This window comes from Neobacillus niacini (assembly GCF_019749295.1).
Classification (GTDB): domain Bacteria; phylum Bacillota; class Bacilli; order Bacillales; family Cytobacillaceae; genus Neobacillus; species Neobacillus niacini_D.
The window spans coordinates 1-57671 of sequence record NZ_JACWFG010000026.1; the positions used below are offsets into that span (position 1 = coordinate 1).

The following is a 57671-nucleotide window of genomic DNA, read 5'->3' on the forward strand; positions in this document are numbered from 1 at the left end:
ATTTAATTCCTTTTGTCCTTCTTCAAGTCTCTCTGTATGATTATTTAGTACTTTTTGTCCTTCTTCAAGTCTCTTTGTATGATTATTTAATTCTTTTTGTCCTTCTTCAAGTCTCTTTGTATGATTATTTAATTCTTTTTGTCCTTCTTCAAGTCTCTTTGTATGATCATTTAATTCTTTTTGTCCTTCTTCAAGTTTCTTTGTATTTTTAGTTATCTCTGTTTGTCCTTTACCTAATTCTGCTTGTCCTTTAGCTAATTCTGTTTGTCCACTATCTAGATTTTCTAAGCGACCATTAGTTTTTTGCAGTTCTGAAAGAATTTCTTTTAAAGTTTCCTCCATTAAACTACCTCCTAATTTATTACTATAACCTTACCTATATTCTTTCTAATTGTAAAACAACGCATAATTGATATTTGAAAATATATCTTTAAGGATTTTACCAATCTGCACAGTACAGCATATAGTGGGTGTCAAAATTGAAGTTATTGAGGAGATTTTCGAGAATTGTTTTGGTTCGATCTATTTCCCAGAAGTAATATTCATCGTAATAAGTACTGCCGAAGAAAGGTCCTGGTCTTGTGGGTAATTCTTTATGTGGGATTTTTTTCTTTAAAAGAACATTTACGCATGAAGTATACAGCTCCTGCAGGTTTTCCTTTGTCACTTCATAGGAACACATATCATCCTTTCCATTCTGGACGGACTCTACAAACCAATGATGAATTTGGTTAGCTTTTCGCCATGTAGCAATTTCAGTTCGGAGGCCGCGCCACGAAAAATCAAATTCCTCAAAGTGTTTAATGTGCTCTTTTATCTTTTCATAGATGGCACCATTTTCTTTTTCTAGTTCACTTAAATGAATATCAGCTGATCGAACTTCAGCCAAATTCATTCCTTCAATTTTTGGGAAAGAGTATAAATGCATATCAAGTCCCATGTCTAATCCTCCTAATAGATAAGTTTTTAGAAATAAATCAATCTAAATAGTGTGAGTTTATTAGGGCGCAACACCTCCTATAAAAAAAAAAGAATAAATTAATAGAAGATAAATGAGGTTAATAAGAAATAGGTTTATTAGGTTGAATAAAGTTTAGTAGCCATACACGAAAGGATAGGCTGAAGATTAAAATGCAGATTAATAACGAGGTGTAAGAAGACTATACTTAATATCACGAGCATTATATCATTATAAAGATAACATCGGACACATCTAATATAATAATTCACAAAACTGTAATAACTCCGCTCATAAACTGATTTTTCCAGTCCACCAAAACACTGTCCACCCGAGGGACTAAAGAGGAGACTCTGTCCTTGAGTGGTGAGGGGCTTCAACATATAAAAGCCCAGTCAAAATGACTGAGCGTGATTCTATGTTAACGTATCCATATCTTTTTTATATTGTTAATCCCTTTTTCTTTGCATTTGCATCCAATCCAGCACCAATTGCAACACCAATACCCATGCCAAGTGATAAACCCATCGATAAATTATCATAAATGAGCATGCCAAATACTAGCCCTAAACTCATACCAATTGACAGGTAAATAGACAAGTAAGTGCCTTCGGCCACTAATTTATGCTTCTTTTGTAAATGGGAAATACTATTATTCACTTTCGAATGATGTTCCTTTAATTCTTGTTTTTCAAGTTGACCATGTTGATCCATCAGTTCCTTAATTAGTGTACTTATCTCCAAAAGGTTTTTCATACATTCTTCACAGTCCTCCGAGAAGGAATTTAATCTATTAATCACACGTATTAATTGACTTATATTAAGCCTTCTACTATTTTTATCCCCAATTTCGTCAGTAAGATTTTCGAGGTCTTGGATGAGCCAATCAAATAATTTTTTATCCATTATTTTCGGCACTTCCTCTCTGTTTATTCTAGTCTTTCACAATAACCAACTGGAACTAGATATAATTGATTTCACTCTAAATAAAATCCCCTTATATTAATTTTACACCTTTTACCTAAGTCATTTCATTTGATAGCTTGGAAATATTCAAAAAACTTTGAAACCATGATTTATTTCACATACAAGTCATTCTCGATAAATTAGAATATTCTTTAAAAACAGAAATCAGGTGTAGGAATGTCATTATTAAAAGAATATTCAGATGTAGATGTATTATTAAACTCTTTTAGCTCACATGGGGTTAATTGTTTCTTTGGCAGTGATGATCAAGGTCTTATGGTCACAAAAGACTTGGAAGTCACTTATTATCAAATGATGCATGAACAAGCTGCCGTTCATGCTGCAGATGGTTACGCACGAGCAACAGGCCGGCCAGGAGTGGTTCTGCTTACATCTGCTTCTGGAATCACCAATGGAGTTACAGGGATTGCAACCGCCTTTAGTGATTCCGTACCGTTAGTCATTATTACTGGATACCTTTGTCATAATCACTTGAAAAAAAATGGGCTTCAAGAACTAAATACTTCAGTTCTCACAATGGCCATCACTAAGCACTCCTTTAGAATAAAGGACATGATTAGCCTTAACGACGTTTTAAAAAATGCTTTAACGGTTGCAACTGCTGGCAGACCAGGTCCGGTTTTAATCGAAGTTACATCTGATACCTCAACAAAGGATATACAAAAACGACGTTTTAGTCCCACAAAAGTTAACAAGGTTACTCTAGAAAAATCAATAATATATGCTAGAGAGTTAATTGAAAATGCAAGAAAACCTGTACTTTTTTTAGGTGGCGGTGTTATAGCTTCTGGGGCAGCTGATGAAGTAAGAGAGCTTGTACAACGGTCTAGAATCCCTGTCGTTAGCTCCCTTCTGGGAATTGGCTCTATAGAAGCGGGAAACCCATTATATTTAGGAATGTTAGGGATGCACGGGACGTTTGCTGCCAATAAAGCCGTACACCATGCTGACCTTTTAATTTGTATCGGAGTTCGCTTCAGTGACCGTGTGACAGGTAGAATCAGTGGTTTTTCACCAAATTCAAAGAAGATACATGTCGATATTGATCCTGCTGAAATTAATAAAATCGTACCTGTTGATTTAGCCATTGTCAGTGATGCGAAAGAGTTCATTTTGAATATAAAAAAACATTTAGATTTTCAACAAATTAATAGACTTGCTGAGAACTGGACAAGCGAAGTGGTGGATTGGAAACGGACGGTTCCCCGTTTTGATAAATCCAATAGTTTGCTTAAACCTCAGAGTGTAATCCGGCTCATAAGCAACTATTCTCCTCAAGATACCACGGTGGTCACAGATGTGGGGCAGCATCAAATTTGGACGGCTCACCATTATGCTTTTACACAGCCTAGGACTCTTATAACATCCGGCGGTCTAGGAACGATGGGCTACGGATTGCCTGCTGCCATTGGAGCAGCTGCCGCTCATCCTGGGAAATCTGTTATTTGTGTCTCAGGTGATGGCAGCTTTCAAATGAATTTACAGGAATTAATTACGATTGCGAAGTATCAGCTTCCAATCAAAATAGCTATTTTAAACAATGGCTATCTGGGCATGGTGCGTCAATGGCAGGAACTATTTTATCAGAGACGTTATTCTGATGTTAAGATCATTTCCCCTGAATTCTCTCAACTTGCTATCGCCTATGGCATTGTAGGATTTAAGGCACAAACCGAGGAAGAAGCACAGCAGATCATTGCAGAAGCATTTCAGCGAAATGGTCCTGTACTTATGGAGTTTAATATTATTGAAGAAGAAAACGTCTATCCAATGGTCCCGCCCAACCAAAACAACCATAAAACCATACTTTCTCGCTAACCAAAAACGCCAGCCCCTTTTATTCAAAGGGCTGGCATTTTTTATTTAACTTAGTGTATGAATAACCAAACTGTCCGCCTGAGGTGGACAGTGTCCACGGATGGTGACAGGCACCATTTATTCAGTGCCGAGTGTAACACCAAGCTTCTTAAGGTATTTTCGATAGGCGATGCTCATTCGGTCACATTTCAATGATAGTTCTACCTGCAAGTCAAGTGGCAGGAGTTCTGGTTTTTGATTTTCGACGATTGGTTTATCTTGTGCAAAGATCATATCTTGGAAGTCTATTGTTTCTTGGTCTGTGTTACCAGTTTCATAGTTAAAGGACATAATTCCATAGGCGATTGACTTTCCTTCTGTTACCGGAAGGATGGTTAGTAATATTGTCATCCTATTGTCGGTATCCGGATCTCGTTTTGTGAAACGAACGGTTAGAGGACGAACGATTTCGTACGTATAATAAACATCCTTCGCAATTCCAGTACCATCCGGGTCTGGTTGGAAGATTGCGATTTCATCAGAATAAATTCTATCTCCTTCAGTATGAACATCATAATCACCAATTTCAGGGTGCTCTGGTACTCCAAGAAAACCTTCATGGATAAAAGAAAGATGCCCGACATCAAGAAAATTCTCGACTACTCTTGGCGGGTTCGCGTTGACCTCCTGCGGTCCCCAAAGGATATTGTGGCAGTTGTTATCCTTAAACTCAGGGTAAGGAAGAAATTCAGGTTTGTTATTTTCAAGGTTGATCCAAACAAAACCATACTCTTCCCTGCATGTATATTTTATCGCTCTTGCTTTTAATGGGATTGCTTTTCCTTCAGGAAGCTGTGGGATTTTTGTACATGTGCCCTCATCATTATATTCCCATCCATGATAGGGGCATACAAGATTGCCGTCTCTTACGCAGCCTAGAGAAAGTGCTGCTCCTCGATGAATACATAAATCCTTGAAGGCATGAATACCCTGTTCATTTCGGAAGATAACAACTCTTTCACCCATTATCACTACTTGTATTGGCTCCTCTTTTACATCTTCTATTTTACAAGCAACGATCCAATCACTACGTAAAACGGTATCATTGATTAACATTTTTACATCCCCTTCTACTAACTCTGTACAATCATTATTGTAAAAAGAAGAGATATCAAAGTCAACTTAAAACACGAACATTAATTTTTATTTTTATAAAATTATTCGTTAATTTTATATTTACAACCAGAGAATCGTTCATTATAATTCAGTTAGGGTTTTAATATCTGCGCAGTATTAAGCACCCATACAATCATATTAACGGCAATCATTTTATAAAATCATTCATTGTAATTTAAGAATTATTTTTTTAAAAGGGGAATGGGACTGTGGCACAAAATGAGAAAAACACGAACATTATAGTAGGTGTAGATGAAAAGATAAGTTGGGGAAAAGCCCTTCTGCTTGGTATGCAGCATGTACTGGCAATGGATTTATATATCGCTCCCATCATTATTGCGGGGTTACTGGCGTTAGATACAATGAATACTACTTTCTTCATTCAAATGTGCTTCTTGGCTGCAGGAATTGCCACCCTCATTCAAACTATAGGCGGACTTAGATTGCCCGTAGTACAAGGTCCCTCTTATGTCCCTATCGGTGCTTTAGCAGCGATTGGCGGTAAGCTTGGAATGGGAGCAGTATTCGGAAGCCTTCTACCTGGGGCGTTATTAATTGCTGTTCTTGGCTATCCATTAAAATGGTTTGCAAAATCGGTAAAGAAAATTATCCCGCCACTTGTTGGAGGAACTGTTATTGTCATCGTTGGGATCTCCTTAATGCCATCTGCCTTTAATAGTATTTACAATGCACCAGGAAATGTTGGACACAACGTGTTAATCGCATTTGTATCGGCAGCCGTTTTAATTATATGCATACTTCTTGGACGAAAGAAAAAAGGGTATGGAACATTTTTCCGCCTTGTTTCTGTTATTCTTGCGATTGTCGCAGGGACGATTACAGCATCAGTATTTGGTTCAGTCGATTTCTCAACAGTAAAAAAAGCAGCATGGTTCTCATTACCTAGCTTTTTCCCATTCGGCAAACCGGTATTTGATTTACAAGCAATCCTTACTATGGTATTTATCTATCTTGTTATTTTAATAGAAACTACTGGTACATGGTTCGTCGTTTCAACGGTTACAGGCAGCGAACTAGATGAAAAAAGGTTAAACAGAGCATCTGTCGGTGAAGGAATTGGTTGTTTCGTAGGTTCACTTTTCGGTGGAACTCCAATGACTGGGTATTCCTCTAATGCTGGAATTATTGCGATTACAGGAGTAGCCAGTAGAATGGCAATCATTAGTGCAGGAATTATTTTAATCGCACTAGGATTAATACCAAAATTATCAGCTGTAATTACTTGTGTCCCCGAACCCGTTATACAAGGAATTTTCGGAGTGGTCTGTGTGGCAATCGTAATGAATGGGATGAAAGTTATACAGCATGTGGTAATCGATGATCGTAATATGATGGTAATCGGGGTTCCGATTCTATTAACAATCGGTACAATCGTCCTTCCAAAAGAAATTCTTTACAGTGTTCCAGACTTTGCAAATTACATCCTTTCCTCTGGAACAGCGGTTGGAGCTCTGGCTACGGTTATTCTTAATCTAGTCATTCCTCAGGAAAAGAAAAAACTTGTAGCTACAAATAAAGAGTCACTAACGTAATAAACACATAAATGCTTGGATTAATAGAATCCAAGCATTTTTCTATACCTATTTTGTTCAAATATTCCTTTAGATGATGTTTTAATCTTCAACTTTTTGTGTGTAATATTGATAGCCAAGATATTGATAGTTCTGCCTCTTATACATTTCTTTCGGAGTATCCTGACCATCAGCGACTAGGATAACCGTCTTATCGTGGAAGGTATCCATAACAAATTTTTGAATTCTACTGCCGATGCCTTTCCTTTGGAAGGCTTCGTCAACACCTAAATTATCAATTTCAGCTTTATCTTGTGAAATAATTACATCTACTGCCCCCGCAGGTGTGCCTTTATATAAAGCTAGCAGCTGCATGAAATTGGGGTCATTGAAAATTTGCTTATTTAACTCTACCTTTTGATTGGCAAAATTACTGCCAAATACGATATCCTGCTGATATTGGAAAGCGAGAAAGGGCTTTAAGTTTTTTTCAGTTACGATTTGTACCTCGATGTCAGGATTTTCATTCACTTCTGGAAATTGATTTGGTTGAATGGTATATAGTTCGAGAAAACCAATATCATAATCTTTTTGATTTAAGTAATTTACTAACTCAATAGGGACTTTTTCATTAACAGGAAATTTAAACTTTATGTGTTTCTGGCCCTTTTTTTGATGGTACTCTCTTAAATAAGTTTCAGCATCTTTAAGTTCATCCAGTGTTGGAAATGCTTTGTACTCGATAAAATTACTATCATATCTCGATAGCATTTCTGGAAAATGGTAATGTTTTAGCAGATTATCTTCAAACACAACATGTCCATGAATAAAAATATCTTCAAATGTTATTTGCATCATTGGGTCCCCTTTTGCATGGTGTATAAATGATATCTATAGATTTTTAATCAATTTAATCAATCTCAGCAAATCATCTTTTGTTACTGACATCTTTAAGACGCCTGTTTTTTGAAAATGAATGATAGCTTGGAGTGAAAGGATGGTGGGTGGTGCGAGTTTAATTTTCTTAGCTTGAAAAGCAGCTAATGCATCTTCTGGCTTCACCCAGAATGCTTCATCAATTTCCCTTTTATCTGGTTCGGGCTTTTGTCCTTGTGGAAGCTTAGCTAGAAAGAAACGTGTATCAAAACGCATTGGGCTTTCCTCAGGCGTAATAATTTGCCCGAAGTATGTTAAACATTGAGGATCAAAATAAATTTCTTCTTGTTCTAACAAGCGAATAAAAGATATTTCATCCTTTAAAAGATCATTACGATATTTCATTTCCTTTTCCTTAGGCAATTTAACCGGAAACCCATCTACCGTATTCCCCAACAGTATTCCAACCTCTTCAAATAATTCTCTTGCTGCAGCAATATAGTGTGATAGATTAATTGAAAGTGTTTCATATTCATTTTTCACAAAATCACATTCACTAAAATGGTCAGATTTCTCCACCACACCACCAGGAAAAACGTGGAAACCACCCATAAATTTCATTGTTATTGGTCGCTTTGTTAAATACACCCTTGAAGAATCATCCATTAAAACAACCGTGGATGCCGGTCTCGGAATAGCAGCCATAATGTCCTCCATTTATATTTTTTAATTGTGTATTTATTTTCAATCCTATATAATACCTATTCTCCTAGCTGCTAGAAAACTCCTTTTTTACATGGAAGAGGTTCCGATACACCCGAAAATTTTAACAAAACTATGTCACTCATGTTTTTTCAAAAATTGATAAATCATCTCTGTAAACATCTCATTTAAAATGGGCTTTTTCTGTTTTTTTAACCATTCAACCTGATTGATGGGCAGATTCAATTTTAGGCTAATATTTTCATTCGGCATTTCCACTTTTCTGATTTCTTCTAATGTGATTCCCTCTTCAACATCTGGAAAACACGAGCTGCTCTCATTTACTCGATCAAGTTCTTCATACCCATCAATATCTTCAATATCACAGAATAAATTAAGCTGCGGTAAACCTCCTTGGAGGCTTTTTAAATGCATTATAGAATCAATTAACTTTCCACTTTCAAGTTCAATCTCCATTATTAAATTTTGCACATTTTTATATTTTCTTTCCGTAACTTCACTAACCACCAAATCCAACTCAAGCGTGTAACCCGATTGGGATTCAAAGATATAAATCGCACTATTAAAGATGTGTACATGCTCACCATCAATTTTTACAGACTTTACAGCAGCCATAACCATTCCTCCAAAAAACAATAACAATACTACTCTCATTTTATACCAAAACAGAAGGCTGCTACAAAAAAATCTTACTTAATGAAAAACTGTTTATTATTTATTACTTGGGACATGTACACAAACCAAATAAGTAAATGTAAATATTATAATATTACATTGTTATTGATAAACACCGACTTTTTTCACTTACTTTGAGTTTTTATCATAAAAAAATAATAACAGATTGGGTAGTGAATGATTTATGAAGGTATTGGTTACAGGGGGAGCAGGCTTTATCGGTCTCCATTTTGTTGAAAAGTTATTGAAAGAAAAAATGGAGGTTGTAATTGTAGATAATTTATCAAGCGGTATCAAAGAACGAGTCCCAAAATCTGCTGCATTTTACGAGATTGACATTGAAAATTTATCAATCGAAAACATATTTGCTTTTGAGAAGCCAGATTACGTCGTTCATCTTGCAGCACAGGTATCCGTACCATTTTCTATGAAAAACCCTTATGCTGATTGTCTAGCAAATATTGCTGGAACCGTTAATCTCCTTCAAAATTGCGTGAAGTATAACGTTAAAAAGTTTATATTTGCATCATCCGCCGCCGTGTATGGTGAACCAGCATATCTCCCAATTGATGAAGACCATCCGCAACACCCCATCTCGTTTTATTCTCTTTCGAAACAGACATCAGAGCATTATATCAAGTTATATACAAAACATTTTGGTTTAGATCACAGTATTTTAAGATTTGCTAATGTTTATGGACCGGGGCAAAATGCCCATGGTGAAGCAGGTGTAATTTCAATATTCTTAAATTCTATTTTTGCACAGACTCCCCCAATCATTTATGGTGGTGAACAGACAAGGGATTTTGTTTATGTAAAGGATGTAGCAGACGGTTTATTTAGCTCACTTCATAATGGCAGGAATTGTACATTCAATCTAAGTACCAATACAGAAACAAAGATAAATGAACTCTTAATTTTAATGTTGAAAAAGGTGAATACCAATTTGAATCCAGTCATTAAACCACAGCGAGAAGGTGATATTGGTCAAAGCAGACTGGATAATACGAAAGCCTTAACTGAACTTCAATGGATCCCCAAGTATACTCTGGATAGAGGATTACAAGAAACCATTGATATGTATCAGTAAGAACCCCATAAAAATAAGAACAATAAAAAGGAGATGTATGAAATGGTCACTAGAATAAAGGATTTGGTCAGTATCATTGTTACTAGTTATAACAGAGAGAAATATATAAAAGCTTGCTTGGATAGTATATTGGCACAAACGTATAAGGATATAGAGATTATATTAATAGACGATTGTTCCACTGATAGAACATTAGAAATTGTTAATGAGTTTAAAAAGGAAGCTGTAAAAATTAGACCAGACATGATAGATCGAATCACTGTCGTTTCTCTGCCGTGGAATGTTGGATATGAAGGTCCTTTAACCTTAGGTATGTTCCTCAGCAGGGGTGAATTTATTGCCATACAGGATTCAGATGATCTCTCACATCCAGAAAGGATTGAGAAACAGGTCAATTACTTAACCACAAACCCGGAATATGAGCTTGTAGGAACTATATTTGCGCCTTTTACAGATTACAAAAATGGGAAATTTATCGGCTTACGCCGTCCTGCAAGGTGGATGAGATACGACGAACAGATTTATAAGGTTTATCGAAGGGGCGGACATTGCATTTGCCATGGTACAACCCTTTTGCGCGGGACAGTATTTGACCGGCTTGGAGGCTTTACTAGAAAGAATAGTAAAGAAGCAGATTTTGAATTTATTCAAAAATGCGTTTTAAATGGTGTTAAGGCAAATAACATCCCGGAAGTGCTTTATTACTACAGGATGCATCCTGAACAAATGTCAGTCCAATAATGATAGACTTTGAAAAGAATACAAAGGCACACCAAAATGAAACCAAGAAACAACCTTGTTTGTTTCTTGGTTTTATTATGTATATGAACAAAAAGGTAACAAAAAAACATCATAAATAAAGTCACAGACCAACGCTGGCTGTGACTTTTTACCCTTCATGTAATTGGCGGTAAAGCCTTAATTGTCTATTAACACTATGCTGCCAGGTAAAATGGTTTTTTACCTGTAACACACATTCCTGGCCCATTTGCAGTAGTTTTGAAGGATTTGATAGTAAGTAGAGGATGTGTTTAGTTAAGTCTTCTCGGATATTAGAAGGATCTATTAAAAATCCGGTCTTTCCATGTTCAATTATTTCGGGTATACCACCTGATTTTGTAGCAATGACAGGGGTACCTGTTGACATCGCTTCAAGATTAACAAGTCCAAAAGCTTCATTTTGGGCGGAAGGAACCAATAGTAAATCTGAAATCTGAAACATTTCGTGGATCTTATCATTTGGTATAAACGAAGTGAAAACTACGTGATCCTTAATACTTTCAGCCAGATTTTTTAAATGGTCTGAATAAGCTCTATGACCTAAGGGGCTTCCAGCAATAATTAGCTTAATAGATGGGTCAGCCTTAATGATCTCTGGCATCGCTTCTAAAATATGATGCACCCCTTTTATTTCAACCAATCTACCAACATAAAGGAGTATTTTATTACGGGATACTCCAAGTTTTTCCTTCATAAACTCTAATGGTGCGGGACTGTCTAGCTGCCATTTGGGCTTAAATTGATCATTGTTAACACCCAAATGATTAACAACTATTTTACTCGAGTCCAAATTAGTTTTACTTAGTACGTAATTCTTTAAAAAATGGCTATTCACAACAATTGCATTTGCCTGATTTAAATAATTGTTCAGAAACCGATTATTCATGTATGGCGGGGAGATAAAAGTGACCGAATGAAGGGTCAGGATAATTTTAGCAGTAGGTATTGCCTGACGAATGAACTTCACAAACTTAGGTCGATTCTCAATTTGAATAATATCGGGCTTATCTTGCTGCAGCTGTTCCACTACATTTTGTATATAAGTTTCAGAATGATAGTGATATCGATAATATGTTATATGTCCCTGCCTTTCAATGAAGGATTGGTTTTTAGTTTTCTTTCCAAATATAATCACATCTACTTCTTTTTGAAGAAGGTTGGATGTTTTTTGTATAACTAACTCAACAGAACTGGATTTATTACCAGGAATCGGAAATACACCTGGTGTAATGATTGCGACTTTTAGCCTCGGCATCTCGTTTCCACCCCTTCATAAAACCCTTCTTTAACAGCTTATGAAACTGTGGTAGAGAGGTGTGGACATGCGTGGCACTTTTTGAAATAAGTAATCTAAAAATATATAAAGTTAAAGAAATGTTCACAGCATCTTGTGCTGTATTGCGTTAAAATATAGACAAATCAATATGTGATGTTCTTCACAATATGAAGTTAGAAAGAAGGCAATTCTGTTATGTCATTATTCAAACCAGACCAAATTTTAGAAATTTCAATTAAAAATGGAATCAAAAAGACAAGTTATCCCTTACTAACAACCCTTCTATTAGGTTTCCAGGCCGGTGCTTTTATTTCATTAGGATTCCTGTTATATATTCGTGTCACGGCACCGCTATCCGAAGGTTTATCAGGACTTAGTTCTCTTTTAGGTGCCTCTGTCTTCCCTATTGGCCTAATACTTACATTAATTGCAGGTGGAGAACTTCTAACTGGGAATATGATGGTGGTTCCACTAGCAAGATTCGCCAACAAAATTAAAACAAAACATGTCTTGTTCAACTGGCTTCTTATCACAGTAAGCAATTTCATAGGTGCTATATTCGTAGCATACTTTTTTGGACATATTGTGGGTTTAACGGAAACTGGAGTTTTCTTAGATAGTACAGTTCATATTGCAGAACATAAAGTTGACGCAACATTTGTTCAAGCATTTGTCTCAGGGATTGGCTGTAATTGGCTTGTCGCTGCAGCCGTTTGGTTATCGTATGGAAGTGAAGATATGATAGGAAAAATCGCAGGGATTTGGTTCCCAACAATGGCCTTTGTCGCAATTGGATTCCAACACGTTGTGGCAAATATGTTTGTTATACCAGCAGCCATTTTTGCCGGCCACCTCACATGGATGGATTATCTTGGTAACTTTATCCCTGTTTTCTTAGGAAATGCTGTTGGCGGGGCACTCTTTATCGGAATGGCGTATTGGTTTGCCTATAAAAAGAATGAATACACTGTAATTGAAGGAGCAAAAAAGCCAGGAGTGTTTGACAAAAAAATTGGATTATAAATATCCATAAAAGAATAGCCAGAGACCATTATGCTGATGGTTTCTGGCTATTTTCACTGCTATTCAAACAATGGACTTACTGCTCTTTCATTATGAATACGGTCAATAGCATCTGCTAGTAATGGTGCTACAGACAGCATCGTAATTTTATTTATTCTCTTCTCTTCAGTCTGCTCAATCGTGTTCGTTATCACCAATTCTTGAATCGCAGAAGATTCAATTTTTTGAACAGCAGATTGTGAGAGAACAGCATGCGTACAGCATGCATAAACGGCCTTTGCTCCATGCTCTACTATAGCATTTGCTGCTAGAGTCTGTGTTGTTGCTGTATTAATTAAGTCATCAACAATAATCGCATTTTTTCCTGCAACATTCCCAATAATCTCAAATATATCGGAAGCATTAGGTTCAGGACGTCGTCGGTCAATAAGCGCAATTGGGGCATCTAACAGCTTGGCCATTTTCCTTGCTCTCCCTACAGCACCATTGTGCGGTGCAACAACAACCACATCCTCAAGTCCCTTTTTCTCAAAATATTCAGATAGAGTCGGAATTCCAATTAAATGATCCACTGGAATATCAAAAAAGCCCTGAACTTGTGGCGAATGAAAGTCCATCGTCAGTATCCTGGTAGCACCTGATTTTTCTAAAAGATTCGCAATTAATTTCGCAGTAATAGGCTCACGCGATCTTGCTTTTCGATCCTGACGAGCGTAGCTGTAGTATGGGATTACAACATTGATCATTTTAGCTGAAGCTCTTTTTAGTGCGTCAATCATAATCAGCAGCTCCATAATATGGTCATTATTTGGATGTGAAGTGGATTGGACCACATACACATCACAGCCCCGCACACTTTCTTCGATATTCACCTGGATTTCCCCATCACTAAATTGTGTGACCGAGCTCTTTCCAATTTCACAGCCTAAATGAGTTGCCATCTCTTTTGCAAGGCTTTGATTTGAATTTAAAGCAAATAATTTAAACCCTTTTTTCAATTGATACGACACTTTATGTCCCCCATGCATTGTTTATTTACGATTCCACTAACTCACTTTTCCTATTTTACATGAAATTTGGTCTTCAGAACACTATTTAACACCAATTGAAAAATATAACAAAAGCCATGTATCTCATCAATGATACATCTTACTAAATACTTTATATTTTGGCGTCTAAGACAAGTACTTTTTGGGGGAGAATTCATGTATAGTCTGATTACATTCCTCGAGAAATGGACAGATATTACATTCGTTAACGTTCTTTGTTTTGAAGTAGTTGGAAGAATCCTCAATAGAGTACTTCATCGTTTGTAGAAACTTCAGACCTTCCTTTAAATCTTTAGAGGTCGGGATAAAGACATGCCTCTTCCCGTCAAGTAACGTTACTACCTCTACTCTCTTCGGGGTCCTTTTTAATACCTTTTCGGAAAAAACAATCGACAAATGATAGTAAAGCGCCAACATTTCTGGTGTCCCGTCGACTAAGTACTTTTTTATCACAAAAGAGGAATCAGACCATTCTGCAACATCAAACGTTAAACTCAAATCAACATTCAGTTCCTCAATATATGTATTTAGTTTTTCAAATAAAAACAAAGGTGGAGATTTTCTAGATTCACTTTGAATATTCTCCATCAAATAATCTGTTATTTTGGCGACGACGGTATAATACTGTATCCGAGATTCAAATATTTGAGGAGAAACCTTACCCCAATATTCATCAATCAACTTTAGCACACATACAGAATGACGGCTCTCCGCTGGTAGCTGATAAAAAGAAAAGACAACCTTATTCACAACATGTTGAACAACTTGTCTCCAGTTTATCGACCGTTTTTTCTTTTCAATAAGTTCAAAATAAAATTTATACGGACAGGTGATAAAGTCCCTTAAGTTTTCATCCGTCATGGATTGTATTTGATTCATAACAAACCCCCTCCAGCTTAATCCTTCAACCTAGTTAGTTTGATAATAATTGATAATGATTATCAATGTCAATCGATATTTTAAATTTAGGTACTAAATTATCTGAATTGCTAAATTACTGTCAAGATTTCGTTTCTGAAACATATATTTTTGGCAGGATGATATTGAAGGAGGACATGAGAAATGATGACATCAGATGGTTTACGCTTACGAAAAATTCAAAGGCTTGCCCATGACATTATGGATGAAGTAAATTTGAAAAAGGTGCAAATGCCGCCAGAACTCCTGACAATGGTAATCGATAATCTTTCCCGTGCAGTTGGTGATTTAACAGATCCTTCCGGAAACTACTCGTTACGTTATTTAGAAGAAAAAGTGGGAAATGCCCACTCTCTATTAGTAAAAAGGAAACTATGAAACGAACCGTTCTTAGGCAAACTAGAAATTAAATCTATAAATCTATTAGTTAGCTGTACTATTATCCCATTTTATTTAGAGAACCCACTAAAGCCGATTAAGGAAGTGGGTTCTTTTTATGAAAAGTTTGAAACATTATCACTCCTTACTCGTAATAATAGAATGGAAGGATGTGGGGAAATTGAGCAGATACTCAATTGACGAATTTATTAAGCAAACCGAGCAGAAAGATAAAGGCGAAGGTTTTTTTGAATTAGAAACACCTCGTATGTTGGAGGTAAACTTAGATGGTCAAGTTTGGGCTAAAGCTGGGTCTATGGTTGCCTATCATGGAGAAATAAAATTTGTCCGCGAAGGAATATTGGAACATGGACTAGGGACTGCGTTTAAAAAGGCTTTGACAGGTGAAGGTGCATCACTGATGAAGGCAAACGGGAGAGGAAAGCTATACCTTGCTGATAGCGGGAAGAAGATTATCATCCTTAATTTACAAAATGATTCCATTTATATTAACGGAAATGATTTACTAGCATTTGAACCTAGTATTAAATGGGAAATCAAATTAATGAAAAGAATGGCGGGTATGCTTGCTGGCGGGTTGTTTAATGTCCGATGTGAGGGTACCGGAATGATTGCCTTTACTGCCCACTATGAACCTATCACATTAAGAGTATCACCTGGTAATCCTGTTATCACGGATCCGAATGCAACAGTAGCTTGGTCTGGTAATCTCATGCCAACATTCCAAACGGATATTACCTTAAAAACTTTCTTTGGTAGAGGAAGCGGGGAATCTATTCAAATGAAATTCGAAGGTGAAGGCTTTGTGGTCATTCAGCCGTTTGAAGAGGTTTATTTTAAGGCAAAACAAAATGTTACATAATAATAGAAAATAAAAGCCTATGGGAAGCTATTTTCCATAGGCTTACAATGTTAATATCCCTTTCGAAAACCTTGTTGTTTCAGCATTTTTCCTACGTCTTTGTACGAGTCATTTACATAGTAAGGATCTTTATAGAAATTAGCCATACGTTTAGTCCAGGTGGATCCCCCGCTTGTCCTTCCTTTTGTTGCATCGCTATGGATTTCATTAAACTCTTTGATCTCTTCTTGGATGTTCTCTTTGTATTGGTCTTCATGTAAAATGGCTGCCTTTGGTAATCGCGGTGTTATGTCTGGTGTTTCACTTGGATATCCAATACATAATCCTGAAACCGGAATGACATATTCAGGTAATTTCAACAGCTCAATAAATTCAAGTGGACTTCTCCGGATTCCGCCAATTGGCACTGTACCCAACCCGAGTGATTCTGCAGCTGTAATAGCACTGGATAACGAAATACCCACATCGACAGCACCAACTAATAATAAATCTGGATTCACGGCTGCCTTAAACTCGATACCTTCCATCTCACAAGCTACCTGAATACGGTGGAAATCTGCACAAAATACTAGAAAAACCGGTGCCTCTATAATGTACTTTTGATTCCCTGCAAGCTCCGCCATTTTCTTCCTTTTCTCAGGATCTTTAATTGAAATGATCGTAACATGCTGTCCATTGACCCATGATGGAGCTGCTTGAGCAGATTGAATAATGGTATCCAAATCATCTTTAGAAATTGGTTGATCTAAATATTTCCTGAAAGATCGGTGTGACAACATCGTTTCAACCACTACGTTCGTTATTTTTTCCTTTGATTTCATATGTATCATCCTTGTTATCATTTTTATATTCTAACCCTATCAAAAAAGCTGCTCTATAGGAAGAGCAACTCAATTTTGGGTTAAAACTTACTATTTATGTCTACATTATTACTCGGACTGAATCATATTTCTTATAAATGCCCTTGCAGGATCATTCATTGATCTTCGAACAGGATGCAACAAATAGCAATCCTCATTTTTTCTAACAGCCCTAATAAGTTCTAGCTTCCTATATCTTGGTATGTCACGCATCCATTTGCCAACATTCTCAGGATAAGGTTTAGCTATTACTCCTAGAGTTTTTGTTAAAGTTGCAAATAACATTTCTTCTAAAGCAAATATATCATCTTCTGTTTGTTTCATAACTCTTTTCATCTCTTCTAATTTGTGAAAGGATAGAATTTTCTTAACGAACTTCCGGCTAAATACTTGTGAACCAAAACATCTATAAAAATGATCCATATCAAATATTGGCTGCCATAAATTCCATACCTTTTTCATTGTATGCCCTGGTGTCCATGCATCTGTTGCGATACTGAAAAGCGGAGACATATAATCAAATCCCTTCATCTCAGAGATAATAAAGTCTTCATATCCCTTTTTTGCAAAAAGAGAATCGGAATCTATATTGATTAAGTAGTCATATTCATAGCCAGTTTTTTCAAGCCATTCCATAATATTCAAAAAGAACCAACCATATGTCCTGGCATATTTCATTGGATGTGAAGTTGGACAAATCGGATAACCAAGCCCCTTACATAAATTATCGTCATTCCCACTTTGGAAAAAGACAATAGAAGCGTTTGGACAAAAGTAACGAATATTCTCTATTTGGTCTTGAATGACATCCCTTTTTTCATGAACAAGGATCGCAAAGACAATTTTCTTCATTTTTTTATCACATTCCCTATTTCCATATTTTCCAAGGTGCTTTATCCGATTTCCAAAGCTCCTCCAAATACTTCTTATCGCGCATGGTATCCATTGGCTGCCAAAAACCTGAGTGTTTGTAAGCCACTAACTGACCTGCTTTTGCTAAACTTTCTAATGGCTCTTCTTCAAAAACTGCGTTGTGATTTGGAATAAAATCAAATACTTCTGGCTGAAGGATAAAAAATCCCCCGCTAATCCAACCGCCATCTCCTTTTACCTTCTCTTTAAAAGCTTCAACACTTTGGTCTTTTGCAAGCTGCAAGGCTCCAAATCTCCCTGAAGGCTGTGCTGCAGTTACTGTAGCAATTTTGCCATGGCTCTTGTGAAACTCCACTAGTTCCTGAATATTTACATCCGCCAGACCATCTCCATATGTTAACATGAAGGGTTCATTTCCTACATAGCTTCTTATTTTTCTTATCCGTTCACCCGTCATGCTTCCTAGGCCGGTTTCGGCTAAAGTAATTTTCCAGGGTTCCGTTCCGTGCACAGTATTTATCTTTTTGGTTCCTTGCTGCAAATCTACGGTAACGTCTGATTTATGCAAATAATAATTCAAAAAATAATCCTTAATCATGTATCCCTTGTACCCCAAACAAATGATGAATTCGTTAAATCCATATGATGAATAGATTTTCATAATATGCCAAAGAATTGGAACCTCTCCAATTTCAATCATCGGCTTTGGTTTTAAATGAGATTCTTCACTGATTCTAGTTCCAAAACCACCAGCAAGAATGACAACCTTCACTTTTATCCCCTCTTCGCACCACTTTTATTGGATGACTTGTCCCTTCCAAAGTGTTTTTGATACTACTGTTTCCTTTTCTAATGTTCAAAAGCTTAGCACCAGTTAGAGACATTTATTAGCTCTTATCCAGCATAGCTAAGCTTTATCGTTTTTACGTGTCAATAATATATCCTCATTTTAGAACTTAATAGCATTTTATGTTTTAACTTTTATATTGGAATGGACGAAACCCCCAACTTTTTATACTTGGGTATCTTAACTTTATCAATCTATAACATTTAAATGATTGTCATTGGGAATGTATCAGTCGCGTCTTTATTGTATTCTTTTGAAGAAATAGCAATCATAATAAAAGGTTCCTCTTCTTCATTTTTAAAGGCATGCACGACATTAGGAGGAACTTTGAGAATAACATTATTGCTGGCTGACAGGATCATTTCCTCAAAGGCCCCTGTTTCCAAATTCTTTAATGCCACTTTTGCCTTACCACTTATTACTGAAAAATATTCTAGTGTTTCTTTATGATAATGATTTCCCCGGACGCTTCCCTGATTAGATAATAGAACATAAATCTCTTCGATTTTTTCATCTTCATTTAGTTGACTAATCATTAACAACTTCTTAAGACTGCCGCGCATATCCTCATAAGGTTTAATGTGAATTAACTCAAACCAATTTTCCATAGTATCAATCCTTTATTTATAGTAATTTCTAAGTAAGGCCAACTCCGATATATTGAACACCCGCAGCTTCATAGGATGACTTATCGAACACCCTTCGGCCATCAACTAAAATTGGTTCTTTCATTAATTCCTTGAATTCCTGAGGAGATATGTTGATATAATCTGGCCACGGAGTAACAAGTATTGCAGCTTCGGCATCTTTAAGGGCATTTTTGTAATCAACAGAGTACGTGAGGGAATCATTTTGGGGGATGTGCTTTTTGGTATTATCAATAGCTATTGGGTCAACACCGATTACCTTTGCCCTTTTTGCTAAGAGTCCTTTAATGATTGCAAGGCTGGGCGACTCCCGAATATCGTCGGTTTCTGGTTTGAATGAGAGTCCTAAAACCACTATTTTCTTATTTTCTAAGGTACCGAGAATACTATGCAGTCTTTCAATAAGCCTGTAGGGTTGAGCTTCGTTTATTTCTAACGTGGCTTGAATCATAGATGGCGAATAACCCATCTCTTTACTAAACGCAGAAAGTGCTTGAACATCTTTGGGGAAGCAACTGCCCCCGAAGCCGCAACCAGCTCTTAAATAACTGATCATTCCTGGGTTTATTAATTGATTATTCACTCTTGGATTGAACCTTTTATCTAAGGTTACTCCTTCTAAAACTTCTTTCACATCAACACAGCTAACCTTTTCACAAATTACTGAGACTTCGTTGGAATAGGATATTAGCGTTGCAAGAAGTGCATTCGCCGTATATTTAATCATTTCAGCGGTTCTTAGATTTACATTTATGATTGGTGCATCAAAAAAATCCTGATAAACTTTCTTCATCGTTTCAAAGCTTTCTTGATCATAAGACCCAATCACAATTCTGTCAGGGAACATAAAATCTTCAACGGCCTTTCCTTCTCTTAAAAACTCAGGATTCATGGCCAGCCCGAAATCACCTGCTTTTTTCCCACTTGTATTTTCTAAGATGGTTTTAACCAGAGAATCTGTGGTTGTAGGAATGACAGTGCTTTTTACACATATAACATGGTATGCTTTTTTTTCATTTAATACATTTCCAATCTCTTGTGCAGCGGATTCAATATAACTTAAATCAATCTTTCCATCTCCAAAAGGAGTTCCCACAGAGATAATCGAAATATCTGTATTCATAACTGCACTTTTCAAATCCGTTGTCGCAGCTAAGTTCCCTTTTTCAATAACCTTACATAACAGGTCTTCCAGCCCTGGCTCATAGATAGGTGACATCTTGTTGTTAATCTTATTTACTATCTCAGATTGCTTATCAATACAGATTACTTGGTGACCTTTTGAAGCAAGACAAACTCCTGTTACAAGACCTACGTACCCTGTTCCAATCACTGAAATTTTCATTGTTCATTTTCTCCCATGTAAACTTCTATATACCAATCTTTTAGTCTGACAAGCCCGTTCTCTAAATTCACCGTTGGTACAAATCCTAGCAGTTTTTTTGCCTTGCTTAAATCCGGACATCTCCGCTGAGGGTTATCGATCAGATACTTATCATCGTCACTTTGCTTATACTCAATTTCGACCCCGCCAACCAATTTTCCAATTAGTTTTGATAGATCTAACATTGATATTTCTATTTCATCATTCCCAATGTTAAAAGCTTCACCGTCATGTTCGGAGAGAAGAGCTAACATGAACCCTTTAATCGCATCAGCTATATAACAAAAGCTTCTTGTTGGTTTCCCATTGCTTAACAAGGATATTTTCTTATGATGTAAGGCGTCATTAAAAAAGTCTGGAATAACCCGTTTATCATCGATTCTTAGCCCCGGTCCAAATACGTTAAACGGTCTTACTACTTTCACAGGCACCCCGTATTGCTGATAGTAATTTACACAAAGTGTTTCACCAAGTCTTTTAGACTCATCATAACAAGCTCTTGGTCCGGTACAAGAAACATTCCCATTATAGGTCTCAGGTGTTGGAATGAATTCAGGAGCAGGATTACCGTAAATTTCACTTGTCGAAAAAAACAGGAAACTTTTCACTCCTTGGTTTTTGGCGAAATCTAACAGATTCTTTAATCCCAATACGTTCGTTTCAATCGTTTCAATAGGGTATTGTCTATAAAAGGTTGGGGAGGCGATACTGGCTGCATGAATAATAAAATCGACTTTCTTATCTAATTTCAAAGGAAGGACAATATCTTGGTTAATAATTTCAAAGTATTGATTATTTTGAAGGTGATGGATTCTTTGAGGGGCTGCAGAAATATAATTTTCAATACAAATTACATGACATGGTGCCTCAAAGAGATTTTTATTACAATAATCAATTAAATCAAGGAAGTATCCTCCAAGAAACCCTCCCCCTCCACTGATTAGGAGGGTAGATGCCTCAAGACTTTTTAACTTCTTCCCCAATTCATTACTAATGGACTTAATATCTTCCTTAATAACATTACTCAGTGTCATAACACGGATCACCTCGTTGTTCCTATAAATTTATGTTTATTCTGCTTATACCAAGTTATTGTTTTGGCAATCCCTTCTTGGAGACTAATCTTTGGCTCCCACTTTATATGATTCCGAATCTTTGATATATCCGGTTGTTGTCTCCATACTTCATTTTCTCTATAAGGCAGTGCCCCATAGTTTGGCAGTTTGCTTGAGGGCATCTCATTATTAATCATATCTACGAAATATTTCAGTTTGTGAATATCACCACTTGCAATATTATAGATTCCATTTTTCGTGGCATTATTTTGAGATGCTAAAACAAATCCGTCAACGACATTTTCAATATAACAATAATCCCGATATTGTTCACAAGGAGTCAAATTCACTTGTTTGTCCTCTAGCATGGATAAAATTATATAGGGAAAGAACTTGTGGGAGCCTTCTTTTTCACCAAAAACACCAAATGGTCTTAGTGTGACTAAATCAATATCATAGTTAACTGCCATTTGGTGGGCAATGATGGTGGCTGACGCTTTTGTACTTCCATAAATACTGTCTGGCTCTAATAAAGCGTCCTCCTGAATAATCTTCTGTTTATTGCCATACTCCATACAAGTACCTACATTAATAAACTTTTTACATCCGATATTTTTCAGTGAATGAATCAAATTCATGGTTCCAAAAATATTGGCCTGTGCAGCCTCAAAAAAGTCCTTTTGTCTTCCATCGACGCCATATGCACCACAGTGGAAGATATAGTCTGGCTTTATTTGCATCACGGTTTTGGATAGTAAATCCAAATTCCTTAGATCTGTTTTATAAATGTCTATATTCTTTTGAAATTCATCCAGTCTCCATAAGTCGGAGGACTCCCTAACAATAACAGATACTTCTGCCTTTTCTTTTACCAATCTTTCAACCACATGGGATCCTATGAAACCATTTGCCCCTGTTATTAAAACCCTTTGGTTATTAAAATTTGTTTCCATCTTAACCTCCATACCAAGGCATATTCTATGTCCAAGGCATATATTTTTGTCTTACGTACCTCTAACCACTTGAAGGTTCTGTATCTGAATAACAAAAGCTCTATTGCTCTTACAGTGCTTATTCTGGATTTAGCTTTATCCACTAGACAGGCATTATATGTTTATGCAGTAGAAATATATATGACATTACTAATTTACCAATCTACAGAAAATAGGTACATGTTTATGAGGTAACGTGTACAGTTCACAAGAAAATAAGTGATGCACTAATTTCATTAATGTGGTTCTGGTCTGCCCACAGAATAAAGTAATTATATTTTGTTCCTTCTATTAAAACCGGCGTCGGATACCGAACAATTAATGCTGCTTGGTTTCTCATTTCTATCGGCTGGTCTTGGGAAGGATAAATGAAGCAGGCTGGCTGGGAATGAATTTGTGTGTGTTGGATGCGCGGCTGGGTGCCGTAAGGATTTAGTTGGTGGAATGCTTCATTCTTGCAAACGACATCTATGGATTGGTCAGAGAGAATAGCTGAAATCTGGAAAAAGCCATCATCCCCTTCGTATCTTTCTTCGTTAACTCGCTGCCAATGCGATGGGTATTGGAATTGTACTTTATATAAAGTGTTGGTATAGGTTCTGTTGTGTGATGAGATTGGTAACGGTGACCATTGCAATGAGGTAATCGTTCCACCATCTACTAATCGAATGGGAACAGGATGGGTTACATCAAGCAGCCAGATTTCGCTCGATCCACCTTGTGCGTTACAGCCTGAAAGATAAGCAATCTTCTTGCTGTCAGGCGACCAAGTCACTGGTGTGGCAAAGCAATTTGAAATGGCTTTGGTTTGGTCGTTCATCCCTTGTTTTCCCGTTGTTCTTATCAATGAGAAATTGTTTTCAAAAGCGGTTGCACTATAGGCGATGGCAGCAGAATTGGGTGACCAGGCTGGAAAGAAATTTTTCGCTAATGGTCCGCCCTCTATTTCATATACATTTCCATTTGAAAGATTTACGGTATAAATAATGGAAATGCTAGCACCCGGGGTTGTATATAATGCAAATGTTCCATCAGGTGATAGACGAACATTGTTAAGCCTTCCGCCTGTATTTCGGGTGATTTGTACTTTATCCGTTCCATCCGTTTTTATCCGGTAAAGCTGGCTAATACCCGCTGCATCACCCGCTTGAAAAAGGATTTCTTCACCGCTCGGAAACCATTGTGCATCCGTTGCAGCTGGCTGATTAATCAATTGAGCTCGATGGGCAGACACATTGTAAAGAACCATCCCGTTTTGTTTAGAATAAACAAGTTCTTGGCTACTTGGAGACCAATCTATAAAAACACCCAGCCCATCTGAAAACTGATCAATCTGAGCAACATTATTTTCAGCTAAGTTCACAACGTTTAGGATTCCATTTTTTCCAACAAAAGCGATTTTGGTGTTATCCGGTGACCAGAACGGTGTCGAATAGGATTCACCAAGACCGGTGGTTATTTGCTGGTTCACACCATTATTAGGATTATAGAGCCATATATCATAACTCCCCGTTCTGTTCGATGTATAAGCAATCAATCCGTTGCCACCAGGGGGAGCGTACGGAATAATCAGCTTCTGTCCTGGAAAAATGTTGGTAGAGGAAAGGTTATTTACCTCCATAATTAGCTCGTAATGAATATGCCCTCCTATTTTCACATTAAAGCGACTGGCTATCTGGAATAGTGTATCACCTGTTTGAACCACATAATATGGGACACCAGGTGGGACCTTTAGCAGCTGTCCAACCTGAATGATATAGGGGTGCTGAAGTTGATTCGCCTGTATGATGACGGATGGTGGAATCCCAAAATTTCGAGCAATTTTATAAACAGTATCTCCTGGATTCACGCGAATGACATCTACGCCAGGTGGTACGGAAAGCTGTTGCCCAACAAAGATTGTATTGGGTGATGCAAGATTATTTGCTGCAATCAACGACTCCGTTGGAAGTCCCCAGCGTCTAGCAATCTGATAAAGTGTATCACCTTGGCGTACGGTATAAAATAGTTGCATAAACAAACCTCCTATCTGTTCGTTTTTGTTTTGATAAAAAATCTTACAATCTGGTATTACCAAACCTCCTGTATTCCCTCAATGAATCCCTGACTGTACAAATAAAGAATAGGCATTCATCCTCATGCCTATATGCTATTCAATAACACATATAGAGTTTCGTTTATTGAATAACAATTGCATGAAAAATAACATGGCAGGGATACCTTTTCTCAACAAAAAAGCGTTAATCCTTCTTGGACAAACGCTCTTGCAAAAAATTTCCTATTCATGAAGAACCCTTCAACTAAGACCCTAATAGTTTGGACATATAATACTCATCAACATATTCTCCGTTAATCACTAATGAATGTCGTTTTGTTCCTTCGATTTCAAATCCCATTTTTCTATATAGACGTATTCCTGCTTCATTATGAGCGACAACACTTAATTCCAAACGGTGAATTTGGTGCACCATTGCCCACTTCTCTAATTCTTCAAATAGTTTAGTTCCTATCCCCAGTCCTCTATATTGACTGAGGATCCCAATAACAAGATAGACGGAATGTTTGTTTCTTTTTGCATATCCGCCTATTACAATTAGGTATCCGATTAAATCAGCATTTTCTTCTGCTACAAAAATAGTAGAATTCCCCTCTTTTTTCATAGCTTCAATTCTCTTAGCCTGGTGTTCCGTCTCCAAATTTCTTTCCCCTGCTTCAAATAGCATATACTGGGACTCGCTCTCAACCTGCTTAATTAATCTTACTAATCCTTCAGCATCCCTACTATTGACTTCTCTGAGTAACATTTAAATAACCCAATCCTTTATTTTAAAATTATGTATAGAATTATCGCCCCAACAACGAGTATCCCACCTATCGTTGGACTTCCATAAAATGTTCGGTTCCAACCATCATCCGTATCAATTTTGCTTTTCTCTTCATGATCCTTTTTCAACGAGTTCACCACCGAAAGGCAACTAACTTATCCAAGTCTCTGTAGACTCTTTCATTTTCCATTTTCCTTCTTTAAATTGTATCGTAGTTTCTACCCCAATGGCTCCTTTGGCAGAGCGAAACTTTGAAGTTTCAAAGTGCACCGTGTTAAACCATTTAAAATTTATTTTTTCAATTTTTAGTAGGACCCCATCCTCTAACCCCATTTCCTCAAGATTATATAATCCTTTTTTCTTTAATTCTTCCAATGAAGCTTTTATTACTTCTACTTTATATCTTTCCTCAAGAAAGCCTTGAATTTCTTTTACTTCCAGGTCGGTATATCTTTCAATATTATTAAAATCTAAAGCGATGTAATTAACATCGCTGCTTAATGCCTTATCTTTTTCCATTAGCGATTCTAATGCGATAGCGGTTATTTCTCCTAAATGTTCTTTTGGATTATTTTCATTCGAACAAGCTCCTAAAAATACAACAAACAATAATAAGCAACCTATTTTCCTCATACTACCCCCTGTTAGTTAATATCCATATTTTCATAGACATCTTTCTTATATTCCCTGCTTAAATACGTTAGCTTTGTTTATGGAGTGGAATTTTGAATTCATTCAGTAAACCCTTGATTTCCTAAATATTAATAATATTCTACAAATTGATAAAATCCCCTTCACAATGACTTTAATTTGGCAGAACCATGTCAAATTATCGTTTATTTAAGGAAAATTTAATGTTTACTTTAGAATCCTTTTATATCTTCCTATTAAAATAGGTTTATAGAAAAGATTAGATCATCAAAAAAGGAGTAAATTCAAATGACACATGCACACTTAACATCACTGGTATTATCACTAATTTTATTAATCATCATTGTGGTTCTCCAAAGCAAAGGTAAAAATATTAAAGTATGGCATATGGTGCTGCGAGCTACCTATATTCTTATCATTATAACCGGTGGTGTTCTCTTCTTTGCTGCGTATTCCATTCCAGTCTCTTATTATTTCAAATCAATTCTAGGTATTGTTATGATTGGGTTTTTTGAAATGGTTATCGTCCGCAAACAAAAAGGTAAACGAACAGACATCTTCTGGATTGCATTTTCTATCGTCTTGGTTATCCTCTTTGTACTCGGATTCAATCTCCCACAGGGTTTTGACCTTATCAAATGAAAAGAGTGTTTCACGGTATCATACCGTTGAAACACTCTTTTTTACTTTTTCACTATTTTAGAAAATATTCCCCTGTTCAAACATATCCTAAATAACTTCGTGTGTAATTTGGCATTACAGTTCAGCCATTCGAATCGTATTTCCCAAATAAATCCGTAACTGCTCCTGTGACCGTTCAAATAAATATCCCTTGTATTCCAGACCCCAAATAAGTAGAAAAATTATCCAAATTTGGATTGACAACCATAATGTATTAACCATATAATACACACATAGTGTATGAACCATTTAATACACACACTCAGATGGTGTTACCTAATAGGTTGTATAGGAGTTGTTACGATGAATGTAAATTTTAATAATCGTGATCCGGTCTATCTTCAGATTATTCGTTATTTCAAAGAAAAAATCGCAGTCGGTGAATTGGCCCCTGGAGAGGAAATCCCATCGAGGCGCGAATTGGCAAACAAGTTAAAAGTAAATCCAAATACCGCGCAGCGAGCGTATAAGGAAATGGAGGAACAGGGTTTGATTTATACGGAGAAGAACCATCCAAGTAAAATCACTACTGATATAAAGGTTTTAGGTAAAGTGAGAAATGAGCTGCTTGATGAGGCAGTTGATATGTTTGTGACATCTGTTCGTTCTATTAATGTACCTGTCGAGGAGCTGCTTGACTTGGTTAGGGTAAAGTACAGTGCTAACGACGATAAGGAGGCTTAAACATGATAGAAGTAAAAGCAGTTGAAAAGAATTACGGAAGCAAGAAAATCTTAAAAGGAGTATCTTTCACAGCAAACAAAGGTGAAATCACTTGTTTAATTGGAATAAATGGTGTTGGGAAGACAACGATTTTAAATGCAATTATGGCACTTACCCCTATTAATAGCGGGCAGATTTTAATAGGCGGAGAACCGATAGATAAGCATACTTTCGAAAAAATCACTTTTATCCCCGACGCTATTACGATGCTTCCACACATGACAATAGCAGAGGCAATGGAGTTTATGAATGACTTTTATACTGGTTGGAATCAAAGACGCGCAACCGAATTATTAGGCTTTTTTAGATTAAATCCAAGTGACAAAATTTCCTCCTTATCAAAAGGAAATACAGCAAAGGTTAATCTGCTACTGGGTTTGGCACTGGATGTAGATTATGTTTTAATGGATGAGCCTTTCTCAGGAATTGACATGTTCAGTCGAGAGGAAATTGCAAATGTATTTACAAGTCATTTGATTGAGAATCGGGGCGTAATCCTTACGACACATGAAATTGGAGATATTGAACATTTAATAGATAAAGTTGTTCTACTAGATGATGGAATGGTCACAAAGGAATTTAATGCCGAAGAAGTACGTGAAACTGAGGGGAAATCTGTCATTGATGTGATGAGAGAGGTGTATCAGAGATGAAAAAATACATAAAGCTCTTAAACTTCGAATTTAACCGTATAGCAAAACTATTTGTAGTCTTACTAGGTATCACATTTGTTACCCAGATTATAGGAGTTATTGTCGTATCAAAAAATTATTTAAACATGGCTAATGAGCAAATTTATGATGAGAGGATAAATAAGGTACAGTTCCTTGAAACCTATGGTCAAATGAGCTTTTTACAGGTTGTTAGAAGCCTATGGTTTGTTGGTCCAATTGCATTGTGTTTGGCTGGTGTTGCTCTCTACATCTTTCTTATTTGGTATCGTGATTGGGTTGGAAAGAATACCTTTATCTACCGGTTATTAATGCTCCCAACAACAAGATTGAATATTTTCTATGCGAAGATTACCACTATCATGATTATGACAATTGGTTTAGTCTCATTTCAACTCATTTTTCTACCTATCGAGATTCTGGTTATGAACAGTATGGTGCCAAATGAATTTAGAGCGGATTTGTCTGTGGTAGAAATTGTGACCAGTATTCTTGAATTATCTATCATCATTCCTGGTAGCGTCGTTGAACTTATCTTATTTTATGGAGCAGGATTGTTGGTTGTATCCATTCTGTTTACAGGGATCTTAATGGAAAGAAGTTTTAGGTGGAAAGGAATTTTTGCTGGCCTAATTTATAGCGCTTTAGCTGTAGTTATATTGATTTCGCCATTACTTTTACAAGAGTTTGTTCTAAATGGTTATTTCTATCCAAGTGAATTGCTGGTGCTTGAAATCGTAATGGGATTGATTGTTCTCGGAGCAACAATTTGGATGAGTGGATTCTTATTAAGGAAAAAGATCACCGTATAAGGAGTGTTTAATATGAAAAAGTACTGGAAATTCGCCGCAACCATCGTGGTTATTGTGCTTAGCATTGGAACTTACCAAGTTAATTCTGCTAAGTCAGCGAAACAATACCCAGAGTTTGTGATTAAAACATTAAGTGGTGATGCAAATGAGATTAAGCCATTAGTGTTGGAGGGTGCTTATACCGATACTACTGCTATGAATTATGTGAATACGAACTTAAAAATCGCCTCGGACGGATCTACGTTCACGAATCGTTCATTTCTAAATCAGGTAATCGGGCAGCCTCCGACTATGATTAAGGAATTACAGGAAGAATATCGGACCTTCATGCGCGGTAAAACCTCACAGGTTAGCTCGTTTTTTGAGGACAATCAAATACTCGCTTATGCTGATATAGATTTTAATATGGGTTCGTTAAGATTACGTGATTTTAAGTTTGATATATCAGTATTAAGCAAAGTTGATGGTCATACAGAGTCCTTCACGGTGGAAGTTCCAGATAGTGGAGAGTTAGAGGATGTATATGTGGAAGATATCCAGATGATTGAGGGTGAGTTAAACCTTATCACTCAAAACATCAGGGAAAACAATGATGACTTTTTTGATGAGAAACATATCTATACCATTGATATGGCTAATCAGAAAATAATCAACCATGAAGCTATTATTAAGGTTCCCCATGGACAGGATGATAAAAGTTTCGACGTACAATTAATTAGAACAAGCCCCAAAAAAGCAAATGAACATCTTATCATTGTGAAAACGGAAAGAAAAGTAATTAAAGATGCGGAATCCATAAGAGAAGAAGTAATCAATCAGGAAATCCTTTCCTACAATTTAGCAACAAAGAAAAAAGAAAGAATTACTGTACCAGACTTACGATTGGACGAGAATCAACTTAGCTTCTTTGATGGTTCTACCATTTATTTCATGACATTAGATGGAGTTGGACAGAAGCTTGTGGTAACTCCTTATAGTTTAGCAGACAATCAGATTGAATCAGCATTTAATCTCCAACTATTCGGTGAAAAGGATATTGTATATGGTCAAATGACAACCGTAAAAGACGGGAAACTTTATGTTGCTTCTTCACAAATGACTCCTAAAATAAAGGCCGATGTAATCGTGGCGGATGCCCGTTCAGGTGAAACACTATTTAAAGGTCAATTAGCTTTAGAAGGTTCACCCAAAGAAAAGGCAAATTTTGAGTTATATATTAATGAAATGTACGTGAATTAGATGATGAGCTAAGAGAGGTTTTTCCTTACAAAGTGTGAAAAATAGGATCCCTCAAAGGTCAGGCACCACAAAATGATATTCCTCCATTATGTGGTGCCCTTTATATATTTAATCCCTGTAAAAAAAATCCGATATTATCAAATCTATCAAATTATATTTCTACCTTCATTTTTATTAAATCGTTTTTTCAGGATGTTATTTAATATTTCTGAACCCCAGAACATCCACCCTACGAAGTCAGAGATAGCCTATCTTAATAACAGCTTAGTTCCCTAGTTCACAAATTTTTCTTTCCCTTTCCAATAGTCTTTCCGTAAATGTACCTTTTGTATTTTACCTGAAGCGGTTTTTGGCAGTTCATCTACAAATGCAACCTTTGTAGGAGCCTTAAAATGTGCAAGACGGGTTCGAGAATATTCAATTAGTTCCTCCTCAGTAACAGCTGCGCCTTCACGCAACACAACGATTGCATGTGGAGTTTCACCCCATTTTTCATGCGGAACCGAAATAACAGCAACCTCTAAAACTTCGGGATGATCATAGAGAACACCTTCCACTTCAATAGAAGAAATATTTTCTCCTCCACTAATAATGATATCTTTTTTTCGATCAGCAATTTCAATATTCCCCTCTTCATCTACAATCGCCATATCGCCAGTATGGTACCAACCATCACGAATTACCTCATCCGTGCCCTCTTGATTATTCCAATATCCTTCCATTACTCCATTACCTCGAACAATCACTTCACCTAATTCCTTGCCATTTTGCTTAACTTCATCTCCAGACTCATTAACAACTCTTACATCACTACCGATAAATTCATAACCTGCTTTTGCCTTTATCCGATACTTTTCTTTATTTGAAAGGTGTTTCTGTGTTTCACGGATGATAGAAGTTGTAATGAGTGGTGATGCCTCAGTCATGCCATAAACCTGGATGAATTCCCATTTTAATTTTTCTTCTACACGTTTTACAAAAGCTGGCGGCGGAGCTGAACCTGCAATAACAATGCGAATATCCTGAGGTTGTGGGCGGATCTCATTTTTTTCTGCATATTGCAATAAACTATTAAGTACGGTTGGAGCCATATGCATGACTGTAACGCCATGATTTTCAATTTTCTTGAATATTTCCTCTGGATTCACTTTTCTTAGACAGACTTGAGTGGAACCGTTTGCAGTATAGTAAAACGGTGATCCCCAGCCGTTTACATGAAACATTGGTAGAATATGAAGTAAAACATCAGTATCTGATACCCGTAAATGATGCATAGTTGTTAATGCATGCAAATAATTACTTCTATGCGTTAACATAACACCTTTTGGTTTCCCTGTTGTTCCACTAGTATATAGAAGTGTCGCAAGGTCATTTTCATCCATTTCAGGACGTTCTACTGGGTTTTTACTATAACGCCCCAGCCATTCCTCATAGGCAGTTATTTCTTCACTGCTTGTTTCTAAGCCATGTACGATAATTTTCTCTACAAAAGTAAATTTTTCACGAACGGGTTCAATAAGATGCAATAGATCTTCGTCAACAAACAGAACCTTCGTTTCGCTATGATTTAAGATGTAGAGATAATCTTCAGGTATTAAGCGGGTGTTAAGTGGAACCATAACAGCCCCCAATTGCAGAACTCCATAAAATCCTTCAAACATTTCAGAGGTATTTGGTGCAAGATAGGCTACTCGATCTCCTTTTCCAATTCCAGTTTCACGCAATCCTCGTGAAAGCTGGTTAACTCTCCCATTCACTTCAGAGTATGTATAGACCTTTTCATCATCCATTATCCCCGTTTTCTTCCCATACAATTTTACAGCCCTGTCCAAAAATTGAGGCAATAGCATTGGTACGTACATTTTCATTTCCCCCTATTTGAAAGTGTTTTCCAAAAGCACACCAATAAAAAGTAATGTTCCTTATGTAGTGAAACTTTCCTAAGCAGCCATTAATAAATAATTCGCCTTTTTTCTTTAATTTACCTTCCAAATTTTCCAATAGTTGGACCCAATAAAAAATGTTTGTTGCAGGTATTATTGCTCATCGATCAAAAGGGAAAATAAAAAGATGATACCATGCTAAGGCATCATCCCTATGAAAATTAATTCTAATTGTCAGCAGCATTTTTTGTAAAAACAATCAAATTTTATCGTTTTTGACAAAATATTGATTGCCAGCCTTCTTGTTCGTTCTCTTCAAAATAAAGAACCTTCCAATCTCCAAACTCTGCTAATAACTCATTCGACTTTAGTTTATATTGGTCGGATACTCCTTGTTCTTGTTCCTCTATGTACGGTGACTGATAGTAGGTTTCCATAAAGAAATAACCCCCATCTTTCAAAACGTTCTTAACAATTGGAAACAGCGAGCGATCTAGATAATAAGACATAACTATAAAATCAAAGGGGTTATTCGGCCAATTTAAAGTATCTAAATCTGTTAGATCCGTTACTCGAGGCTGTACACTTAAATTATCTTTTGCTGCCTGTTCTTGGACATAGTTGATCGCAACATCTGAAATATCAATAGCCTCGACTTGATTGTTCATTCCTGCAAGGAACAGACTGTTTCCACCAAGACCACAAGCGATATCCAAAGCCGTACCGCCTTCTTTAAAATAAGAGGCCAGCTTCTTTAATCTTGGGTTGGGTTGAGGCTCCTTTAAATGAGTGATTCGATCCAGATGTTTTAAATTCCATTTGTCTTTTATGTTCATGCTTGAGCTCCTTATTTTTCTTTTTTCATTGTCTACTATATTAAGAATATTATGGATTGTTTTTTCCAACTATATAACTTTTTACTATATTTTTCTACTATTTTATAAAAAAAGAAAAGCAACCTTAATAGATTGCTTTCAAAAGAAATTTTCTCTATACAGTATTTATCTTGTTCTTCCAACGATTGTACAACCTTTTTTCCTAAATTAGCTATTCATTGTACCATTTATCTATTAACTTAGTTGCTTTTTCAGTTAACTCTTCCTTTGCATGTGCAGAAATCAAGTTACTTAAACCACTATTATTCAGATGTCTAATAAAGGTTTCCATTTGGTGAATGGCTTGAGGAATTCTTCCATCCCCAAAGTGATGTTCTGCATTATTCAGGTGATTTTCCAGCTGTGTTGCCAATGGCTGCTGTACTTCTCCTTTGCTGCCATACTCCTCTAGTAGACTTCTTACATATGGAATATCTACATTCACTTCAGGAATTAAGATACCCGTGTTCATTTTAAAATAGTCAACATCCATATTTGCTGTTGCTGGTGTGTCTGCACCCAATTTAATCAAATTTCCATTTGATTGGACAACCGATTCTCCGGTCCAGATGTACTCACCGTCCACATATAAATCAAAGGTAGAGTTTTCGTTAACCACTACTCGATACACATGATATACTGTTGTATCAAGTGTAAATGTTTGAGTTGGGTTTTGTATTTTATTTTGAACACTTCCTGTTACTCCATCATTCGTCAAGAAAACAGACATGAGTTGACCGTTTACTCTAACGCCAACTTCATTTCCTGTAGTTAGTGCATTTACTTTTGCCCGGAATTCAAAGGTATAGGCTCCATGAGGAACAAAGAAATTGTTCTTCGTAACATAGCGGAAAGCTGAAGTTCCTTCATTTAATGTTTCTACAATGGTTACATAACCATCACCTTGTGTAACTTTTCCCGTTGTTTCACTCGTACGTGAGCCCTTAGTAATTCCCCACTCTTTTGTGTAATCCCTAAAGCTTTCATCTACAATATCCCATACAAATCCGTCTCTTACTTCAAGGATTAACGTATTAGAAGCCACGGTTACATCATTAAAAGCAGCTTCTACCCATATTTCAGCTGTTCCCTCAGCATGAGCTTGCACAATCCCATCTTTTACGGTCACAACATTTGGGTTCGAGCTAAAATAGTTAATGGTAACGTCATTTAGGTCTACTGGTTTTCCATTTTTACGAATAGCATTCATTACTAAAGGAGTTGAGGTACCTTTTTGCAGGGTTGTATTTTGTATATTTATATCCACCGTCTTTAACTTTTCCAACTCTTCAGGGGGAACAGACTTCGCTAAAGCAATTTTGGTACTTCCACGTTGCCCAACTTCATAATACATATATACTGTATCGCCTTCTTGAAGATACGAACGTGAAGCAACCCTGCCATAATCAGGATCTTCACCCGTTGCTTTATTGAATGCTCCGTGATGTATGGCTAAATCAAAGTTTTCTCCGACTTCCACGATATATTGATGCCCATCACCGGCGTGCACGGCAACATAATGCCTTCCTTCCCAAGGGAAATAGTAAGCACCTGATAAATTCCCTTTGTGGTCAAAGCTTTCCGTTTTAACGGGAGAAATAACCGGAGTTCTTTGTGTTTCCCACTCCTTTCCATCATTGGACCACGCTAGATAGATTCTTCTATTTCCGTTGTTGTTCCCCATTAACAGCATGATATATTTATTCCCTTTTTCAGGGATGGTATATTTAAAAACTCTTGCATAGGATGTTTCACTGACATCATTAAAATCAGCTGTTGTTACTACAGTTTTTTCATAGTAAAAATGAATACCATCCACGGAAGTAGCTAACCTAGTTGTAGTATTTTCACCATGAAAATACATGTATAGTTTATTTTCTTCTTCCATCCAAATTGGGTGCGCGGATGCAACATGCGAAACCGAATAATGTGGTGGATTATTACGGTTGATAACTGGGTTTGCCTCATATTCAACCCATGGACCTTCAGGTGAATCTGAATAAGCTAATGAAATTCCGCCTGGGCTGTCATGCGGTCCATAATACATATAATACTTTCCTAATGGTTTCTCGAAGTAATCTGAAGCTCTTATAACTGTAGGAAAATCATATTCGTCAGTTGGATTATAGTTCATATTGGCAGGATCGATTACTACCTTCTGATATTCAAATACCGGAAAGGTTGCTGGAGCGACATGGATGGAGTTATTGAATAGAGAGATAGATTGTTCTAGTTTTACGACCATATCATTAATTTGAGATTGTTCAGCACTTTCGTTAAGAAGGAGGGCTTCTGCTTCTATAATGGCAGCTTGCAGTGTATCAACCGCTGATTGGGGATATTGACCAAGGTTCTCCCCCACACTCGCTTCCTCCACTAACGCTTTTGCTTTTGCAATAGCTGTCTCCAAATCAGAGGTTTCAAGAGTCGGTTCTTGACCCTCTGGAACCAAGATACCATTTGCCATTTTGAAATAGTCGATATCCATATCTGCACTTGCAATAGACTCGGCTCCGATTTTGATTAATTTTCCGCCCGATTCATTACCTGCCTGACTGCTTATCAGATATTGACCATTGACGTAAACATCAAAGCTATAATCGTTATTGACAACGACTCTGTAAATGTTGTATTCACTGGTATCTAACGTATGTGTTTGGGTTGGATTTACGACTCTATCTCTAATCGTTCCCGCTTCACCATCATAGCTTAAAAACACTCCGACTAATTTATTGTTTAGTCTTACTCCTACCTCATTACCAGTACTAGGATTATTCACTTTTGCCTTGAATTCAAAGGTAAAAGCACCTTCAGGAATCGTAAAATCATTTTTAATTAGGAAATGCCAGGCAAAATTCGTGGCTTCTAGACTTTCTTTTATAGTAACAATTCCATCTCCCTGGACAATACTGCCTGTTGCAGCATTTGTACTTGAGCCCTTGGATACACCCCAGCCGCTTTTGTAATCCGAAAATCCCTCATCCACAATATCCCATGTTTCAGGTATCGCTTCAGCAAATGTAATCGTCTGAGTTGAAGCACTTAATAGCAATACAAAAATTAACAGACACCTTATCACTGGTTTTGCTTTGAGATTTTCCAATCACATAACCTCCATTTTTAATAGACTAGATAAGTTTTTTCACATAGTAGAAGGCAGAATTACTTCTGCCTTCTACTATTAATTATTTGAGTTCCAACTCTGGTTCCAGCTCTGCCTCAAAAATCCTTGGCCATGGCAGGTTCACATGAACACTTTCTAACGATGAAATGGTTTTGTAAAAATCCTTCTTTCCTCTCGAACCAATGTACACTTCTTTACCATCAAAATATTGGTACCACTTCTCGGTTTCAGCTGTTAGTTTTTCTTTTACAAATTGGTTTACTAAATCGTATTTATTACCTAAGTCCCACTCACTTGCACCAATTTGTCCGATATAGCCTCTCGCCGCAGGATGGACAACATTTTTATACCCTTGATCTTTCGCAAAGCGATGGAGTAAAAACTCATAATGATGTTCAGAGGCCTGTTCATATAATGGCACACCAAATCCTGCCTCTTGCTCTAAAAACGCTGCACGAGCTGCTGCATGACCCACGGTAATGCCGAGTGCATTTCCAGCTGTATTCCAGCCGCTATAGGCTAGAATTCTTGTTAAATCTACCTTTTTCGCAAGCTCAGTCACTAAAGCCTCATCCGCCTTATTAACAATCAAAACATCGCCAATCGCTACTTGTTTTCCAACCGTAATCAATTCATTTGTTCTTTGGACGAGCTCTGTAATATCTTCTGATCTTGATGTTCCACTCTTAGATGGCGTGTTTAGTAGAAGATGAATGTCTGCATCTTCCTCGTTATCAACAATTCTACCTCCAGCAGAAACAATATGCTTTTGCACATTATAATCAAAGGTTGTATCTTCAAAAGGAGCTATCCAGTCCTTACCATGAACTCCTCCGTATTCAACAAAGAATGCAGGAGATGTCTTATAGAGTTGATTGACAAATCGTGAAACCAATACCACTCCCACTTCATCAGCACCTGGGAAGACAGCAACTTGGTCTTCGACATCTAGTTGGTTCACCTTTTCAAGTAGCAGCTCTCTTTCCGCACGATGGAGTCCGTGAGGAGCAGCGTCATCTTGTGCCAGGATTAAGTGGTCGATATAACCTTCATTCACCCAGTCAACCATTAAGTTATTCACAGTATGGTTTCTAGCTCTAGCTTTCTTGTAATCTTCTAAAACAGCTGCTGGGATAATCGACTCTAATTCCGCTAGTCTTTCTTTCCCAGGCATTTCGAGGTTTACGACCTTATCGTATAATATTGCCCACTCACTTATTTGCGAATAATATTTTAAGTATTCATCACTAATGGCTGTCACCGCTAAACGTTGTATCGTATCAAAGACATATACAGGCTTTTCCGGGTACAATTTTTTCAATTCTTTAATTACCTGGATATCCTTGGTTGCTTCTTCCAGGGATTTCACCCCTGTACGTGAAGCGACTAAACCGCCATAGGCAAGCATACTGGTTGAAATGACAAATCCATCGGCTTGATCTCCATTCTCTAAAAGCCATTTACTTATTTCTTCGCCATTTCCAGGCTGCGTAAATTTACCTGTCCTTTCTTTTGGTGGGGAAATCACGTCGATACCAGCAGATGCACCTACCTTCTCAGGAAAATAAACATTTGCTGGTCTGTCATCCAACGGAACCAGTAGAAGTGTCGCTTGTTCTTGTTTGATTTCTTTGGCTGACATCATAGAGGCAGAACTAATAATGAGTAGTACAGCAAGACTTAAGGAAAAAATTCTTCTCCAGTGTTTCATGGGTTTCCTCCTTCAAGAAAGAATTTAAATAACCACACCATTGTCTACCAAAATAGCTTGAAGCTTTTTAATATCAATATTTTTCGGTGCTACATCATCGGTAATAGCAAGTGCTGCAGCGGTTCCTGCCGCCTGCCCAGTTGCCATTGCACTAGGCGTCAATCTCGTTGTTGCTAAAGCCTCATGAGTGGTTGAAATACATCTTCCTGCCACTAATAGATTTTCAATACCTTTGGGCACGAGACATCGATAGGGAATCCCATAACATCCATCACCCTCAATGTCATTTGCTTGAACACCTTTACCGGTCGGGTCATGGATATCAACTGGATAGCCACTGAGAGCGATCGTGTCATCAAACTTCTTTCCTGCAACAACATCTTCGATGGTGAGTGCATACTGTCCATCAATCCGTCTAGTTTCTCGAATACCAATTTGCGATCCAACAGCTGAGATCGAAGCTTTTTCAAAGCCAGGAATCTTCTGCTGCAAAAATTCAGCCATCATCAATACTTGCTTTCTGCCTTCTTTTTCCGCTTTCGTTAAGTCAAAAACATCCGTTCCATCAAGACCTTGAACACGAGTGCAATTGACAAGAACTTCATCCTCTTCAGGGCCTGCAAAAAAGAGAACTTGATCCCGATTGATTGGTACTCCCGATGCCTTCCATTCTTTATAAAAACCCTGTACGCCCGTAATGGGTATTACATCTAATTCGGCAATCGGTGTCTTTTTATAAAAATTACTCGGATCTGCCTGCATTGCTTCCTTTACTTTTGAAAGATCCACGCCTCTCATTCGAAACTTCATCGTCATCGGCTGTGTTTTACTATCCCCTTCTCTCCCTTTTAAACAAGGAGCACCGGATAAGTAAGCAAGATCGGCGTCTCCTGTTGTATCGACAAATTGCTTCGCTGACACTTGTATCGGTCCCGATTTTGTTGTTAGATTAATGGATTTAATTTTACTTCCCACTACCTCAACCTTATCTACAAAACTATGAACAAGGACTTCTACACCTGCTTCATCTAGCATTTCTAATGCTAACAGCTTATATTTTTCAGGATGATAAGGGGTTAGTGTATTGGTAAACCCTACGGTATCGCGCAAATGACCGGGTGAACCATTTCTTTCTATTAAACGCTCAACGATTTCCTGAGCAATCCCTTTAATAACTTGTCTTCCTGACTCCGTATGGAAAGTCATCCATGGATAAACAAGTGCTACGGTAGACATTCCTCCAAGGAAACCATATCTTTCAATTAGCAGCGTACTAGCTCCTGTCCTGCCTGAAGCAATCGCGGCATTAATACCCGCAGGTCCTCCTCCTGCTACGACCACATCATATTCTAGTTCTCTCTTCAAAATAGACACATCCTTTTTTGTATTTGAATCTCTGCTTACTTTCCACCCGTCATGGCTACACCTTCAATAAATTGCTTTTGGGCGAAAAAGAAGACGATTAACAATGGAACCGTTGCCATAACGGATGCACTCATGAGAAGCTCCCACTTCGTCCCAACCTCATCCGTAAATAAGGCCAATGCGACAGGTAACGTCATTAGTTCTTTTGAGTTAATATAAATAAGCGGTTCATAAAATTCATTCCAGCTGGTTAAAAAAGTGAAAATCGTGAGGGTGGCAACCGCTGGTTTGGCTAACGGAAGCATGATATTCCAATAAATCCGGAAATACGAGCATCCATCTAATTTCGCAGCCTCTTCTAACTCCTTTGGTACCAATAAGAAAAATTGCCTCATGACGAAAACGCCAAATACTCCTGCAGGCCCTAAAATCGGAATCGCAATTAATGGGACATGCGTATTTATTAACCCCAAATCTCTCATAAATAAGAATAAAGGGATGGTAATGACCTCAACAGGAATCATCATGGTACTTAACAAACAAAGAAAAAGAAATGAACTTCCCTTAAACGTAAGCTTGGCGAAGGCGTAACCCGCTAAAGATCCTAAAAAGATGGTCCCAGCTGTTACTAATATCGCAATATAAAAGCTATTAAAATAGAAAAGATGAAATGGTGTCGATTCTAATACCTGTAAATAGTTTTCCCACTTAAACGGGTTTGGGATAAATTGGAACACAAAAACCTTCGTTGAATCCTTAAATGATGTATTGATCATCCATAATAATGGAACAATCATGATGAGTGAAATAAGGGTAAGCACTCCGTAAAATGATAGTTTTGTAAAGATTCCGCTTTTCTTTTTATTCTTCATGGAAAACCCACCTTTTTCTCGCACTCCATTGAATGATGGTAAAAAACAAGATAATTACAAATAGAACAAGTGCTATTGCTGATGCATAGCCAAAATCAAATAGTTTAAATGCATTTTCCCAAATATAGTAAACTAACACCTTGGTAGTATTCCCTGGACCACCGTTGGTCATTACATAGATTTGCCCAAATACCTTCATGGATCCGATTACCGTTAAGATCAATGTTAAAAAAACAGTAGGGGTGATCATTGGCAGAGTGACATTCGTAAATTGCTTTAGCCTGTTGGCTCCATCTAAATAGGAAGCTTCATAGAGGTTTTTATCTACTTGCTGAAGGGCAGCTAAGAATAACACCATATTTAAACCAACATTCTTCAAGGCACTTACAACAATAACAGCACCCATCGCTAGATCTGGATCATAAAGCCAGGCAGGTCCGTCAATTCCAATGACAGCAAGTATTTGGTTAATAAATCCTTCCTCCGTACCAAACATATACTTCCAAATAATCGACCACACAACAATAGAAGTCATAACCGGAATAAAAATCGCTGTTCGAAAGAAACCAATTCCAGGTAAATTCTTCTGTAACAGCAATGCCAATAATAGGGCCATCAGGATATTAATTGGCACAAGACCTGCTGCGAAAATAAGTGTGTTTTTTAAAACAACCCAAAAGTCCGGATCATTGACTAAGCGTTGATAGTTCTCACTCCCAATAAAATTGGGATCACCAAGAAGCTGCCAATCTGTTAAACTCATATAAATAGAATAAACTAGTGGGAATAACATCACTAAAAGAAATCCAATTACCATTGGACTCACAAATAAATAGCCATAGAACGCTTCACTGCCGATAAATTTCTTTCTTCTTTTTTTACCCTTTGTGGGTAGAACTTTCGCTGTTTGAACATTTGATTCCAATTCTCCTACCCCCTTTACAACGAATCGATTGCATTTCGAAAAGAGCTGATTGCTTGTTGAATACTTTCTTCGGTATTTCCTATCACGATGGCTCCAAGCATAATCGCTTTTACTCCTGCTTTAGCGAGAATAGGAATGTCAGAAGGCACTAGCTTTCTTTGAGAAGGAACGAGTACTGGAACATCAACATGTTGGGTAAGCCAATTATAGGCAATTACATCTTTGAAGGTGAGTGGTGTTCCATATTCCTCTCCTGGAATGATGGATGCTTCTAAAGCGGTTATCCCAAGATGTTTTACGTTGCAAATGGAGGTAAGTGAATAGTCACTAGAGATGGCAAAGGTTTTTTCAATCTTGTCTAGCCCAAGCATCCAGCTAGGCATATCATGGGCATAAATGGAGTAAAAATTAAACCCTAGAGCAAGAAGCCGTTCCATTTCACTTTTTCTTATATCTTCAAATGATCCACCCGGAACGATTCCAAGCGGTCCAGAAAATTCATCCCTAATACCGCGAAATACTTCCTCATAAGATTCCACTGCTTCAAACACATTTCCTGAAGCTCGATGATGGACATTCACATGCAGTTTAATACTGTCTACTCCAGCTTGGATGGCAGCCTTTGCTAAATCGAAGCGGTTTTCTGGTAAACTCACAATTAACGTCATTTTATTTTCATTCAGGTTTTGCTCTAACAATCCCATCAAGTCTTCCACCCCTGTAAAAGCTATGCGGTTAATCCTTAGAAGGCTTAACCGCATCTCAATGTTATTTCAATATCGGATTAATTTTTTCTTCCATGCCTTTTAATATGTCTTCTGGCTTTTTCAATTGACCAAACAATTCGTCAAACCCAAATTGAATGGCCGTGTCAATTTTTTGCCATTCCACATGACCAGCTTGTAAACGGGCATTATCCATTTCGTCAATAACCGCACGCTTAATACTTTCTGCTGGTGGGTTATTAGGCTGATTGACAAACGCATCAGAGCTTAACACTGATTCACGTGGAGGTACAAAGAATGTTGATGTAGCCGTGATTCCCTCTTGACTCGTAAAGAACTTTAGAAGTTCTTTTGCTTCTTCTGGATGTTTTGAATCTTTGAATAAACCATATCCCGCTTGGCCAAGCATCGGGAATCTACCTTCAGTTCCTTCTGGAAGTGGGGCAATGTCCCATTCAAAATCTTTTACATTCCGCGCTGCAGAGACATAGCTGTAAACATCAAAGAACATTCCAATTTTCCCAGAATCAAAGCTTACTTGTTCACCCGCTTTTGGATGAGACGAATCTTTAAACATCATGCGGTCTAGCATATTTAACGTTTCAACGCCTTGTACGCTATTCCAAGTGAATTTGCTTTGGTCTTTATTAAACAAGTCCCCGCCATTAGCCCATGTGTGTGATAGTAAGGCAATCCACGTATTCCAATCACGGAAGAAGTTCGCACCATAGACACCATTAGAAGATATCGCCTTTGCTGACTCTTCAAACTGCTCCCAATTCCAAGTTCCAGCTGCTACATGTTCATTTGGTGTTTTTTCACCAGCATTTACAAACAAGTCTTTGTTATAGAACATTACCATTGGCGGAGTCGAGAATGGGATACCATACAATTTATTATCCTGCTCGAATAAGTCGAGTGTGGATGGGAAAAAATCTTCCATGTTATAATCCTTATCCTCTTTAAAAGAAGACACATTAGCTAACAGTCCATTTTCCATAAATTGAGGTGCCATACGCTCTGCAACCCAGCCTACATCCGGCAGTTCTCTACCAGCAGCTAAAACGGTAATTTTCTGCTGATAATCTGGAAATGGTACACTTTCCATCGTTACCTTAATGTTCGGGTGTGTTTCGTTAAATTTTGCGATTAATTTGTTGTACACTTCTTGATGCGCTTCATTTCCCCACATCATAAAGGTCAACTCAACTTCTTCATCCTTTGAGCCATTTTCCTTCGATCCCGTTTCAGTGTTATTACTGCATGCCACTGTAAACGCTGCCATTAGTAGTGTTAAAAAAATGAGTCCTATCTTTCTCTTCATTTGTAATACCTCCCTTTGTCTTACATTTTAAAGATATAGCCCTACAAAAAATATCCCTTCAAAAAGAGATATAGTTCGTTAATCATAGATTTTTTTTAAAATTTATGAATATTTCCGGAATTGGACAGGTGTGGTCCCAACTTCTTGCTTAAAGACAGTCATAAAATGCTTAGGACTTTTATAGCCAGAAAGCTGTGCCACTTCATATACCTTTAAATTGGTACCTTTTAATAATTGCTTTGCCCGTTTTAACCTTTCTTCGGTTATATAATCCGTAAAGGTTTGATTAAGCTCAGATTTGAATAATTGTCCAACATATTGCGGATTCAAATAGACATAATCTGCTAAATGTTTTAAGGTAATTTCCTGACTTAGGTTGTCATTTATGTACTGCAGGATTTTATTAAATTGTTTAGAGGTTTCGACTTTCACCTCCTCATCATCCTTAAATATTTTTGATAACGTCTCCGATAGCTCAACTCTATTAATCGGTTTTAATAGATAGTCAGTAATACCGTAGCGCATTGCTTTTCTTGCATATTCAAAATCACTATGCCCGCTTAATATGATAATAGGTACATCTTCCGAAACCTGTCTAATCCTTGAACTAAAGGTGAGTCCATCCATGCCGCCCATTCGAATATCAGTAATAATTAAATGCGGCATTCTTTGGTGAAAAAAGGTCAGTCCCTCCTCACCACTTTTCGCTTCCTTCACCTGATACCCGCCAATTACCTGTTCAAGTAATATCTTTAGTCCTTGTCGAATTATGGCTTCATCCTCAACCACTAATATTTCTTTCATGTAGTTCTTCCCCCATTCTCTGGATTGGTATTGTCAACGTCACCGAGAATCCACTTTTTTCTCTGCCATCAATGGAAATTCCAAATTGTTTTCCGTATAAGAGCTGTAGGCGTTCATGCACATTTGATAGTGCAATCCCATTGTGTTTTTCAGACAAAATGTGTTGTTGATTCTCTATTAATCTCTTCAGCTTGGTTAATTCTAGTTCTGTAATTCCTTTTCCGTTATCACTTATGGATATCTTTAGAAGACCACTGTCTTCATATGCCTTAATTAAAATGTGCCCGCCTTGTTGAACGATACCATGAACAATGGCGTTCTCCACAAATGGCTGCAATACTAGTTTTGGCAGTAATACAGAGTGTAGGGTTGGGTCAATGTCTTCAATATACTGGAGATTTTCACCTATCCGAACCTTTTGAATTGCCACATAAGACCGAATAAAGGATAACTCTTCATCCAAAGTAATAATTTTGGATGAATTATCAATGGTGTAGCGCAGTAGTTTCCCTAAAGAAGAAACCATATCCGAAACGTCTAAATTTCCCTTTGTAATCGCAAGCATATTGATTGATTCTAATGTGTTATAGAGAAAGTGCGGGTTCATTTGACTTTGAAGTGCCCTAATTTCAGCCTCTTTTTCCCGCAAACTGGTTTTGTACACCTCTGTAACAAGGCGGTCAATTTCATTAGTCATGAGGTTAAAGCCTTTTCCAAGATCACCAATTTCATCATTTGAATGGATTGTTACTCTTTGTTCAAAATTTCCTTTTTCCACATTACCCATCGCTCTTCTTAAGGTGTGTATCGATTCTACCAGCGGCTTCGAGAGTAAAAATCCTAATAAAAATGAGATTAATATACCCACCATTACAACTAAAATGATCACCTTCCGGAGATGATTCACTTCGCTAAACACACTCGATCGCGGTGTGAGCATGATTGTTTTTACCCCGGAATAGCTTGACTGATGATAGACCATCATATATTCTGTTCCATCAATGGGTATGTTTGTATAGTTTTTTACCTTGATGTTTTCAATTTCTGATAAGAAAGAAGCTTCAATCAATTTATCCTCCTTATTTGGATAAATATACTCGTTGTTCTTATCGAGGATAAAAATATGACTTTTCGTATTTGAATTGCTTACAATTTCATTGATTAATTCCTGCTTTAAATCAATTTTTATAATCCCTAGGTGCTCATGGTTTGAAGGATCTCGTATAAGCCTGGCCACAGAGAATACTGTAGTATCTTTATTTAAATAATAATTGGGTTTATGTAATGGCAGCAGGACCCACTCCCCGTCTGCCTGCCTAATCTTTTGGATCCAGTCATTATCCGTTTCGAATACTTTCAGCATAACCGTATTCGAATCTAAATTACTAAAGATAGTCCCATCATTTGCCATGATATGGATTCCTCTAATTTCATTTCGCATATGAATGAGACTAGAAATATACCTCCACATTGGGACTCGTTCCGCTGCAGGGGGAAACGAAGTGCCTTCACTCGGTGTTTGATGGGATTTCAGTATATCCAATACCTCTTGGTCATAAAATGGTGACAAGGATATAATCTGCATTTCCTTTAAATAGCGATTTAAATGCTGGTTAATTTGATCTGCCAATTGAATCTGATATTCTTCCGTTTTATTCTGACTGGATTTCGCAAATTGATAGTAGGTTATACTTCCTAAAATCGTTGCCGTTAGTAGTATAAGAAGGGAAAAAACCAGGATTAATTTGACTCGGTAAGGGAGGGAAAGGAGATAAATTTTAATAGTTTGATTCATTTTCCTCATATTCTTGTATTCCCCTTATTAATAGTGTTAGTTAAAGCTTTCTACACTATTACCGAAAATCCCTCTCAGAATATTTCGAAAAAAGGACCAGTAAGCCCTCAAGATTAGTTTATAAATGCTTCCTTTTGTAACAAAAATAATATGTAAAGAGAGTCTTAAGACTCTCTTTTAACAACCATTCACTACCATAAAAATTCTAAGATATTGGATTGTACTAGATTCGTGTCAATATTACAGGTCTCTCCATCAATTCCATATTGCCAAATTGAAACAGGCACGTTTTCGGGTGCACCCGGCTGGAATTCTGGAGCCTTAGCCTGGGGAGTTACGCCAGGATCCGGGTTACTACTCCAAATGATCGTTTGGGATTGAACATTCTGATTGGACGCTACAGCTGCTAGGTATGCGGCCGTAAGTGCACTATCGTTGGTAAAGACCCCGTAGATACCAGGTTTATATGGTGAACCAAGTAACGTGTCTACCCAGCCACGGATAAATGCTTCATCCACTGGGTAAGTCGGTTCAATATCTGCGAAAATCGCTTTCCCCTCAGGGATTCCTATCTGTTGTGCAAAGGCAATTGCCGCTTGTGCCTCTTGCACCCCGCCTTCATAAGTAGTGGCGTTTGAAAAATGGTTGTAAATGGGGATAATCTTAATTCCTTGTTGATGTAGAAGCTCCACTTCTTCAGGTGTCAACCCAGCCGATACCCCTTCCTTTGTCTCCAGATATCTTCCAAAAACAGTGGGCTTACCATAGTTATCCACTACACATTGTATAAAAGCTTGGTCTATCGGACTAGCGGTATCAACTCCCCATAATAATTGTGGCGGCTCCTGCGGCGGCGGTGCTGATTGAGGGTCTGGTTCTGGTTCTGGTTGTGGCTTAGGTGGTTTATCTGGTGCCTCCTCTTCTTTACCGGTCTCTGTTACAGTTTGTGGTTCTTTCACAGGTTTTGTAGTTGTTGAGGTGTTTTGTTGATAAGAATAAACAAAGAGTAATGATAGGACAAGGAAAGAGCTTAGTAATATAACCCAAAATATTTTACCTGTTTTCATTATTCCCCTCCATACGACTGTCTTCATAGTCAATGTATTCGGACAGTCGTATGGAAGCGTGAGAAGATGGACCTCCGCCTTTAGAATGAAAAACGCCTAACCATGGCGGCTAGACGTGTACTTTTGAAATTTATTAGACATTGAAGCCTCTAATAAAATGACTATTAAGTTAACATAATATTATTATATTTTCGTAATGATTCGTTGAATAAATGAAGTCAAAAAAGTGGACTTAGTTATATAAGTGACACGCTGTAAAATGGCTCTCTTTCACTTCTTTCCAAGTTGGGACTTGTTTCGAACAGATATCCATCGCATGCATGCACCGTGTTCGAAATACACATCCGCTTGGCGGATGCAGCGGACTTGGGACCTCTCCTTCTAACACAATTCGTTCCCTTTTTATAGCTGGGTCAGGGATAGGAACAGCTGACATAAGTGCTTGCGTATACGGATGTAATGGTTCTCTTGATAGCGATTCACTGTCCGCGAGTTCCATCATGTTTCCTAAATACATAACTAGAATTCGGTCCGATATATATTTAACCATTGATAAATCATGGGCGATGAATAAATAGGTAAGCCCTAGTTCCTGCTGCAACTGCTTCAGTAAGTTGACTACTTGCGCTTGAATCGAAACATCCAAAGCAGAGATTGGTTCGTCACATACGATGAATTTAGGATTAAGCGCTAAAGCCCTGGCAATCCCAATCCGCTGACGCTGGCCGCCGCTGAATTCATGCGGGTATCGATGTAAATGTTCCGGTTTCAACCCTACTTGGAGAATCAATTCTTTTATTCTATCCTTTTTTGCCTTTCCCGTTATCAACCTATGAATTGAAAGTGGTTCGCCAATTAGTTCTTCAACGGTCATTCGAGGGTTTAAAGAAGCATATGGATCCTGAAAAATAATCTGCATATCTTTCCGAAACTTCTTCATCGATTTTTCAGGCAGACTTAGAATATTATCTCCTTCAAATAAGACTTCACCTGAGGTGGCACGATTTAGTCTTATGACGGTTTTTCCTAATGTCGATTTGCCGCACCCGCTTTCACCAACCAAACCAACAGTTTCTCCTGATTGAATGGATAGACTGATATTATTAACAGCCTTCAGCTCCTGTCCACCCATTTGAAAGGATTTACTTAGATTTTTTATTTCAACAAGAGGTGTTTTCTTTTTCATATCTTTTTCTACTACATTCATCGTAAACCCTCCTATGATGTCTTTACAGCTGATTTGGCTAATGGATGGTATAGCCAGCAGGCTGCTTTTTGAGATTGTTCTAAACTTTCCATTTCCGGTGAAAAGTCTTTGCAGATTTTCATAGCATATTTACATCTCGAATAGAATGCACACCCTTTTGGAGGATTTAATAGATCCGGGGGTGTCCCAACAATAGAATACAAATTTTCATCCCTTTGCATATCTAATCTAGGAATGGACCTCATAAGACCCATTGTATACGGGTGCCGGGGATTTCGAAAAATTTCTGCTATATTTCCTGTTTCAACCACCTTGCCCGCATACATAACAATGACTTTATCACAAAGTTCCGCTACCACTCCTAGATCATGAGTAATTAACACGATGGCTGTATTCAAATCATCTTTTAGTTGTTTCAGTAATTTTAGAATTTGTGCTTGAATGGTAACATCCAACGCAGTAGTCGGTTCATCGGCTATTAATAATTCTGGTTCGCAGGCAATGGCGATAGCAATCATCACTCTCTGCCTCATTCCCCCCGAGAATTCATGTGGATAATGATGAATACGCTCCGCTGCATGTGGAATTCCAACCATTTCTAACAGTTTGATTCCGTAATTCAATGCCTCTTTTCTTGACATGTTACGGTGTTTCCTAAGACCCTCTGCAATTTGGTCTGATATTTTACTAGTAGGATTAAGAGATGTCATCGGATCTTGAAAAATCATTCCGATCTCATTTCCTCTAATTTTCTTCATTTCTCGCTCATTTGCTTGGATGATTTCCTGACCCTTAAATAAAATGGAACCTTTTTTATAGCTGGAGTTTGAAGAAGGCAGCAGTTTCATAATGCTCTTAGCCGTAACACTTTTTCCACATCCGGATTCCCCCACAATCGCCACGACTTCTCCCTGCTTAATTGCGAAATTCACACCTCTAACAGCCTGAACTTCACCTGCATGGGTGTAAAATGAGACTTCTAAGTCTTTTACTTCTAGCAAATTGTCCAAGTGACCACCCCTTATTCTCTTATTTCTTTAATTTTGGATCTAGCGCATCCCGGAGCCCATCGCCAAATACATTAAAGGCAAACATAGTAATGGAGATTAGTAGGGCAGGAATTGCCAACTGATAAAAGTTTCCTATTAAAATACTGCCAAGAGAATCACTGGCCATCGTTCCCCAGCTTGCTTCAGGCGCAGGAATACCTAACCCAAGGAAACTCAAGGTGGCTTCAGCAAAAATCGCGGTTGGAACAGTGAGGGTTATATTGACTAGGATGGGTCCCATCATGTTTGGAACCATATGTTTTGCCAATGTCCAAAAAGTTCCGGCACCCATCGCATTTGCCGCCTGCACATACTCTAGTTCCTTTAATTGAAGGACCTGTCCACGGACCAATCTCGCCATTGGTATCCAACCAGTAATCGTCATCGCTACAATGATGGGCCAAATGCCCCTTTCCAAAATAATCATCATGAGGATAACCATTAGAAGATAAGGAATCGAAAATAGCACCTCGGCAATCCGCATCATGATATTATCCGTTCTTCCTCCTTTTATGGCTGAAATTCCACCGTATATGACCCCAACCACAAAGTCGATAAGTGCTGCCATTAACCCAATAAAAAGCGAGATTCTTGCTCCATACCAAGCTCTAGTAAAGAGGTCACGGCCTGCTGTGTCGGTTCCAAACCAATGTTCAGAGTTGGGTGGCTGATTTTTTTTGCTAAAGTCTTGCTCAAAATAGGAGTAACCGTTGATATATGGTCCGACGATTGCCATAAGAACCAATAAAATAATGATGATTAGTCCGAATAGAGCTAATTTGTTTTCTTTTAGCCTTCTCCACGTTTCTCGCCAGTACGATACACTTGGGGCACTAATCGTTTCGGCTTCTAAAAAATTATCTTCCGCAGGGACAAACATTTCCTTGGTCAATACAATATTTCCTTTAGACATTACTGTTCCTCCCCTGCCACTTTAATTCTTGGATCAATCCAAAAATAAGCAATATCTACGATGAAAATAAGAAAAATGAGCACCATACTATAAAATATAGTGGACCCTAAGATGACTGGATAATCACGATTAAAGATTCCATCTACAAACAGCTCTCCCACACCAGGGATCCCAAAAATACTTTCAACCACAAAACTGCCCGTGACCAGATTAGCAGCTAATATCCCCAGTACCGAAACGACCGGCAAAATCGCGTTTCTAACACCATATTTCATAATAATAAATCCCTTATTTAACCCTTTGGATTTAGCTGTCAGCATGAAATCCTGATTCAGCACCTCCAGCATACTTGAACGCATCAGCCTGGCAATGTAAGCCATAGGGAGCATCGCGAGCGAAATAGTTGGCAAAATGGTATGCGACCACGAACTCCATGTTGCCGCTGGAAGGAGACCCCACTCAACAGCAAAATAGTTAATTAAAAATGTTGCCAAGATAAAACTAGGTACCGAAATCCCAATGATCGCAAGGACCATTGATAAATAATCAGGCCACTTATTTCGGTTTAGGGCCGCAATGACACCAAAAATAAGTCCGAGAACAACCGCAAGAAGTAATGCCTGAATCCCTAAATGCAGTGAAACGGGAAAGCCTTTTTCAATATAGTCGTTGACTGTAAGAGTAGAAGACTTTAAAGAAGGTCCAAAATCAAAAACTAGTAAGGATTTTATATACAAAAAATATTGGACGTATAAAGGTTCATCTAAATGGTAGTGCTTCGTTAAGTTTTCATAGACTGCGGGCGGCATTTTTCCTTCCCTGGCAAATGGATCACCTGGGATCGAATGCATAATGATAAAGGTGATGGTGATAATCGCCCATAATGTCACTAACGCCCAAAGTAATCGTTTTCCGGCAAACCTAAGCATTTTACTCCCCCTTATAGAAAACGGGGTATGCCATAAAATGTATAGCATACTCCGCTTTTATACTATTTTCTTACTGTATATCCGCAAGTTCCATTTGAGGGTATCTGTTAATTGGAGCATAGACACCAGTCACCGTTTCCCTTACTACATATGGTTTCGTATAGAAGTAAATAGGAATAACTGGGAATTCTTCAATGGCAATTTTCTCAGCTTCATGCATGGCTTTCATACGTTTAGCTGTATCCATGGTTGATTTTGCTTCTGCTATCAAACGATCATATTCCTTATTACTCCATTGTGAATTGTTTTCAGGACCATCTGTTATCCAAAGATCTAAGAACGTCATTGGGTCTACATAGTCACCAATCCATCCACCCCTGCTGACGGCAAAGTCACCGGCTTTTTCACGATCCAATTTCACTTGGAACTCAACATTTTCAAGGGTGATTTCTATTCCAAGATTTTTACGCCACATTTCTTGAACCGCTTCTGCAATCTTTTTATGAGCTTCCAATGTATTGTAGGTGTAAACAAAAGGCGGCAGCTTATCTAACCCTTCTTCTGCTAACCCTTCAGCAAGCAATTTTTTGGCTTCTTCAACATCCTCTTTAAATAAATCCCCTGAGTTTTCCTGGAAATCACCTTTAGTATCAAGTATGCCAGGAGGAACAATTCCATAGGCAGGCTTCTGGCCGCCTTGTGCAACGTGTTCTACAATTGTTTGGCGGTCAATCGCTAAACTTAAAGCCTTACGTATTTTTACATTATTAAACGGTTTTTCTTTTGTATTGATGTTTAAATAATAGAGTGATAGGTCCGGACCGTTATGGAAAATAGGATCCTTTTCCGCCATCAACTTACCTGTTACATCTTGCGGTAATGGGTAGACAAGATCAAGTTCACCAGACTGGTACATTTGCCAAGCGGTATTCTCATCTTCTATGAGGGTGAAGAAGAGACCATCCAATTTAATTTCGTCTTTAGCAAAGTAATTCTCATTTTTCTCAAGTTTAATATTTTCCTTATGGTTCCACTGAGTTAATTTGAATGCACCATTGGATACAAACGTAGCAGCTTCTTTATACCAATCAGGATTTTCTTCTTGGACCTTTTTATTGATTGGATAATACGTAAAGTGTGAGGTAACCTCTAAGAAATAAGGAGTTGGCTGCGCTAATTTTACTTCTAATGTCGTATTATTAATGGCTTTAACCCCTACCTTATCTTCTAATGCTTTTAAATCTGCACCTTCTTCTGCAGCGTTATACTCCTGCCCGCCTTCAAGATAATAGAGCTGATAAGCATAGACAGATGCCGTTTCTGGATTAAGTACATGCTTCCAGGCATACTCAAAATCCGTTGCCGTTAACGGATCCCCATTGGACCACTTTAATCCTTCTTTTAAATGGAATGTCCAAGTGAGTGAGTCATCACTTTGTTCCCAAGTATCAGCCATCCCTGGGACAATCTTTCCTTCAGCTGTTTTCTTAATTAACCCTACAAATGTATGGTCAAGAATCCATGAATCATGTGAGCCCTCTGCTTTACCTGGATGCAGGGATCCCGGTTCAGAACCGCTATTTGTTCTGATAATCTTCTCTGTTACCTCGTTATTTCCGCCGGGCTTATCCTTCGTCCCTGTAGGTTCACTGGTGCCAGAATTATTAAAGCATCCTGATAACAATAACGTGACAACTACTAAAAACAGCGCCATTACCTTTAACTTCCTCATTAAATTTCCCCCTTAATTTATAGAAGTTTAACCTAAAACTTTGAACCCCTATTATCCCTCCCTTTTATAGGATAAAAAATTATATAAATACTTCAGTAGTTAAGAAGTATTTGTATATGTAATTAAATGACCGGTTAGTTAGTAAGAATTCTTGATTCTATTAGGAAGGTGCTTCATTTATTTTGTTTTAAATTTTCTTTCTTTCCGTTTGCTGGTGATTTAGACGGAATGTTTATTAAAAGGTTTCATTGTTTCGAGAATTTTTTGTGAATGAAGTTTTTATAGGGCTAATAATAATATGCATGATTAACGAAAGCTTCCGTTACGCCATCTATACAGCACATAAAAAAATCCCCTCAGATCATATCCCTGAGAGAATTTTTCATTAAATGGTGCCGCGTTTTATTTGAAGGAGAAAGTATAATTGTATTATACAGAGGTAGAACTTTCGATTTTCATCCCTTTTTGCAGTCTTAAATACTCAGCAATTAAAGAAATGAATTCACCGTTTGTTGGTCTTCCTTTTAATGGACTTACTGTATTTCCAAATACTAAATCTAACTGCTCAATACCTCCTCTATTCCATCCAACTTCAATTGCATGCCTTATGGCTCTTTCTACACGGCTTGTAGTGGTATGATGTTTGGATGCAATAGCCGGATATATAACTTTTGAAAAACTAAACTCACAGCCATTATTTATCATTTGAATAGCTTCTCTTAAAAAAAAATACCCTTTTAGATTTGCTGGAATACCTATAGAACGTAATATATCGGTAATTTTCAGTTCTATTTTCCCATCATTATTTTTGTTAAGTACCTTTTCTAACGTTTTTTTCATCGAAACACCTTCTGAACAAATGGATATTAACAATTTTGGTAAATGGCTTAGTTCAATAGGTTTCATCAAAAAGTAGGATGCACCTAGCTCCTTTGCTCGTGTTATGGTATCCTCTGTCCCTAAAGAAGTAAGTATTATCACCTTTATGGTTATGTTTTCTTCGTATATGTTTTTTAATAAAGAAAGACCATCGGAAAATGGCATAATCAAATCTAATATGATTAAGTCTGGTTTCTGATTCCTAATTAACTCCATCCCCTTCATTCCATCATGCGCAACTCCAATCACTTCCATTTCATTGAATGTCGAAAGAAAATCTATAAGTATTTCTGTGAATTGTACATTATCATCAATTATTCCGATTTTTATCATATTACTAATTCTCCTTTTTTGTTAATCTTTATTGATTCTGTTGAAGTTATTGAATTGCCTGTTTTATGTACCCTTTGCAGCTCCTATTTCGTCCAGCTCAATTCCCAGTTCCACATTCGATAATAAAAAAAGCCAAAATAGAATACCCCCCTCGCAGGGTGTTTCTATTTTGGCTTATGTTTGAGCTCAATAAAAATATTGTCTATACCATCTTCCAAATGGGAATATTTAATTATTTTCTTTATTTTTACCAACTTAAATATTACCTCAATATTCCAAAAAAAGCAAGAGGAACAAATATTTGCTGTACCATTCAAGAGAATTTGGATAGTGTTTATTGAATACCTTACACTTTCAACTCTGACTTAATGTTAGTAAACTACGAACGACCCTAACACCTAACATATTTGCGTTTGAAACCGAGCTTCCCTCTATCTATTTCCTTTTGAATATTTTCTGAAGCCCGCAGGATACTGCTTTTTTTCTTATCCCGCTTGATTTCAACTGGACCAACTGCACTTGCGGTATCAACGGCCTTATCATGAAGAGGCAAGTATGAAGTACCAACAGTGTAGATAAAATTATTCATGGCAGATTTCGTTCGATCAGGAGAATCGTGAATCTTTTTTTCTACCTGATCCAGCATACTAGCAAGCTTGGTTCCGCTAAATTCACTATCCGTGCGATTACCCAAAAGCCAGCAATAACAACTCCAACCTGCTGACATTCTAAGTTCTTCACCGCTTTGAATCCATATATCGGCAACAGATTGTGCAATATCAGCTTCTGCCAAAGTGACTGCAACTACATAATCTGACAGCATATAAAAATACGCGCCATCAATCCATCGATTATAATCAGCCTCCGTCATTGCCATTGGGTCCGCAATGATGCCGGCAAAATACATGGCATCGTAGTTCCCAGTTGCATAAAGCTGCTCGGCTAAAGGCTGATTTATCTTAACTTTTTTTGCAATCGGCTTCATTTTGCCTGTAGCTACACCAAAAAGTGGTTCCTTTGCACCATTGCCTATGTACATTTTTTTCAATCTTTCATTGCTGAGAGCTTCCAGTTCCTGCATTACCATTTCAAAATCCATCGTATTGCACTCCCTCCTTTTCATTATTTATTTGATTACGAAAAATATAAAAAAATATTTAGTTAACATAATATTATTATGTATAGATTTGTGTTTTTATTTTTATATACACTTCGTCACGCTATAATTTTTCCTGTACCGATTGTAACTTACGCTCCATTGTATTCTCTTTATCTCGCCGATCATCAATTCGAACATTCGTACATACTCTTTGAAGACCTTTCTGAAATGGAACTTCATGTAGTTCTTGAACAATCTTTAGCAATAATTCCAATTCACCTTCAATAAGGGTACTCATGGGGGTTAACTGATACTTCACTCTTCCTTCATACTGTTGTAAAACTTTTTGAATATCAGCTACATACTCACTTACACTAGGTGTGCCTGTCCCAACCGGTATAACAGTAATATCAACAATTGCCATTATTCTACCTCCGAATTCTTCATTTCTTTACTAGAATATCATGAACTGGCTAAAGTTCAACGTGTGTTTGAATCTTTTTTCTATTATTAAATGATACGCTATTTTGAGATAGCATCTAAATATTCTTTGTTTTTCGTTGTGTGAAAAACATTGTAGAGTGACTTTATTTGTCTTCTTTGATAAAATGAAAGCGATAACAATTTTCTAAATATTCTAAAAAGGATGATGTTTTTATGGGGCGTTTATCAGGAAAAGTTGCAATTATTACTGGGGCTGCTAGTGGTCAGGGGGCTGCGGAAGCACGCTTATTCGCAAGAGAAGGAGCAAAAGTAGTGGCAACGGATATTCAAATTGAATTGTTAGAAAATGTAGTTATGGAAATCGTTGCGTCTGGCGGAGAAGCAATTGCTGTACAACATGATGTTACCAATGAAGAACAATGGAATGAAGTAGTGAAAATAACTGTTGGTACATACGGAAAACTTGATACACTTGTTAATAACGCAGGTATTGGGGGTGCACCTGGTTTTGCTTTAATTGATGATGTTGATCTTGCTGCTTGGAATAAGTTTATGACCGTAAATTCAACAAGTCAATTTTTGGGAATTAAATCCGTTATTCCTGAATTAAGAAAAAGTGGCGGCGGTTCTATTGTGAACATTTCTTCCATGGCAGGTCTAGTTGGCGGCGCTGCTGGTATTCATTATACCGCTTCAAAAGGTGCCATTCGATTATTATCTAAAGATGCGGCTGTTGAATTAGGGCCTGATAATATTCGTGTTAATTCTGTACACCCAGGGTTCATTGATACACCAATGGTATCAATTGTAACAGAAAATGAAGATGCTACAAAAGCAGCACTTATGGGGATACCCTTAGGCCGTGCTGCACAACCTGAAGAAGTCGCAAACTTAGTATTATTCCTAGCTTCTGACGAATCAAGTTATATTACTGGTGCTGAAATTGCGATTGATGGCGGTGCGACCGCAAAATAACCTCATAAAAAGAACCAGCCAGTGCCATAAGCACCGGCTGGTTCTTCTTTGCTGTATTAACAAGCTTCAATAACTATCGCAATACCTTGGCCACCGCCTATACAAAGGGAAGCAATCCCAAATTTCCCATTTCGCCTTCTCAACTCTTTAATGAGCGTATAAAGAATTCTAGCACCGCTCGCTCCAACTGGATGGCCAAACGCAATGGCACCGCCATTAACATTAGTTTTATTGCGGTCTAATTGTAACTCTTTTTCCACCGATAAATATTGGACAGCAAACGCTTCATTCACCTCTAATAAATCAATATCTGTCAATCTTAATCTAGCTCGTTCTAACGCCTTCTGTATTGCAGAAACAGGTCCAATCCCCATGATGGAAGGATCCACTCCTGTTACCGCATAGGAAACGATCCTGGCAAGTGGCTTACTTTGTTTTTTTGAAACAAACGATTCACTAGCCAAGATAATAGAGGCTGCTCCATCATTAATTCCGCTCGCATTTCCAGAGGTAACAGTACCACCTTTTTCGAATGCAGGTTTTAATTCTTTTAAAGCTTCTAAACTAGTTTTTTCACGAATATGCTCATCTTCCTTCACTACAAATGTTCCTTTCCTATGAGGTATTTCAATAGGTACTATTTCCTCATTTAAAATGCCATTGTTTTTAGCCTTTGCTGCTCTTTGTTGACTAAGAAGAGCATAGGCATCCTGTTCTTCTCTCGTAATTTGATATTTTCTTGCTAGATTTTCAGCTGTCACCCCCATCCGAATACCACTATATTCATCTGTTAATGTCGCCCATAACATATCGTCCATTTGTGGACTTTTTAATCCGGTACCAAACCTTGACCCTCTTAACGCAAATGGTGATTGGCTCATGTTTTCTGTTCCACAAGCTAAACCTACCTCCCCGTCTCCAAGCAAAATGGATTGAAGAGCTGAAATCACAGACTGAAGGCCAGAGCCGCATAAACGATTAAGAGTCATAGCAGGACTTGAAATCGGTACTCCTGATTGTAGGGCAATGTGTCTACTAATATATGAAGCATTTTTTTCTGTATGAATGACGTTTCCTACAAAGGAGAAACCTATTTCTTCTGGATCTATCTGACTTCTTTTTATTGCCTCTTTACTTGCAATTACTCCAAGCTGGGTGGCACCGACATCCTTTAATACTCCTCCAAACGATCCAAATGGTGTGCGTGCCCCTTCTAAAATATATACACTCGTCAATGGTATCATCCTCTCAGATTAGTTT

Annotated in this window: 54 protein-coding genes and 1 pseudogene; 13 read left to right on the top strand and 42 right to left on the bottom strand. The window is 37.6% G+C overall.

Going from position 1 to position 57671, the window contains the following annotated elements; translation table 11 throughout:
* From H0184_RS24885 to H0184_RS27875, 3 genes and pseudogenes are all read right to left on the bottom strand, one after another.
* Positions 1-342 (bottom strand): annotated as a pseudogene (locus H0184_RS24885) (hypothetical protein); the annotation flags it as partial.
* A 97-nt stretch (positions 343-439) separates the two neighbouring features.
* Entirely contained in the window at positions 440-940 is a 501-nt protein-coding gene (locus tag H0184_RS24890; RefSeq protein ID WP_221829740.1) for a hypothetical protein, read from the bottom strand.
* 459 nt (positions 941-1399) lie between these two features.
* Positions 1400-1864: a hypothetical protein gene (locus H0184_RS27875; RefSeq protein WP_260631783.1), complete on the bottom strand. Its 465-nt coding sequence runs from the start codon at positions 1862-1864 to the stop codon at positions 1400-1402.
* A gap of 237 nt (positions 1865-2101) precedes the next feature.
* Here H0184_RS27875 and ilvB point away from each other — a divergent pair, with 237 nt between their 5' ends.
* Positions 2102-3763 carry a biosynthetic-type acetolactate synthase large subunit gene (gene ilvB / locus H0184_RS24900; RefSeq protein WP_221829743.1) on the top strand — a complete coding sequence of 554 codons (1662 nt, stop codon included), beginning with the start codon at positions 2102-2104 and terminating at the stop codon, positions 3761-3763.
* A 117-nt stretch (positions 3764-3880) separates the two neighbouring features.
* Here the strand turns inward: ilvB and H0184_RS24905 are convergent, their stop codons facing one another.
* Positions 3881-4858, bottom strand: coding sequence for an aromatic ring-hydroxylating dioxygenase subunit alpha (locus tag H0184_RS24905; protein ID WP_221829746.1), 978 nt, complete (start codon positions 4856-4858; stop codon positions 3881-3883).
* Between the two features lie 269 nt (positions 4859-5127).
* Between H0184_RS24905 and H0184_RS24910 the strand changes: the two genes are divergently transcribed.
* Positions 5128-6471 carry a uracil-xanthine permease family protein gene (locus tag H0184_RS24910; protein WP_221829748.1) on the top strand — a complete coding sequence of 448 codons (1344 nt, stop codon included), beginning with the start codon at positions 5128-5130 and terminating at the stop codon, positions 6469-6471.
* A gap of 81 nt (positions 6472-6552) precedes the next feature.
* Here H0184_RS24910 and H0184_RS24915 read toward each other — a convergent pair whose 3' ends face one another.
* From H0184_RS24915 to H0184_RS24925, 3 genes are all read right to left on the bottom strand, one after another.
* A complete protein-coding gene (locus H0184_RS24915; protein WP_221829751.1) occupies positions 6553-7308 on the bottom strand; it encodes a GNAT family N-acetyltransferase in 756 nt (251 codons plus the stop codon).
* Between the two features lie 33 nt (positions 7309-7341).
* Positions 7342-8031, bottom strand: a complete 690-nt coding sequence (locus H0184_RS24920) for an NUDIX hydrolase (protein WP_221829753.1) — start codon at positions 8029-8031, stop codon at positions 7342-7344.
* Positions 8032-8166: 135 nt separating this feature from the next.
* Positions 8167-8664 carry a hypothetical protein gene (locus H0184_RS24925; protein WP_221829756.1) on the bottom strand — a complete coding sequence of 166 codons (498 nt, stop codon included), beginning with the start codon at positions 8662-8664 and terminating at the stop codon, positions 8167-8169.
* Between the two features lie 244 nt (positions 8665-8908).
* On the opposite strand from H0184_RS24925, the gene H0184_RS24930 reads away from it, so the two are divergent.
* Positions 8909-9814: an NAD-dependent epimerase/dehydratase family protein gene (locus H0184_RS24930; protein WP_221829758.1), complete on the top strand. Its 906-nt coding sequence runs from the start codon at positions 8909-8911 to the stop codon at positions 9812-9814.
* Positions 9815-9856: 42 nt separating this feature from the next.
* Complete coding sequence (locus tag H0184_RS24935; protein WP_260631784.1) at positions 9857-10555, top strand: glycosyltransferase family 2 protein; 699 nt, start codon at positions 9857-9859, stop codon at positions 10553-10555.
* 148 nt (positions 10556-10703) lie between these two features.
* On the opposite strand, the gene H0184_RS24940 is transcribed toward H0184_RS24935, so the two are convergent.
* Positions 10704-11849 (bottom strand): glycosyltransferase family 4 protein, encoded by a 1146-nt coding sequence (locus H0184_RS24940; RefSeq protein ID WP_221829763.1) that lies wholly within the window; start codon positions 11847-11849, stop codon positions 10704-10706.
* Positions 11850-12065: 216 nt separating this feature from the next.
* Here H0184_RS24940 and H0184_RS24945 point away from each other — a divergent pair, with 216 nt between their 5' ends.
* A complete protein-coding gene (locus H0184_RS24945) occupies positions 12066-12893 on the top strand; it encodes a formate/nitrite transporter family protein (protein ID WP_221829778.1) in 828 nt (275 codons plus the stop codon).
* A gap of 59 nt (positions 12894-12952) precedes the next feature.
* On the opposite strand, the gene H0184_RS24950 is transcribed toward H0184_RS24945, so the two are convergent.
* On the bottom strand, positions 12953-13903 hold the full coding sequence (locus tag H0184_RS24950; RefSeq protein ID WP_396953623.1) for a ribose-phosphate diphosphokinase: 951 nt from the start codon (positions 13901-13903) through the stop codon (positions 12953-12955).
* 165 nt (positions 13904-14068) lie between these two features.
* Positions 14069-14821 (bottom strand): hypothetical protein, encoded by a 753-nt coding sequence (locus tag H0184_RS24955; RefSeq protein WP_221829784.1) that lies wholly within the window; start codon positions 14819-14821, stop codon positions 14069-14071.
* Positions 14822-15007: 186 nt separating this feature from the next.
* Here H0184_RS24955 and H0184_RS24960 point away from each other — a divergent pair, with 186 nt between their 5' ends.
* Both H0184_RS24960 and H0184_RS24965 read left to right on the top strand, forming a co-directional pair.
* On the top strand, positions 15008-15238 hold the full coding sequence (locus tag H0184_RS24960) for a hypothetical protein (RefSeq protein WP_221830162.1): 231 nt from the start codon (positions 15008-15010) through the stop codon (positions 15236-15238).
* A 181-nt stretch (positions 15239-15419) separates the two neighbouring features.
* On the top strand, positions 15420-16121 hold the full coding sequence (locus tag H0184_RS24965; RefSeq protein ID WP_221830164.1) for an AIM24 family protein: 702 nt from the start codon (positions 15420-15422) through the stop codon (positions 16119-16121).
* Between the two features lie 50 nt (positions 16122-16171).
* Here the strand turns inward: H0184_RS24965 and H0184_RS24970 are convergent, their stop codons facing one another.
* The 11 genes from H0184_RS24970 to H0184_RS25015 form a co-directional block, all read right to left on the bottom strand.
* Entirely contained in the window at positions 16172-16942 is a 771-nt protein-coding gene (locus tag H0184_RS24970) for an NADPH-dependent oxidoreductase (protein WP_221829787.1), read from the bottom strand.
* A gap of 108 nt (positions 16943-17050) precedes the next feature.
* Positions 17051-17833: a hypothetical protein gene (locus tag H0184_RS24975; RefSeq protein ID WP_221829789.1), complete on the bottom strand. Its 783-nt coding sequence runs from the start codon at positions 17831-17833 to the stop codon at positions 17051-17053.
* Between the two features lie 16 nt (positions 17834-17849).
* The gene (gene rfbF, locus H0184_RS24980) at positions 17850-18626 is read right to left on the bottom strand and encodes a glucose-1-phosphate cytidylyltransferase (protein ID WP_221829791.1); all 777 of its coding nucleotides are present in this window, start codon (positions 18624-18626) and stop codon (positions 17850-17852) included.
* Between the two features lie 278 nt (positions 18627-18904).
* Positions 18905-19309 carry a polysaccharide biosynthesis C-terminal domain-containing protein gene (locus tag H0184_RS24985; RefSeq protein ID WP_221829794.1) on the bottom strand — a complete coding sequence of 135 codons (405 nt, stop codon included), beginning with the start codon at positions 19307-19309 and terminating at the stop codon, positions 18905-18907.
* A 28-nt stretch (positions 19310-19337) separates the two neighbouring features.
* On the bottom strand, positions 19338-20693 hold the full coding sequence (locus H0184_RS24990) for a UDP-glucose dehydrogenase family protein (RefSeq protein ID WP_221829797.1): 1356 nt from the start codon (positions 20691-20693) through the stop codon (positions 19338-19340).
* Complete coding sequence (locus tag H0184_RS24995; protein WP_221829811.1) at positions 20690-21766, bottom strand: NAD-dependent epimerase/dehydratase family protein; 1077 nt, start codon at positions 21764-21766, stop codon at positions 20690-20692. Before H0184_RS24995 ends, H0184_RS24990 begins: the two co-directional genes overlap by 4 nt.
* An 8-nt stretch (positions 21767-21774) precedes the next feature.
* Positions 21775-22740 carry an NAD-dependent epimerase/dehydratase family protein gene (locus tag H0184_RS25000; protein WP_260631785.1) on the bottom strand — a complete coding sequence of 322 codons (966 nt, stop codon included), beginning with the start codon at positions 22738-22740 and terminating at the stop codon, positions 21775-21777.
* A 244-nt stretch (positions 22741-22984) separates the two neighbouring features.
* Entirely contained in the window at positions 22985-24793 is a 1809-nt protein-coding gene (locus tag H0184_RS25005) for a LysM peptidoglycan-binding domain-containing protein (protein WP_221829828.1), read from the bottom strand.
* 286 nt (positions 24794-25079) lie between these two features.
* The gene (locus H0184_RS25010) at positions 25080-25583 is read right to left on the bottom strand and encodes a GNAT family N-acetyltransferase (RefSeq protein ID WP_221829829.1); all 504 of its coding nucleotides are present in this window, start codon (positions 25581-25583) and stop codon (positions 25080-25082) included.
* Between the two features lie 17 nt (positions 25584-25600).
* A complete protein-coding gene (locus tag H0184_RS27880) occupies positions 25601-25732 on the bottom strand; it encodes a hypothetical protein (RefSeq protein ID WP_260631786.1) in 132 nt (43 codons plus the stop codon).
* A 22-nt stretch (positions 25733-25754) separates the two neighbouring features.
* The gene (locus H0184_RS25015; protein ID WP_221829832.1) at positions 25755-26237 is read right to left on the bottom strand and encodes a peptide ABC transporter substrate-binding protein; all 483 of its coding nucleotides are present in this window, start codon (positions 26235-26237) and stop codon (positions 25755-25757) included.
* A gap of 306 nt (positions 26238-26543) precedes the next feature.
* On the opposite strand from H0184_RS25015, the gene H0184_RS25020 reads away from it, so the two are divergent.
* The 5 genes from H0184_RS25020 (at position 26544) to H0184_RS25040 (ending at position 30381) form a co-directional block, all read left to right on the top strand.
* Entirely contained in the window at positions 26544-26897 is a 354-nt protein-coding gene (locus tag H0184_RS25020) for a DUF1516 family protein (protein WP_221829835.1), read from the top strand.
* Positions 26898-27239: 342 nt separating this feature from the next.
* The gene (locus H0184_RS25025; RefSeq protein WP_221829837.1) at positions 27240-27620 is read left to right on the top strand and encodes a GntR family transcriptional regulator; all 381 of its coding nucleotides are present in this window, start codon (positions 27240-27242) and stop codon (positions 27618-27620) included.
* A gap of 2 nt (positions 27621-27622) precedes the next feature.
* On the top strand, positions 27623-28312 hold the full coding sequence (locus H0184_RS25030; RefSeq protein ID WP_221829840.1) for an ATP-binding cassette domain-containing protein: 690 nt from the start codon (positions 27623-27625) through the stop codon (positions 28310-28312).
* Positions 28309-29142: a hypothetical protein gene (locus tag H0184_RS25035; protein ID WP_221829851.1), complete on the top strand. Its 834-nt coding sequence runs from the start codon at positions 28309-28311 to the stop codon at positions 29140-29142. The genes H0184_RS25030 and H0184_RS25035 overlap by 4 nt, the downstream gene beginning before the upstream one ends.
* Positions 29143-29154: 12 nt before the next feature.
* Positions 29155-30381, top strand: coding sequence for a hypothetical protein (locus H0184_RS25040; RefSeq protein WP_221829853.1), 1227 nt, complete (start codon positions 29155-29157; stop codon positions 30379-30381).
* 272 nt (positions 30382-30653) lie between these two features.
* Here the strand turns inward: H0184_RS25040 and H0184_RS25045 are convergent, their stop codons facing one another.
* The 20 genes from H0184_RS25045 to H0184_RS25140 form a co-directional block, all read right to left on the bottom strand.
* A complete protein-coding gene (locus H0184_RS25045; RefSeq protein WP_221829855.1) occupies positions 30654-32243 on the bottom strand; it encodes a long-chain-fatty-acid--CoA ligase in 1590 nt (529 codons plus the stop codon).
* A 287-nt stretch (positions 32244-32530) separates the two neighbouring features.
* Positions 32531-33100, bottom strand: a complete 570-nt coding sequence (locus H0184_RS25050; RefSeq protein WP_221829857.1) for a class I SAM-dependent methyltransferase — start codon at positions 33098-33100, stop codon at positions 32531-32533.
* A gap of 211 nt (positions 33101-33311) precedes the next feature.
* A complete protein-coding gene (locus H0184_RS25055) occupies positions 33312-36242 on the bottom strand; it encodes an FIMAH domain-containing protein (protein WP_221829860.1) in 2931 nt (976 codons plus the stop codon).
* Between the two features lie 82 nt (positions 36243-36324).
* Entirely contained in the window at positions 36325-37974 is a 1650-nt protein-coding gene (locus H0184_RS25060; RefSeq protein WP_221829863.1) for a DUF4127 family protein, read from the bottom strand.
* Between the two features lie 24 nt (positions 37975-37998).
* The gene (locus H0184_RS25065) at positions 37999-39339 is read right to left on the bottom strand and encodes an FAD-dependent oxidoreductase (protein WP_221829866.1); all 1341 of its coding nucleotides are present in this window, start codon (positions 39337-39339) and stop codon (positions 37999-38001) included.
* A 35-nt stretch (positions 39340-39374) separates the two neighbouring features.
* On the bottom strand, positions 39375-40211 hold the full coding sequence (locus tag H0184_RS25070) for a carbohydrate ABC transporter permease (protein ID WP_221829869.1): 837 nt from the start codon (positions 40209-40211) through the stop codon (positions 39375-39377).
* Positions 40201-41136 carry a carbohydrate ABC transporter permease gene (locus H0184_RS25075; protein ID WP_396953624.1) on the bottom strand — a complete coding sequence of 312 codons (936 nt, stop codon included), beginning with the start codon at positions 41134-41136 and terminating at the stop codon, positions 40201-40203. Before H0184_RS25075 ends, H0184_RS25070 begins: the two co-directional genes overlap by 11 nt.
* Before the next feature lie 14 nt (positions 41137-41150).
* Entirely contained in the window at positions 41151-41840 is a 690-nt protein-coding gene (locus H0184_RS25080) for a hypothetical protein (protein WP_221829872.1), read from the bottom strand.
* 64 nt (positions 41841-41904) lie between these two features.
* Positions 41905-43185, bottom strand: a complete 1281-nt coding sequence (locus tag H0184_RS25085; RefSeq protein WP_221829874.1) for an ABC transporter substrate-binding protein — start codon at positions 43183-43185, stop codon at positions 41905-41907.
* Positions 43186-43287: 102 nt separating this feature from the next.
* Positions 43288-43989: a response regulator transcription factor gene (locus H0184_RS25090; protein WP_221829877.1), complete on the bottom strand. Its 702-nt coding sequence runs from the start codon at positions 43987-43989 to the stop codon at positions 43288-43290.
* A complete protein-coding gene (locus H0184_RS25095; protein WP_221829879.1) occupies positions 43967-45793 on the bottom strand; it encodes a sensor histidine kinase in 1827 nt (608 codons plus the stop codon). Before H0184_RS25095 ends, H0184_RS25090 begins: the two co-directional genes overlap by 23 nt.
* A gap of 182 nt (positions 45794-45975) precedes the next feature.
* On the bottom strand, positions 45976-46851 hold the full coding sequence (locus H0184_RS25100) for a glycoside hydrolase domain-containing protein (RefSeq protein WP_221829882.1): 876 nt from the start codon (positions 46849-46851) through the stop codon (positions 45976-45978).
* A gap of 232 nt (positions 46852-47083) precedes the next feature.
* Positions 47084-48037 carry an ABC transporter ATP-binding protein gene (locus H0184_RS25105; protein ID WP_221830176.1) on the bottom strand — a complete coding sequence of 318 codons (954 nt, stop codon included), beginning with the start codon at positions 48035-48037 and terminating at the stop codon, positions 47084-47086.
* Between the two features lie 32 nt (positions 48038-48069).
* Positions 48070-49068 (bottom strand): ABC transporter ATP-binding protein, encoded by a 999-nt coding sequence (locus H0184_RS25110; RefSeq protein ID WP_221829885.1) that lies wholly within the window; start codon positions 49066-49068, stop codon positions 48070-48072.
* Between the two features lie 19 nt (positions 49069-49087).
* Complete coding sequence (locus H0184_RS25115) at positions 49088-50020, bottom strand: ABC transporter permease (protein ID WP_221829887.1); 933 nt, start codon at positions 50018-50020, stop codon at positions 49088-49090.
* The gene (locus H0184_RS25120) at positions 50020-50949 is read right to left on the bottom strand and encodes an ABC transporter permease (RefSeq protein ID WP_221829890.1); all 930 of its coding nucleotides are present in this window, start codon (positions 50947-50949) and stop codon (positions 50020-50022) included. The genes H0184_RS25115 and H0184_RS25120 overlap by 1 nt, the downstream gene beginning before the upstream one ends.
* 70 nt (positions 50950-51019) lie before the next feature.
* The gene (locus tag H0184_RS25125; RefSeq protein WP_221829892.1) at positions 51020-52681 is read right to left on the bottom strand and encodes a peptide ABC transporter substrate-binding protein; all 1662 of its coding nucleotides are present in this window, start codon (positions 52679-52681) and stop codon (positions 51020-51022) included.
* A gap of 429 nt (positions 52682-53110) precedes the next feature.
* Positions 53111-53893 (bottom strand): sporulation transcription factor Spo0A, encoded by a 783-nt coding sequence (gene spo0A, locus H0184_RS25130; RefSeq protein ID WP_221829917.1) that lies wholly within the window; start codon positions 53891-53893, stop codon positions 53111-53113.
* Positions 53894-54284: 391 nt separating this feature from the next.
* The gene (locus H0184_RS25135; protein ID WP_221829918.1) at positions 54285-54992 is read right to left on the bottom strand and encodes a DNA alkylation repair protein; all 708 of its coding nucleotides are present in this window, start codon (positions 54990-54992) and stop codon (positions 54285-54287) included.
* 121 nt (positions 54993-55113) lie between these two features.
* Positions 55114-55416: an MTH1187 family thiamine-binding protein gene (locus H0184_RS25140; protein WP_221829919.1), complete on the bottom strand. Its 303-nt coding sequence runs from the start codon at positions 55414-55416 to the stop codon at positions 55114-55116.
* A gap of 233 nt (positions 55417-55649) precedes the next feature.
* Here H0184_RS25140 and H0184_RS25145 point away from each other — a divergent pair, with 233 nt between their 5' ends.
* The gene (locus H0184_RS25145; RefSeq protein ID WP_221829922.1) at positions 55650-56411 is read left to right on the top strand and encodes an SDR family NAD(P)-dependent oxidoreductase; all 762 of its coding nucleotides are present in this window, start codon (positions 55650-55652) and stop codon (positions 56409-56411) included.
* A gap of 56 nt (positions 56412-56467) precedes the next feature.
* On the opposite strand, the gene H0184_RS25150 is transcribed toward H0184_RS25145, so the two are convergent.
* Positions 56468-57646, bottom strand: a complete 1179-nt coding sequence (locus H0184_RS25150) for a thiolase family protein (protein WP_221829924.1) — start codon at positions 57644-57646, stop codon at positions 56468-56470.
* Positions 57647-57671: the final 25 nt, after the last annotated feature.

Excerpts from the sequence above, each read along its gene's own strand:
- H0184_RS25145 (WP_221829922.1), top strand. The coding sequence starts at position 55,650 with ATGGGGCGTTTATCAGGAAAAGTTGCAATTATTACTGGGGCTGCTAGT.
- H0184_RS25135 (WP_221829918.1), bottom strand. The coding sequence starts at position 54,992 with ATGGATTTTGAAATGGTAATGCAGGAACTGGAAGCTCTCAGCAATGAA.
- spo0A (WP_221829917.1), bottom strand. The coding sequence starts at position 53,893 with ATGATAAAAATCGGAATAATTGATGATAATGTACAATTCACAGAAATA.
- H0184_RS25045 (WP_221829855.1), bottom strand. The coding sequence starts at position 32,243 with ATGTACGTACCAATGCTATTGCCTCAATTTTTGGACAGGGCTGTAAAA.
- H0184_RS24920 (WP_221829753.1), bottom strand. The coding sequence starts at position 8,031 with ATGGCTGCTATTCCGAGACCGGCATCCACGGTTGTTTTAATGGATGAT.
- H0184_RS24970 (WP_221829787.1), bottom strand. The coding sequence starts at position 16,942 with ATGAAATCAAAGGAAAAAATAACGAACGTAGTGGTTGAAACGATGTTG.
- H0184_RS25120 (WP_221829890.1), bottom strand. The coding sequence starts at position 50,949 with ATGCTTAGGTTTGCCGGAAAACGATTACTTTGGGCGTTAGTGACATTA.
- H0184_RS25000 (WP_260631785.1), bottom strand. The coding sequence starts at position 22,740 with ATGGAAACAAATTTTAATAACCAAAGGGTTTTAATAACAGGGGCAAAT.
- H0184_RS25020 (WP_221829835.1), top strand. The coding sequence starts at position 26,544 with ATGACACATGCACACTTAACATCACTGGTATTATCACTAATTTTATTA.
- H0184_RS25015 (WP_221829832.1), bottom strand. The coding sequence starts at position 26,237 with ATGAGGAAAATAGGTTGCTTATTATTGTTTGTTGTATTTTTAGGAGCT.
- H0184_RS24890 (WP_221829740.1), bottom strand. The coding sequence starts at position 940 with ATGGGACTTGATATGCATTTATACTCTTTCCCAAAAATTGAAGGAATG.
- H0184_RS25140 (WP_221829919.1), bottom strand. The coding sequence starts at position 55,416 with ATGGCAATTGTTGATATTACTGTTATACCGGTTGGGACAGGCACACCT.
- H0184_RS25035 (WP_221829851.1), top strand. The coding sequence starts at position 28,309 with ATGAAAAAATACATAAAGCTCTTAAACTTCGAATTTAACCGTATAGCA.
- H0184_RS24905 (WP_221829746.1), bottom strand. The coding sequence starts at position 4,858 with ATGTTAATCAATGATACCGTTTTACGTAGTGATTGGATCGTTGCTTGT.
- ilvB (WP_221829743.1), top strand. The coding sequence starts at position 2,102 with ATGTCATTATTAAAAGAATATTCAGATGTAGATGTATTATTAAACTCT.
- H0184_RS24925 (WP_221829756.1), bottom strand. The coding sequence starts at position 8,664 with ATGGCTGCTGTAAAGTCTGTAAAAATTGATGGTGAGCATGTACACATC.
- H0184_RS25085 (WP_221829874.1), bottom strand. The coding sequence starts at position 43,185 with ATGAAGAGAAAGATAGGACTCATTTTTTTAACACTACTAATGGCAGCG.
- H0184_RS25105 (WP_221830176.1), bottom strand. The coding sequence starts at position 48,037 with ATGAAAAAGAAAACACCTCTTGTTGAAATAAAAAATCTAAGTAAATCC.
- H0184_RS25010 (WP_221829829.1), bottom strand. The coding sequence starts at position 25,583 with ATGTTACTCAGAGAAGTCAATAGTAGGGATGCTGAAGGATTAGTAAGA.
- H0184_RS24935 (WP_260631784.1), top strand. The coding sequence starts at position 9,857 with ATGGTCACTAGAATAAAGGATTTGGTCAGTATCATTGTTACTAGTTAT.
- H0184_RS25005 (WP_221829828.1), bottom strand. The coding sequence starts at position 24,793 with ATGCAACTATTTTATACCGTACGCCAAGGTGATACACTTTATCAGATT.
- H0184_RS24945 (WP_221829778.1), top strand. The coding sequence starts at position 12,066 with ATGTCATTATTCAAACCAGACCAAATTTTAGAAATTTCAATTAAAAAT.
- H0184_RS24960 (WP_221830162.1), top strand. The coding sequence starts at position 15,008 with ATGACATCAGATGGTTTACGCTTACGAAAAATTCAAAGGCTTGCCCAT.
- H0184_RS25100 (WP_221829882.1), bottom strand. The coding sequence starts at position 46,851 with ATGAAAACAGGTAAAATATTTTGGGTTATATTACTAAGCTCTTTCCTT.
- H0184_RS25050 (WP_221829857.1), bottom strand. The coding sequence starts at position 33,100 with ATGAACATAAAAGACAAATGGAATTTAAAACATCTGGATCGAATCACT.
- H0184_RS24990 (WP_221829797.1), bottom strand. The coding sequence starts at position 20,693 with ATGAAAATTTCAGTGATTGGAACAGGGTACGTAGGTCTTGTAACAGGA.
- H0184_RS24940 (WP_221829763.1), bottom strand. The coding sequence starts at position 11,849 with ATGCCGAGGCTAAAAGTCGCAATCATTACACCAGGTGTATTTCCGATT.
- H0184_RS24995 (WP_221829811.1), bottom strand. The coding sequence starts at position 21,766 with ATGACACTGAGTAATGTTATTAAGGAAGATATTAAGTCCATTAGTAAT.
- H0184_RS25030 (WP_221829840.1), top strand. The coding sequence starts at position 27,623 with ATGATAGAAGTAAAAGCAGTTGAAAAGAATTACGGAAGCAAGAAAATC.
- H0184_RS25090 (WP_221829877.1), bottom strand. The coding sequence starts at position 43,989 with ATGAAAGAAATATTAGTGGTTGAGGATGAAGCCATAATTCGACAAGGA.
- H0184_RS25025 (WP_221829837.1), top strand. The coding sequence starts at position 27,240 with ATGAATGTAAATTTTAATAATCGTGATCCGGTCTATCTTCAGATTATT.
- H0184_RS24915 (WP_221829751.1), bottom strand. The coding sequence starts at position 7,308 with ATGATGCAAATAACATTTGAAGATATTTTTATTCATGGACATGTTGTG.
- H0184_RS25070 (WP_221829869.1), bottom strand. The coding sequence starts at position 40,211 with ATGAAGAATAAAAAGAAAAGCGGAATCTTTACAAAACTATCATTTTAC.
- H0184_RS24930 (WP_221829758.1), top strand. The coding sequence starts at position 8,909 with ATGAAGGTATTGGTTACAGGGGGAGCAGGCTTTATCGGTCTCCATTTT.
- H0184_RS24985 (WP_221829794.1), bottom strand. The coding sequence starts at position 19,309 with ATGGAAAATTGGTTTGAGTTAATTCACATTAAACCTTATGAGGATATG.
- H0184_RS25115 (WP_221829887.1), bottom strand. The coding sequence starts at position 50,020 with ATGTCTAAAGGAAATATTGTATTGACCAAGGAAATGTTTGTCCCTGCG.
- H0184_RS25060 (WP_221829863.1), bottom strand. The coding sequence starts at position 37,974 with ATGAAACACTGGAGAAGAATTTTTTCCTTAAGTCTTGCTGTACTACTC.
- H0184_RS25125 (WP_221829892.1), bottom strand. The coding sequence starts at position 52,681 with ATGAGGAAGTTAAAGGTAATGGCGCTGTTTTTAGTAGTTGTCACGTTA.
- H0184_RS24975 (WP_221829789.1), bottom strand. The coding sequence starts at position 17,833 with ATGAAGAAAATTGTCTTTGCGATCCTTGTTCATGAAAAAAGGGATGTC.
- H0184_RS25080 (WP_221829872.1), bottom strand. The coding sequence starts at position 41,840 with ATGGGATTGTTAGAGCAAAACCTGAATGAAAATAAAATGACGTTAATT.
- H0184_RS24955 (WP_221829784.1), bottom strand. The coding sequence starts at position 14,821 with ATGAATCAAATACAATCCATGACGGATGAAAACTTAAGGGACTTTATC.
- H0184_RS25095 (WP_221829879.1), bottom strand. The coding sequence starts at position 45,793 with ATGAGGAAAATGAATCAAACTATTAAAATTTATCTCCTTTCCCTCCCT.
- H0184_RS25040 (WP_221829853.1), top strand. The coding sequence starts at position 29,155 with ATGAAAAAGTACTGGAAATTCGCCGCAACCATCGTGGTTATTGTGCTT.
- H0184_RS27875 (WP_260631783.1), bottom strand. The coding sequence starts at position 1,864 with ATGGATAAAAAATTATTTGATTGGCTCATCCAAGACCTCGAAAATCTT.